39 protein-coding genes are annotated in these 47,649 nt (G+C 42.2%); 23 read left to right on the top strand and 16 right to left on the bottom strand.

Annotation, left to right across the window (positions count from 1 at the left end):
• Window positions 1-252: 252 nt before the first annotated feature.
• Together PSF16_RS06040 and gadC are read left to right on the top strand one after the other, a co-directional pair.
• Window positions 253-1,653, top strand: a complete 1,401-nt coding sequence (locus tag PSF16_RS06040; protein ID WP_272688966.1) for a glutamate decarboxylase — start codon at window positions 253-255, stop codon at window positions 1,651-1,653.
• 76 nt (window positions 1,654-1,729) lie between these two features.
• A complete protein-coding gene (gadC, locus tag PSF16_RS06035; RefSeq protein WP_006663179.1) occupies window positions 1,730-3,268 on the top strand; it encodes a glutamate:gamma-aminobutyrate antiporter in 1,539 nt (512 codons plus the stop codon).
• Between the two features lie 62 nt (window positions 3,269-3,330).
• Here the strand turns inward: gadC and ppc are convergent, their stop codons facing one another.
• The 3 genes from ppc to metB form a co-directional block, all read right to left on the bottom strand.
• Window positions 3,331-5,970: a phosphoenolpyruvate carboxylase gene (gene ppc / locus PSF16_RS06030; RefSeq protein ID WP_272688965.1), complete on the bottom strand. Its 2,640-nt coding sequence runs from the start codon at window positions 5,968-5,970 to the stop codon at window positions 3,331-3,333.
• A 380-nt stretch (window positions 5,971-6,350) separates the two neighbouring features.
• On the bottom strand, window positions 6,351-8,792 hold the full coding sequence (locus PSF16_RS06025; RefSeq protein ID WP_272688964.1) for a bifunctional aspartate kinase/homoserine dehydrogenase II: 2,442 nt from the start codon (window positions 8,790-8,792) through the stop codon (window positions 6,351-6,353).
• A gap of 17 nt (window positions 8,793-8,809) precedes the next feature.
• Window positions 8,810-9,964 (bottom strand): cystathionine gamma-synthase, encoded by a 1,155-nt coding sequence (gene metB / locus PSF16_RS06020; RefSeq protein ID WP_006660506.1) that lies wholly within the window; start codon window positions 9,962-9,964, stop codon window positions 8,810-8,812.
• A 326-nt stretch (window positions 9,965-10,290) separates the two neighbouring features.
• On the opposite strand from metB, the gene metJ reads away from it, so the two are divergent.
• The 4 genes from metJ to PSF16_RS06000 all read left to right on the top strand — a co-directional run bounded on the left by metJ (window position 10,291) and on the right by PSF16_RS06000 (window position 13,480).
• Window positions 10,291-10,608 (top strand): met regulon transcriptional regulator MetJ, encoded by a 318-nt coding sequence (metJ, locus tag PSF16_RS06015; protein ID WP_272688963.1) that lies wholly within the window; start codon window positions 10,291-10,293, stop codon window positions 10,606-10,608.
• Between the two features lie 363 nt (window positions 10,609-10,971).
• Window positions 10,972-11,697: an outer membrane protein gene (locus PSF16_RS06010; RefSeq protein WP_272688962.1), complete on the top strand. Its 726-nt coding sequence runs from the start codon at window positions 10,972-10,974 to the stop codon at window positions 11,695-11,697.
• 266 nt (window positions 11,698-11,963) lie between these two features.
• On the top strand, window positions 11,964-12,677 hold the full coding sequence (locus PSF16_RS06005; protein WP_272688961.1) for an outer membrane protein: 714 nt from the start codon (window positions 11,964-11,966) through the stop codon (window positions 12,675-12,677).
• A 68-nt stretch (window positions 12,678-12,745) separates the two neighbouring features.
• Window positions 12,746-13,480, top strand: coding sequence for an outer membrane protein (locus PSF16_RS06000; protein ID WP_006660510.1), 735 nt, complete (start codon window positions 12,746-12,748; stop codon window positions 13,478-13,480).
• 100 nt (window positions 13,481-13,580) lie between these two features.
• Here the strand turns inward: PSF16_RS06000 and rpmE are convergent, their stop codons facing one another.
• On the bottom strand, window positions 13,581-13,796 hold the full coding sequence (gene rpmE / locus PSF16_RS05995; protein WP_004265313.1) for a 50S ribosomal protein L31: 216 nt from the start codon (window positions 13,794-13,796) through the stop codon (window positions 13,581-13,583).
• A 225-nt stretch (window positions 13,797-14,021) separates the two neighbouring features.
• Between rpmE and priA the strand changes: the two genes are divergently transcribed.
• The 7 genes from priA (at window position 14,022) to rraA (ending at window position 22,220) form a co-directional block, all read left to right on the top strand.
• On the top strand, window positions 14,022-16,220 hold the full coding sequence (gene priA / locus PSF16_RS05990) for a primosomal protein N' (RefSeq protein WP_154601264.1): 2,199 nt from the start codon (window positions 14,022-14,024) through the stop codon (window positions 16,218-16,220).
• Between the two features lie 287 nt (window positions 16,221-16,507).
• On the top strand, window positions 16,508-17,536 hold the full coding sequence (cytR, locus tag PSF16_RS05985; protein ID WP_006663185.1) for a DNA-binding transcriptional regulator CytR: 1,029 nt from the start codon (window positions 16,508-16,510) through the stop codon (window positions 17,534-17,536).
• A gap of 72 nt (window positions 17,537-17,608) precedes the next feature.
• Window positions 17,609-18,448, top strand: coding sequence for a cell division protein FtsN (gene ftsN, locus PSF16_RS05980; RefSeq protein WP_006663186.1), 840 nt, complete (start codon window positions 17,609-17,611; stop codon window positions 18,446-18,448).
• A gap of 168 nt (window positions 18,449-18,616) precedes the next feature.
• Complete coding sequence (gene hslV, locus PSF16_RS05975; RefSeq protein ID WP_006660514.1) at window positions 18,617-19,147, top strand: ATP-dependent protease subunit HslV; 531 nt, start codon at window positions 18,617-18,619, stop codon at window positions 19,145-19,147.
• An 11-nt stretch (window positions 19,148-19,158) separates the two neighbouring features.
• Window positions 19,159-20,493 carry an HslU--HslV peptidase ATPase subunit gene (gene hslU, locus PSF16_RS05970; RefSeq protein ID WP_006660515.1) on the top strand — a complete coding sequence of 445 codons (1,335 nt, stop codon included), beginning with the start codon at window positions 19,159-19,161 and terminating at the stop codon, window positions 20,491-20,493.
• A gap of 171 nt (window positions 20,494-20,664) precedes the next feature.
• Window positions 20,665-21,582 carry a 1,4-dihydroxy-2-naphthoate polyprenyltransferase gene (locus PSF16_RS05965; protein WP_006660516.1) on the top strand — a complete coding sequence of 306 codons (918 nt, stop codon included), beginning with the start codon at window positions 20,665-20,667 and terminating at the stop codon, window positions 21,580-21,582.
• A 119-nt stretch (window positions 21,583-21,701) separates the two neighbouring features.
• Window positions 21,702-22,220 carry a ribonuclease E activity regulator RraA gene (rraA, locus tag PSF16_RS05960; protein ID WP_006660517.1) on the top strand — a complete coding sequence of 173 codons (519 nt, stop codon included), beginning with the start codon at window positions 21,702-21,704 and terminating at the stop codon, window positions 22,218-22,220.
• 237 nt (window positions 22,221-22,457) lie between these two features.
• Here the strand turns inward: rraA and zapB are convergent, their stop codons facing one another.
• Window positions 22,458-22,697, bottom strand: a complete 240-nt coding sequence (zapB, locus tag PSF16_RS05955; protein ID WP_006660518.1) for a cell division protein ZapB — start codon at window positions 22,695-22,697, stop codon at window positions 22,458-22,460.
• Between the two features lie 304 nt (window positions 22,698-23,001).
• On the opposite strand from zapB, the gene PSF16_RS05950 reads away from it, so the two are divergent.
• The 3 genes from PSF16_RS05950 to PSF16_RS05940 all read left to right on the top strand — a co-directional run bounded on the left by PSF16_RS05950 (window position 23,002) and on the right by PSF16_RS05940 (window position 29,624).
• Window positions 23,002-23,832 (top strand): MIP/aquaporin family protein, encoded by an 831-nt coding sequence (locus PSF16_RS05950; RefSeq protein ID WP_154631825.1) that lies wholly within the window; start codon window positions 23,002-23,004, stop codon window positions 23,830-23,832.
• A gap of 53 nt (window positions 23,833-23,885) precedes the next feature.
• Window positions 23,886-25,412 (top strand): glycerol kinase GlpK, encoded by a 1,527-nt coding sequence (glpK, locus tag PSF16_RS05945; protein WP_272688960.1) that lies wholly within the window; start codon window positions 23,886-23,888, stop codon window positions 25,410-25,412.
• A 219-nt stretch (window positions 25,413-25,631) separates the two neighbouring features.
• Window positions 25,632-29,624 carry a hypothetical protein gene (locus tag PSF16_RS05940; RefSeq protein WP_272688959.1) on the top strand — a complete coding sequence of 1,331 codons (3,993 nt, stop codon included), beginning with the start codon at window positions 25,632-25,634 and terminating at the stop codon, window positions 29,622-29,624.
• Window positions 29,625-29,685: 61 nt separating this feature from the next.
• Here the strand turns inward: PSF16_RS05940 and emrD are convergent, their stop codons facing one another.
• The gene (gene emrD / locus PSF16_RS05935) at window positions 29,686-30,870 is read right to left on the bottom strand and encodes a multidrug efflux MFS transporter EmrD (protein WP_039862336.1); all 1,185 of its coding nucleotides are present in this window, start codon (window positions 30,868-30,870) and stop codon (window positions 29,686-29,688) included.
• 440 nt (window positions 30,871-31,310) lie between these two features.
• On the opposite strand from emrD, the gene fpr reads away from it, so the two are divergent.
• Window positions 31,311-32,057, top strand: coding sequence for a ferredoxin--NADP(+) reductase (gene fpr / locus PSF16_RS05930; protein ID WP_006660523.1), 747 nt, complete (start codon window positions 31,311-31,313; stop codon window positions 32,055-32,057).
• An 11-nt stretch (window positions 32,058-32,068) separates the two neighbouring features.
• Here fpr and PSF16_RS05925 read toward each other — a convergent pair whose 3' ends face one another.
• Window positions 32,069-32,491: a DUF805 domain-containing protein gene (locus PSF16_RS05925; protein ID WP_154631822.1), complete on the bottom strand. Its 423-nt coding sequence runs from the start codon at window positions 32,489-32,491 to the stop codon at window positions 32,069-32,071.
• A gap of 52 nt (window positions 32,492-32,543) precedes the next feature.
• Here PSF16_RS05925 and PSF16_RS05920 point away from each other — a divergent pair, with 52 nt between their 5' ends.
• The 3 genes from PSF16_RS05920 (at window position 32,544) to PSF16_RS05910 (ending at window position 35,607) form a co-directional block, all read left to right on the top strand.
• A complete protein-coding gene (locus tag PSF16_RS05920) occupies window positions 32,544-33,149 on the top strand; it encodes a DUF1454 family protein (RefSeq protein ID WP_006663191.1) in 606 nt (201 codons plus the stop codon).
• A gap of 217 nt (window positions 33,150-33,366) precedes the next feature.
• Entirely contained in the window at window positions 33,367-34,137 is a 771-nt protein-coding gene (tpiA, locus tag PSF16_RS05915; protein WP_006663192.1) for a triose-phosphate isomerase, read from the top strand.
• A gap of 519 nt (window positions 34,138-34,656) precedes the next feature.
• Window positions 34,657-35,607 (top strand): OmpG family monomeric porin, encoded by a 951-nt coding sequence (locus PSF16_RS05910; RefSeq protein WP_006660527.1) that lies wholly within the window; start codon window positions 34,657-34,659, stop codon window positions 35,605-35,607.
• A gap of 68 nt (window positions 35,608-35,675) precedes the next feature.
• On the opposite strand, the gene PSF16_RS05905 is transcribed toward PSF16_RS05910, so the two are convergent.
• The 9 genes from PSF16_RS05905 to PSF16_RS05865 form a co-directional block, all read right to left on the bottom strand.
• The gene (locus tag PSF16_RS05905; protein WP_272688958.1) at window positions 35,676-36,692 is read right to left on the bottom strand and encodes a sulfate ABC transporter substrate-binding protein; all 1,017 of its coding nucleotides are present in this window, start codon (window positions 36,690-36,692) and stop codon (window positions 35,676-35,678) included.
• Window positions 36,693-36,872: 180 nt separating this feature from the next.
• Window positions 36,873-37,850, bottom strand: coding sequence for a 6-phosphofructokinase (gene pfkA, locus PSF16_RS05900; protein WP_006660529.1), 978 nt, complete (start codon window positions 37,848-37,850; stop codon window positions 36,873-36,875).
• Between the two features lie 407 nt (window positions 37,851-38,257).
• Complete coding sequence (locus PSF16_RS05895) at window positions 38,258-39,202, bottom strand: phosphatidate cytidylyltransferase (RefSeq protein ID WP_154631820.1); 945 nt, start codon at window positions 39,200-39,202, stop codon at window positions 38,258-38,260.
• Window positions 39,199-39,840 carry a lysophospholipid acyltransferase family protein gene (locus tag PSF16_RS05890; RefSeq protein WP_006663196.1) on the bottom strand — a complete coding sequence of 214 codons (642 nt, stop codon included), beginning with the start codon at window positions 39,838-39,840 and terminating at the stop codon, window positions 39,199-39,201. The genes PSF16_RS05895 and PSF16_RS05890 overlap by 4 nt, the downstream gene beginning before the upstream one ends.
• 237 nt (window positions 39,841-40,077) lie before the next feature.
• Window positions 40,078-40,833: a M48 family metallopeptidase gene (locus PSF16_RS05885; RefSeq protein WP_006660532.1), complete on the bottom strand. Its 756-nt coding sequence runs from the start codon at window positions 40,831-40,833 to the stop codon at window positions 40,078-40,080.
• A gap of 234 nt (window positions 40,834-41,067) precedes the next feature.
• Window positions 41,068-41,649 carry a HutD/Ves family protein gene (locus PSF16_RS05880; protein ID WP_006660533.1) on the bottom strand — a complete coding sequence of 194 codons (582 nt, stop codon included), beginning with the start codon at window positions 41,647-41,649 and terminating at the stop codon, window positions 41,068-41,070.
• A gap of 135 nt (window positions 41,650-41,784) precedes the next feature.
• Window positions 41,785-42,072, bottom strand: coding sequence for an addiction module antidote protein (locus PSF16_RS05875; protein ID WP_036967072.1), 288 nt, complete (start codon window positions 42,070-42,072; stop codon window positions 41,785-41,787).
• Window positions 42,069-42,371 (bottom strand): type II toxin-antitoxin system RelE/ParE family toxin, encoded by a 303-nt coding sequence (locus PSF16_RS05870; RefSeq protein WP_272688957.1) that lies wholly within the window; start codon window positions 42,369-42,371, stop codon window positions 42,069-42,071. The genes PSF16_RS05875 and PSF16_RS05870 overlap by 4 nt, the downstream gene beginning before the upstream one ends.
• 242 nt (window positions 42,372-42,613) lie before the next feature.
• On the bottom strand, window positions 42,614-43,174 hold the full coding sequence (locus PSF16_RS05865; protein ID WP_006660534.1) for a Spy/CpxP family protein refolding chaperone: 561 nt from the start codon (window positions 43,172-43,174) through the stop codon (window positions 42,614-42,616).
• A 151-nt stretch (window positions 43,175-43,325) separates the two neighbouring features.
• On the opposite strand from PSF16_RS05865, the gene cpxR reads away from it, so the two are divergent.
• From cpxR to PSF16_RS05850, 3 genes are all read left to right on the top strand, one after another.
• Complete coding sequence (gene cpxR / locus PSF16_RS05860) at window positions 43,326-44,024, top strand: envelope stress response regulator transcription factor CpxR (protein WP_006660535.1); 699 nt, start codon at window positions 43,326-43,328, stop codon at window positions 44,022-44,024.
• Window positions 44,021-45,391: an envelope stress sensor histidine kinase CpxA gene (gene cpxA / locus PSF16_RS05855; RefSeq protein WP_006660536.1), complete on the top strand. Its 1,371-nt coding sequence runs from the start codon at window positions 44,021-44,023 to the stop codon at window positions 45,389-45,391. Before cpxR ends, cpxA begins: the two co-directional genes overlap by 4 nt.
• Window positions 45,392-46,124: 733 nt before the next feature.
• The gene (locus tag PSF16_RS05850) at window positions 46,125-47,513 is read left to right on the top strand and encodes an oligosaccharide flippase family protein (RefSeq protein WP_272688956.1); all 1,389 of its coding nucleotides are present in this window, start codon (window positions 46,125-46,127) and stop codon (window positions 47,511-47,513) included.
• The last annotated feature ends 136 nt before the right edge of the window (window positions 47,514-47,649 follow it).

Here is a 47,649-nt window from a genome sequence, read left to right as displayed (position 1 = left end):
GATACAGCTCACTTTTTCACATTAAATGACTTAGTGAAATTTCAAATTAACAGCGTTGTAAAATTGTTACTTTGGATTAACTTCAAATTTAAATTATATTTACTATGAAAACAAACCATCAAAATAACCACGATTGAAATAAGACTTTTCCTTAAATGACTTTATTCTAATTTATTTTTATGCTTATATGAAAATATAAGTTCACTGATCCTTCCTAGTAATACTGTCTCAATTATTGAGGAGATTCGTTGTATGAATAATAAATCAGTATCTTCAAAATATAGTGAATTAGATGATATATATGCATCACTTGATTTATCCCAATCATTACCAAAATCGAAATTCCCAACCAAAGAAAGCGACCCACGAAATGTCTTTAGTGCGGTGCGTGATGAGTTAATGCTAGATGGTAATTCCCGACAAAACTTAGCGACATTTTGCCAAACATGGGTTGATGATGAAATTCGCAGTTTGATGGATCTCTCTATCGACAAAAACATGATTGATAAAGATGAATATCCACAAACTGCCGAAATTGAAAATCGTTGTGTGCATATGCTAGCCGATTTATGGCACTCCCCTGATGCACTCAATACATTAGGTTGTTCAACCATTGGTTCTTCTGAAGCGGCAATGTTGGGCGGTTTAGCGTTAAAATGGCAATGGCGTAAAAAACAAGCCGCCAAAGGAAAACCGACCGATAAACCCAATTTAATTTGTGGTCCAGTACAAATCTGCTGGCATAAATTTGCGCGTTATTTTGATGTCGAACTGCGTGAGATCCCACTGGAAGGCGACCGCCTGATTATGAGCCCTGAAGAGGTCATCAAACGTGTCGATGAAAACACTATCGGTGTTGTTCCAACATTAGGTGTGACCTTCACTTGCCAATATGAACCCGTCAAAGCCGTACATGATGCACTGGATAAACTGCAAAAAGAGACGGGCTTAGATATTCCTATTCACGTGGATGGGGCAAGTGGTGGTTTCCTCGCACCTTTCTGCGCGCCGACATTGGAATGGGATTTCCGTTTACCACGCGTCAAATCCATCAACTCCTCTGGGCACAAATTCGGTTTAGCGCCATTAGGTGCTGGATGGGTTGTTTGGCGTGAAGCGAAAGATCTCCCTGAAGAGCTTATTTTCAATGTGAACTATCTTGGCGGTAACATGCCAACTTTCGCCTTGAACTTCTCTCGTCCTGGTGGGCAAATTATTGCTCAATACTACAATTTCCTACGCCTTGGTCGCGAAGGCTACGCAAAAATTCATAATGCGTGTTATGCCACCGCTCAATATCTCGCCCGTGAAATTGAAAAACTGGGTCCATTTGAGATGATTTTTGATGGCGATAGTGCCAAAGGTATCCCTGCACTTGCATGGAAATTAAAAGATGGCGTAAAAAACAGTAACTACTCTTTATACGATATTGCTGACAAATTACGTAGTCGCGGTTGGCAAGTTCCTGCCTACTCAATGCCTGCAAACCGCGAAGATCTGGTTATCCAACGTATTCTCGTCCGTCATGGTGTTAGCCTAGACCTTGCCTCATTACTCATTGAAGACTTCAAGCGTACTCTCGAATATTTCGAGAAACACCCAGTCAGTACACCACTTTCTGAAGAAGAAAGCGGTGGATTCAATCACAGCTAATCCTTAGTCGTTTATCCAGTCGGCGTATCCATTCGTGCGCCGACTGATTTCAGAAACATATGACAGGAGAATGAGCATGGCGACGTCAACAGCAGCTCCGGCCGCAAAACAACTCACCTTGTTAGGTTTTTTTGCGATCACCGCTTCCATGGTGATGGCAGTCTATGAATATCCGACATTCGCCACATCGGGTTTCAGTTTAGTCTTCTTTTTACTCTTGGGGGGATTACTGTGGTTTATTCCTGTTGCCCTCTGCGCTGCCGAAATGGCAACTGTTGAAGGCTGGGAGGAAGGCGGTATTTTCGCGTGGGTTTCCAACACATTGGGAGAACGTTGGGGATTTGCAGCTATTTCATTTGGCTATCTACAAATTGCGATAGGGTTCATTCCGATGCTGTACTTTGTGCTCGGGGCACTATCCTATATTTTAAATTGGCCTGAATTAAACACCGACCCCATCACCAAAACTATCGGCGCACTGGTGATTTTATGGGTACTCGCTTTTACCCAATTTGGTGGTACAAAATATACAGCCAGCATCGCAAAAGTCGGTTTCTTTGCTGGGATTTTATTACCCGCTCTAATTCTCGTTGGATTAGCAATCAGCTATCTCGCGAGCGGTGCACCTTTAGCTATCGAGATGAGCACAAAAACGTTTATTCCTGATTTCACACAAATCGGCACCTTAGTCGTCTTTGTGGCGTTTATCCTGAGTTACATGGGAGTCGAAGCTTCTGCAACTCACGTTAATGAGATGAAGAATCCTGGGCGAGATTACCCAGCAGCAATGTTTTTACTGATGATTGCAGCAATTTGCCTCAGTTCAATTGGTGGGTTATCTGTTGCTGCGGTGATCCCAAACAGTGAAATCAACCTGTCTGCTGGTGTGGTACAAACCTTTGAAGTGCTCGTTAGCCACTTTAATTCAACCCTAGATTGGGCAGTACGAATTATTGCCGCTTTACTGTTACTGGGTGTATTAGCAGAAATTGCATCTTGGATTGTGGGACCTTCCCGTGGGATGTATGTGGCTGCCCAGAAAGGCATTCTGCCGAAAAGCTTTGCGAAAGTGAATAAAAATGGCGTGCCCGTCACATTAGTTATTTCACAATTGCTGATCACCACGGTTGCCATTATTGTGCTAACCAATACAGGTGGCGGCGGAAACATGTCCTTCCTTATCGCCTTAGCGTTAACTGTGGTTATTTATCTGTGTAGCTACTTTATGCTGTTCTTGGGTTATATGCATTTAGTCTGCAAACAATCTGATAAAAAACGGGCATTCAACATTCCGGGCGGTAATGGTCTTAAATTGTTAATCGCCGTTGTTGGATTGGTCATTTCAATTTTGGCTTTCGTTGTGTCGTTCTTCCCACCAAGCTCATTACCGGGTGGCGCAGATGACACTACTTACGTCACACTGCTAGCCGTGAGTTTTGTGATAATCTTCCTGCTACCTTTTGTGATTTATGCTTTCCATAATAAAGCCGGAAAATCCACTAACGTTTCCATGGTGCACATCAAAACCCACAATGCCCCCGCAAACCATTTCTTTATCCATCCACGGGCGCGTTCTCCTTATCATTTAATTCATAATGATAAGAACAAAAAATAACCCTCGACCATAAACTAAAAAGGCTGCCAATTGGCAGCCTTTTTACTGACAGTAATTAATTGCTAACCTGTATTACGCATACCCGCTGCAACACCAGCAATCGTCACCATCAACGCTTGTTCCACACGAGGGTCTGGATGCTCTTGCTGACGAGAACGCTGAAGTAATTCTGCTTGAAGTACGTTAAGTGGGTCGGTATAGACGTTACGCAGTGCGATGGATTCAGCGATCCACGGTAAATCTGCCATAAGGGCTTCGTCTTTAGACACCGCCAATACGCTCTTAATATCTTCCGATAACTGGTCACGTAGTTTTTGCCCTAACGGCCATAAGCGTTTTTCCACGAGGCAATGGTCATAGTATTCCGCCAGCCATAAATCCGCTTTCGCATACACCATTTCTAACATCGCAATACGCGTTTTGAAGAATGTCCACTCTTGCCACATTTCATCAAGAACGGCTTGCTTGCCTTCTTTTTCAATAACATGTTTCAGTGCTGCCCCAGCACCTAACCATGCAGGTAACATTAGACGGTTTTGCGTCCAAGCAAAAATCCAAGGGATCGCACGCAGCGTTTCTACCCCACCTGTAGGACGGCGTTTTGCAGGTCGAGAACCTAATGGTAATTTACCTAATTCCAATTCAGGCGTTGCGGCTCGGAAATAAGAAACAAAGTCGGGTTGTTCGCGGACATAATCACGATACATCGCGCAGGAGACATCCGACAGGGAATTCATCACCGATTTCCACGCTTCTTTAGGTTCCGGTGGTGGCAGTAGGTTAGCTTCGAGGATTGCACTTGCATACATCGCCAAGCTGCTAATGGTTACTTGCGGTAAACCAAACTTAAAGCGAATCATCTCGCCCTGTTCCGTCACACGCAATCCACCTTTTAGGCTTCCCGGAGGTTGAGAAAGCAACGCAGAATGTGCAGGTGCACCGCCTCGACCAATGGTGCCGCCGCGACCGTGGAACAGTGTCAGTTTCACACCTTCTTTGTCACACAGTTTAATCAACGCATCTTGCGCACGGTATTGCGCCCATGATGCCGCCATCACCCCGGCATCTTTCGCGGAGTCTGAATAACCAATCATCACCATTTGGCGATCGTCAATCAGATCTCGATACCACTCAATACTGAGCAGCTTGGTCATCACACTTTCCGCGTTATTTAAATCTTCCAGCGTTTCAAATAGGGGTGCAACTGGCAATTTGATTGAGGCGCCAGCTTCTTTTAGCAGCAATTTCACGGCTAAAACATCGGATGGTACTTTTGCCATTGAGATCACGTAAGCGGCAATGGAATCATTCTTCGCTTTGGCAATGACGCGACACGTTTCGAATACTTCTTGCGTTTCTGGCGTTGGTTGCCAGTTTTGTGGGATCAATGGACGACGCGATTGCAGCTCGGTCAGTAAGAAATCTTGTTTCTCTTGTTCAGACCAATCGCCATAATTACCCAGCCCTAAATATTCAGTCAGCTCAGACAACGCATCGGTATGACGAGTGCTCTCTTGGCGCACATCGATACGCACTAATTGCAGACCAAAACTGCGGATACGACGTAAAGTATCTAACAATGAGCCATTAGCAATAATGCTCATGTTGCAGGCCACCAAAGATTGGTAGCAAGCGTATAGCGGATCCCATAATTGGGCATTATCCGTCAGTAAATCTGCGGGAGGCAGGACTTGCTCGCCCTTCACGCGGCGTTCCAAATATTCCAATGTAGAGAATAACTGACTACGCAAATTTTTGGCTATTTGACGATAAGGTTCATCCACCTCATCACCGCCCGCCAGCGCACGCAACTCAGGCGTTGCTTCCGTCATGGAAAGCTCAGACACCAGCACTTGAATATCTTTTAAGAATAAATCAGCGGCTTTCCAACGACTTAATAATAAAACATGGCGGGTCACTTCAGCGGTGACGTTCGGGTTACCATCACGGTCACCGCCCATCCATGAGGTAAAGCGAATGGGGTTTGCTTCAACAGGTAATTGTGCGCCAATCGATTCTTCGAGCTGTTCGTTGAATTCCCGTAAAAATGCAGGAACACCTTCCCATAAGGAATTTTCAACCACGGCAAAACCCCATTTCGCTTCATCAATGGGTGTTGGACGAATTTTACGGATTTCATCAGTATGCCAAGATTGTGCCACCAGCTGACGTAAACGGCGCATGATATTGTTACGCTCGTAGTCGGCTAAATCATCATGATCGAGCTGGGATAAACAGGTGTTCACCTCAACCAATTTATGAATTAAAGTGCGGCGCGCAATTTCTGTTGGGTGAGCGGTGAGAACTAATTCGATAGAAAGCTCTTCAACCGCTTTTTGAATATCTTCGTGGCTAAAATCGTGCTCTTTCAAGCGCCCAAATAGCTTTTGCAGGGCAACAGGATTGCTGGCCGCTTCGCCATGAGGAGAAATACTGTGGTACTGCTCTGCCACGTTGGTTAAGTTTAAGAATTGGTTAAATGCCCTCGCAACAGGAAGTAGCTCATCGTTAGTGAGTGTTTGCAAGGTCATTAATAATTTTTGGCGCTGAACTTCATTACCTGCACGGGAGGATTTGGATAGCTTACGAATGGACTCAACCTTGTCGAGGATATCTTCACCAAGAGCGTCTTTGATGGTATCACCGAGTAGCTTACCCAACATACTGACATTACTGCGCATTGCGGAATATTGCTGATTCATGGGACTCCTGATCTTGTGCTGTTGGCAGGATGCCACCCCGCTTCTGGTGAACGGTTAACAAACTGCGCTGGATTTCCTGTAATAAAATTTCAGTCGGCTAGAATTATGTTTTGTGATGCAGACCGCGAATTTCACCCTGTACCCTATATTCATATCAGAAAAAAAGTGCTTTGGGTGATTTTTATGAAATTTAATTACAGCTCTATTTTTATTAATTTTTCTTATTTAAGTATTGTTTCAGCGCAATCTATCGTCGATTCAGCACTTTTAAGTCATGAATCTTACTTAAGAATAAAATAGGAATGAGAAAATTTGAGAAACAGCGTTAGCGCACGAGTCAATCTACCCCGTGCGCCTTGGATAATAACGGGTAATGCCGTTTATAAAAGCTGAGAAAGTCGATTCAGGTCTGACTGAATTGCACCGGCAGTCACATCTCGTCCAGCCCCCGGACCACGAATGACTAATGGGTTATCACGGTACCAACGGCTTTCTATCGCAAATACGTTGTCGCCCGGCAATAAAGACGCAAGAGGATGCTCAGGTTTAACCGCCTCAACCCCCACTTTCGCTTTGCCTTTTACCGCATCAAAACGCGCCACGTAACGCAGAACCAGTCCCAATTCACGTGCTGCTTCTAAGCGCTGCTGCATCTGCTCGTTAATCACCGCACTGTTTTCGAAGAATTCATCCAGTGAACCCGTTTCGGCTTGCGCTGGCACTAAAGATTCCACACGAACCTCATCAGGTTCAATGTCATAGCCCGCTTCTCGCGCTAAAATAATCAGCTTGCGCATAACATCTTGCCCAGACAAATCAATGCGAGGATCTGGCTCCGTTAATCCTTGTTGCCACGCTTGCTCCACTAATTCACTGAATGGCACCGAGCCATCAAATTGTAAGAATAACCATGATAATGTCCCAGAGAAGATCCCGCTGATCGCCAAAATGGCATCACCGCTTTCTTTGAGATCACGCACGGCGTAGTTGATCGGTAAGCCAGCACCAACAGTTGCATTGTACAGCCAGTGGCGCCCTGTTTTGGCGAATGCATCACGAATGTCACGATACTGCTGAGTGGGTGCCGCACCCGCTATCTTATTTGCACTGATCACATGGAAACCGTAACTGGCAAAATCCACATAACTATTAGCCAATTCACCACTGGCCGTCACATCCAACACAATCAAGTCATCGTATGGGTGTGCTCGCATCCATAAAAACAGATTATCGTCCTGATGCTCCACCGCTTCATCATCAAAGAAGGCTAACGCACGACTTGGATCAATACCTTGGTAATTCAGTAAGCTACGGCGGCTATCGACAACTCCCGCCAGCACAAAATCAAAATCACTGCGTGCTGAAATATTTTGCTGCTCGACTGAAAACAGCTCTAGCCAACGAGCTCCGATATTGCCTTTCCCAAACAACACTAAGCCAATACGCTTTTCGGCGCGGAATAAGCTTTGGTGCATTCCTTGAATAATATGTTCAGTTTGATTAGTACGCAGTACCGCAACTAAGCTAATGCCATCTTCTGAGTGCCAGATAAACTCAACCGGCTGTCCTTTGAGTTCTTCATAGAAACGGTGGCTGTGCAGTGGTTTTTTACACACGCCAGCACCGACCAGAGCGACCAGAGAAAAACCTTCACGTAATGAAAGCGACCCCGGTAGCGCAGCTTCTTCCAACACATTCAATGCGCTTTCCACCACTTCTGAGGTGTAGCAAAGCTGCAAAATTGCACGATCGTGGTGGATGCCCCGCGCCAGTGGGCGAAGCTGTACGCGCTTTAATAATAAATCCACATCTTTGCAAATCTGATTAAAGTCGCGGCCTGCTGCAATACGCAACTCAATTAAGCAAACATCATTGTGACTAGTGACAATTTTTGCGCCTGTACCCGATGCTAATACACGCTCAATTTTAGTCGAGCCTTGTTCTGGCTGGTAGCTACAGCGCAGCTGCAAATCAATATTACTGACCGAAACGGGCTGTAAAGTACGCGTGTGCAATACAAGTGCAGCAAGGCGAGCCAATTCACTCGCTTCATCTAAACGTAAAAGTGGGAGCAAACACGCATCCTTGACCTTACGAGGGTCGGCGCTGTATACCCCTGCGACATCACTCCAAATCGTCACTTTATCCACATCCGCTAATGCCCCAACTTGGGTTGCGGAATAGTCGCTACCATTACGACCTAAAAGGACAGTTTCACCTTTTTGGTTACGGGAAATAAAGCCTGTTACCACAAGACGGCGTTGCGGATATTGCACGAGTAGTTGCTGTAACAGCTGGCGAGACTGAATTTCATCCACTTGAGGCTGAGCCGCTCTTTCTGCACGTAGAAATGCGCGTGCATCCAACCAAGCGCTTGCCATATCAAACTGTTCTAGTACAGCGGACATGAGCCGTGCAGACCAAATTTCACCGTGTCCGACGACTTCAGCATAAGTGGCATCATTGATGGGTTTGTCCAATAAACTGCTGAGTCGCTCTAAATCTGCGATAAAAAGTGAATTTAATTCGTCTGCCTGCGCTTCCGGTAATAAACCGGTGATCAAATCTTGTTGATAACGGCGCAGTGTTTGCTGCACTTGATGAGCCGAAATGCGGTCACTCTGACTCAATTTTAGCCAACTAATCAGCTGGTTTGTGGTACTCCCTGCCGCAGAAACAACCATTAAATCGCCGGGTTGGCTATAGTTCGCCATAATGGTAGCAACACGCTGATAACATTTCACATCAGCTAAACTACTTCCCCCAAACTTATGTAACTGTCGGTGACAAGGGATCACCTCAAATGCTGTTATTGCACTCATCAAAAACTCCGCTAACGTTATGACGCAACCTTAAATGCGTGGCTCAAATCTGCGATAAGATCCTGACTATCTTCTAGACCAACCGAAATGCGCAGTAAACTATCCGTAATACCTGCTGCAGCTCGCGCTTCAGAAGACATGCCGGCATGGGTCATGGTCGCCGTATGGGAAATCAAGGTTTCTACACCACCGAGAGATTCCGCTAATGTAAATAGAGTCAGCGCATGTAAAAATTGACGAATTTGCGCTGCATCTCCTGCAAATTCAAAACTTAACATTGCCCCAAAACCTGCTTGTTGTGCGGCAGCAATGTGATGTCCAGGATGATCACTCAAAGCAGGATAATATATTTTCTTCACCAGTGGCTGAGTTTTAAGATATTTTACGATTTCACCCGCATTGGATTGCTGCTGTTTTATACGAGGTAGTAATGTTCTCATGCCTCGAAGTAATAAATAACTGTCGAATGCGCCCCCAGTGACACCAATATTATTCGCCCACCATGCTAATTCTAGAGCCCATTTCTCTTCCTTGGCAATCACAGCCCCCGCAATAATATCTGAATGACCATTAAGATATTTTGTACAAGAATGTACAACAAAATCAGCGCCTAACGCTAACGGTTGCTGTAATGCGGGACTTAAAAAGGTGTTGTCCACCACCACGAGTGCCCCGACTTGGTGCGCTAATGCTGCAATATGCTGGATATCGTAAATTCTCAGGAGGGGGTTACTGGGTGTTTCGATGAGGACAAGTTTCGGCTTTTTCGCCAGCGCAGCTTGCAATGCTGACTCATCGCTTTGATCTACAAATTCAACCTGATAAGCTCCCTTTTGGCTCAAGCTGTTGAACAATCGATAACTTCCGCCATAACAGTCATGAGGGGCAACGAGCAGATCGCCCGGCTGCAATAATACCGTGCATAATAGATGGAGAGCTGACATTCCACTGTTAGTCATTACGGCACCACTTCCCCCTTCCAGCTGCGCCAGTGTCCGCTGTACGATATCTCGCCCAGGATTACCACGACGAGAATAGTCATGCGCTCTCGGCTCATTAAAATCGGTAAAGTTATAGGTGCTGGATAAATAGATGGGAGGGACAACGCAACCAAATTGCGAGTCTTCATTCAGTCCATTATGTATCGCGATAGTGGATGGCTTGTATGTCATAAACGTCTCTCCAAGTATGGGATAGCTCAAATCATACTCAAAGCAAATTTAGACGTCAACATGTCCGGACGTCTAAACCTCTTTACGTTTATAACAACTAATGGAATAATCAGCCATAATAATTATGTGCCAATGGATAGTTGAATCCCGTTTCTGGCGCAATAATGGCTTTAATTTATTGATTATTAAATGTATTTAATAATGATTTATGCCATTTGCTCTTAACCTGTATGCCGAGAATGTCTTGAAAAAAATTCATCTTCAGAATTTTGAAATGGGCACTCGCATATGACTTTTATTATTAATGAACATATCCAAGGTATCTCATGGCTGAATGGAATGGTGAATATGTCAGTCCGTATGCTGAACATGGCAAAAAAAGCGAGCAAGTCAAAAAAATCACAGTATCTATTCCTTTAAAGGTACTAAAAATTTTGACGGATGAACGTACACGTCGTCAGGTCAATAACTTGCGCCACGCAACTAACAGTGAGTTACTGTGCGAAGCCTTTTTGCATGCGTTTACTGGTCAACCGCTGCCAGATGATGATGATTTGCGTAAAGAGCGTAATGATGAGATTCCTGAAGCAGCAAAAGGAATCATGCGCGAGCTCGGTATTGACCCAGATACTTGGGAATATTAAATCCCTCGGCAATTTTTTAACACTCGACACGCAAATGCGAGTCGAGTGTGGTCCACCCTACGCTTTATCTAGTCATATCCCTCATTAATTCTCATTATCTTCATACTGTTAAGCAAACTCATTTACTGCCGATAACCAATGTGCACTTATCATCACGGGTTAATCTCTCAAACCTTTAATTCGTCAAATAAAGTGTGATTATTTTTTCCTATAAAGGTTATTTTTACAGCCAAGTGCTTAATGATATTAAAAATAATAAAGCATGCTGTGTATAACAATTTTATAGGAATACAGCATAGATAAAAAAATCGTTATCTATACTCATATTGCGCGATCCGATTACACAGCTAAATGGAATTTATAATGAAAAAAATTATTGCGGTATCTTTACTCAATTTAGTGTCTAACACAGCCATTGCGGGCGTAGAAAGCCTGTATGTTTCAGGTAAAATGGGCGCTTCCATTGTTCAAGTATCAAACCAAAAATGGTTAACCAGTGATAACGAATTTGAAAAAACCAATCTCGGAAATACTCATGATTCGGTTTTCGGTGGCAATATCGCCGTCGGTTATGACTTTGCTAAAACCACTAAGTTACCTATCCGTACTGAACTTGAATTTGGCATGAGAGAAAAAGCATCAACAAATCATAATCTTGAATCGTTCAATGACCCAGGAGTTCTCAGCAGTTCCGATGACGTCAAAACGGACATCACATTAAATACTGTGATGGTCAATACCTACTATGATTTTAAGAATGCCACTAAATTTACCCCATATGTCAGCGTTGGGTTGGGCATGGCGAGTATCAACCATAAAATGCGCTATGACTATAATGAGCATATTGTGAGTTTGAATCAGTATACTCATGAGCAATATACCCAATCCAAAACCACCAATAACTTTGCATGGAGCGTTGGGTTAGGTTCGCAATATCGAGTGAATAACCATTTTTCGATAGATATGGGATATCGCTTCTTAGATGCAGGGAAGTCTGAAGCGAATTACTACGCAGATGACCAAAAAAACACGTCAAAAGTAAAAGTGAGAAGCCACGATATTATGTTTGGTGTAACTTACCGTTTCTAAGTATTTTTCGTACGCATCTTAATCTATTGTTCAATGATGATTTAGATGTATTTATTTTACTTTAATCACCATTATTATCCAACAATCAGTATATGATGGTGATTTAATTCAAAAAATAATAAAAATCAATACATAAAACTAACGAATATTCTCTTTCTCACCTATTTATAGGTATATACCTTGAATTTTCCAATTCAATCATAAAACAAACCATTTCACTTATAATATTATTATATTCAAGAAAAATGTTTAATTGGAGTAATTAAATGAAAAGTATATTTATAATTACCTGCGGTCTATTTACAAGCCTAGCTGTAGCGAATAATAATAACGGATTATATTTATCGGGAAAAATCGGAGATTCAATTGTTAATTTTCATAATTCTAAAGTAATAACATCATCTCCTAGCGGAAATGGTCCGGAATATCATGATAAAAATGAAAATGACTCAGTCTTTTCTGGAAGCATTTCTTTAGGTTATGACTTTCATGAAAAATTCAACATTTCAGCACGTTCAGAATTAGAACTTTCAATGAGAGAAAAAGCTGAAACACAATATCATGCTTATGGTCCAGATGAGTTTGGTATTTCAGCTAACATCAAAAACAATGCTCGAGTGAATACATTCATGTTCAATAACTATTATGATTTCAAAAATCAAACATCATTTACACCATATATTTCAATAGGTTTAGGGTTAGCTCGTGTAGATTACAACCGAGTTTTATCAACAACTATCTATACACCTACTGATGTTTTAAATTCATCCAAAACTAGCACTATTAATAACTTTGCATGGGCTTTAGGAGCTGGCACTCAATACACAATTAATAATAACCTAGCTTTGGATGTAAGCTATCGTTTTCTCGATGCTGGGAAATATCAAATTTCCGAAACAGATTTAGCCGGTAATAAAGACAAAACAGAAACTAATATCAGGACTCACGATATTATGCTCGGATTAGTATACCGTTTCTAATTTATCTATATTGTCTAGCATCTTAATTATCGTTAAGGTGTCATTCACTCATGGATAAGGGCATAATAATGAAAAATTTACTTTTAGCTTTGAGTTGCTTGTTGTTTGCTAATTTAGCAATAGCATCCAGTCATAATGGTGTTTATATATCAAGTAAAATTGGTGTATCGGTATTGAATATGTATGATTCTAAATTCGAATACAGTAATGAAAAAAAATCTGATTTCAGAGCCTTAAAATTTAATGATAAAAGTCACCCTGCTTTTGGTAATTTTATCGGTATTGGCTATGATTTTTATGACCAATTTTCAGTACCTATACGCACTGAGCTAGAAGTGGGTATGCGAGGGAAAGTTAGCGATACGCACAGCCTTAATGCACTTTCCACCGTTCCAAATAGTTCCGCGGATATGAAAAACGAAGCCACACTGACCACACTAATGCTAAATGGTTATTATGATATGAAAAACCAAACCGCATTTATGCCTTATATTTCCTTTGGACTTGGACTAGCCAGTACTCGCTATGAGAATACACAACACTCTGAGTTTGAAATTTTTGGCCTCAAACAAAATTCTAACCAATCAAGATCTGAGAGGATTAATAAATTAGCTTGGAGCTTAGGAATGGGCGGTCGATATGCTTTCAGTGACAACCTCTCATTTGACTTGGGCTATCGATTTACCGAAGCCGGTAAATATAAAATATCCATGCCAAATTCTTTCGACAAAGATGCCACGGACACCTCAACCATAAACCTAGCCAGCCACGATTTTATGTTTGGTGTTGTTTACCGATTCTAACATCAAGATATACGCTAGTTTTAAGCAATAAAAAAACCTGTTCAATGAACAGGTTTTTTTTACTGAATACGTTAAATCAACTTCAACGTGACAGGTTCGATTACTTTTTAGAACCTGGGATGCTGAAACGCTGGTTGAAGCGATCAACACGACCACCAGTAGCAACATCACGTTGTTTACCAGTATAGAACGGGTGGCAGTTACCACAAACGTCCAGGTTCAGAGAGTGACCAGCTGTTGAGTTAATTTTCATTACGTTGCCGCAAGAACAAGTTGCAGTAACTTCTTCGTATTTCGGGTGAATACCTTTTTTCATGGGAGAACCTCTAATAAGGCCGTGTCGCCATTCCAGCCCTAACGCCGGACACCACACGTCGTGTTGATTAAATTTAGTTTATTGGCAAAACAAAATTAATTGATACCAAAGGCGGCGGATCATACAGAAAATCTGTTTATCACGCAATGAAAATAGCGTGCTTTTTATGTTACTCTAACAGAATACCTTCATATTTTTGTACAAAAAACGGACGGAAATCCAGCTATGATCGTCGTTCAGGTGGCGTTACCTGTTCCTTTAAATCGCACATTTGATTATCTCTTGGGCTCAAATATGCCTATCCCCGTCATTGGTGGACGAGTCATGGTCCCTTTTGGTAAGCGCCAAGCCCTTGGTGTGGTGGTCAATCTGAGCGATAAAAGCGAGTTTCCCGAAGACCAATTAAAAACCGTGGAACTGGTTTTGGATTCACAAACTCTGTTTCCAGATGATCTCTGGCAGCTTTTATTGTGGTCGTCTCAATACTACCATTATCCTATTGGCGAAGTGCTATTCCATGCGATGCCAACCTTACTACGCCAAGGGAAACCAGCCGAATTTACGCCAATTTGGCAATGGCAAGTCACTGAAGAAGGCAACGCTGCGGATCTTAATGAACTAAAGCGATCCCCAAAACAGCAACAAGCTTTAGCATTATTACGTCGCCGCCCTATTTATCGTCATCAAGTTGGGGAATTAGAGATCAGTGAAAGTGCCTTACAGGCACTAAAGAAAAAACAGTACGCTGAATTACATCCCGTTCAACCTGTTGCTGAAAAGTGGCAGTCTCAATTTGCAGTGAGTGGCGAACGTTTACGACTCAATAGCGAACAAGCCACCGCCGTAGGTGCTATCCGTGCAGAAGATAATCATTTTTCACCTTGGCTATTAGCAGGGATCACGGGTTCAGGAAAAACCGAGGTGTACCTGAGCGTCTTGGAAAATATTCTAGCTCAAGGTAAGCAAGCACTGGTTCTAGTACCCGAAATTGGGCTAACGCCACAAACCATTAATCGATTTCGAGAACGTTTTAATGTACCTGTTGATGTGCTGCACTCCGCACTGAATGATAGTGAGCGCCTAGCTGTTTGGTTACGAGCTAAACAAGGGTCTAATGGCATTATTATTGGAACGCGCTCCGCACTGTTCACACCCTTTGCCCATCTGGGCATCATTATTATCGATGAAGAGCATGACAGTTCTTATAAGCAACAAGATGGCTGGCGTTATCATGCCCGTGATTTAGCCGTATTTCGCGCCAAAAAAGAAAATATTCCCATCATCATGGGAACCGCAACGCCGTCGTTAGAGACCTTGAGTAACGTCCAGCAAAATAAGTATCGGCAATTAAATTTGACGATTCGAGCCGGTAACGCGCGTCCGGCAGAGCAGCATTTAATTGACTTAAAAGGTCAACCCCTCAAGTTTGGGTTATCCCATTTACTGATTCAACACATTAAAAATCATCTCTCACAAAATAATCAGGTCATTTTATTTCTAAATCGACGAGGTTATTCACCCGCCCTTATCTGTCATGAGTGTGGCTGGATAGCAGAATGCCAGCGTTGCGATCACTACTACACCCTTCACCAAAATTTTCATCAGTTACGCTGCCATCACTGCGATAGCCAGCGACCTGTTCCACGTCAATGTCCGCAATGCGGTTCAACCCACTTAGTCCCTGTTGGTATGGGAACGGAACAGTTGGAAGAAGGTATTTCGGAATTATTCCCAGATGTACCCGTGACTCGTATCGACCGTGATACCACAAGCCGTAAAGGGGAATTAGAGCAACATTTAAACGCGGTGCATGAAGGCGGTGCACGCATTCTGATCGGCACACAAATGTTAGCAAAGGGACACCATTTTCCGGATGTCACCCTCGTGGCGCTGCTGGATGTTGACGGTGCACTATTTTCAAGTGATTTCAGAGCCGCAGAACGCTTCGCACAATTGTACGTGCAAGTGTCGGGGCGAGCAGGGCGAGCAGGCAAACAAGGGGAAGTCTTCTTACAGACCCATCATCCCGAACACCCTCTTCTACTGACTTTGCTAGAAAGTGGTTATGACGCCTTCTCCGCAGAAGCGCTCGAAGAGCGTCGAGTCGCCATGTTGCCCCCATTCACCAGCCATATTTTGATCCGTTCTGAAGATCATAATAATCAGGATGCGAGACAGTTTTTACAAAATGTCCGCCACTATATTAGTCAGCACCCGCAAAGCGACTCCCGATTATGGATTTTAGGTCCAGCGCCCTCCATTCAGGCAAAACGCGGCGGACGTTTTCGTTGGCAGCTGCTACTACAGCATCCATCACGCGCTTATCTTCAACAATTTATGGCGCAACTATTGCCTGAGTTACTAAAACAGCCGGAAAGTCGCAAAGTGAAATGGAATATTGATGTGGACCCTACTGACGGTTAATCATGCTATTTACCTGAGTTTTGAGTAATGTAACTCGCTGACAATCATCACTAAACATTCTTTTTCGCTATAATCTCATGCATTCAGAATTTGGATTAAGTGATTATCACTATAACTATTTTTTAAATTTGCGAGGCAGCTCTAAAAAATGATGCAAGTCACACTTTTTATGTAAACTAGGTAACAGATATTATTGTGAAACTCATTAGAATGTCTTTTAATTAGCTAAATGACGTGTTTGCGCCATTCAAAAAAAGCAATCGATTAACTAGACAAAGGAAGGCGTTGTGGAAAGTAAAAAGCACAATAATACGGCGACCATGAAAGATGTCGCTAGCGCAGCAGGAGTATCAACCGCGACAGTTTCTCGGACGTTGATGAATCCTGAAAAAGTCTCCCTACAAACACGTCAAAAAGTTGAGCAAGCTGTCTTAGACGTGGGTTATTATCCCCATAACCTCGCCCGCAGCTATAAACGCAATGAATCCAAAACCATTCTGGCGATCGTCCCAGACATTAGCGATCCTTTCTTCAGTGATGTGATCTGTGGTATTGAAGAAATCGCCGCCCACGAAGGTTACTTCGTGCTCATTGGTGATTGTAAACATCAACAAAAACAAGAAAATGCCTTTATCAACCTTATCATCACTAAGCAAATTGATGGCATGGTATTGCTTGGCTCTAACTTACCGTTTGATGTGTCAACAGAAGAGCAAAAAAACCTACCACCAATTGTTATGGCGAACGAATTTGCCCCAGAGTTAAAACTTCCCACCGTGCATATTGATAACCTCACGGCGTCTTTCAATGCTACCCACTACCTATTAAAGCAAGGGCATAAACGCATTGCGTGCATTGCGGGTCCTGAAGAGATGCCCCATAGCCAATATCGCTTAGAAGGGTACAAAAAAGCGATGCTACGTACTGGTGAAGGGCTTAGAGAAAACTATATTGTGCGCGGCGATTTTTCCCATGAAAGCGGCGCCGAAGCATTAAAAACATTGCTTTCACTGCCCGAACCACCAACCGCTGTTTTTTGCCATACTGATATCATGGCATTCGGAGCCATGTGGCAAGCGAAAAAAATGGGTCTAAAAATTCCAGAGGATATCTCGTTTATCGGTTTTGATAACCTTGAGCAAGCAAAATATACGTTACCCGCACTGACGACAATCAATCACCCTCGTAGGGAAATTGGTCGCCATGCGATGCTATTGCTGCTAGAACAGCTACAAGGAAATAGTGTCACCCCAGGTTCTCGTCTCCTAGATTCTGATTTAATCGTTAGAGAGAGTACAAAAGCGCCTAAATGCTAGGCAAAATCGTTAAGGTTAAGTAACATATGCCTAAAATAACGATTTACAACTGACAACTAGTGAATTAATAGCGTGGCACAAAAAGATTATGTAGCTCGAGGACGGTCGTCCGCTCGCAAAAAAAGCAAAGGCAAATCGAAGAAAGCCCAAGGGCTACCATTAACCACGTTACTTGTGGCGGTTGCTATTGTCGTCTTATTCGTAGGAGGGCTATTCTTTATTACTCACAATAAAAAAGACGCTCCTCAAGCGAATCTCCCAACTCAAGCTGCAAAACCGGGTAGCACGCTGCCACCTAAACCTGAAGAACCTTGGCGCTATAAAAGAGAGCTCGAGGAGCCTTGGCAAGATTATACTTCGCCGGCACAACCAAACACGAATAGTGGTAATATTCGTCAGTCTGATCTCACCACCGAACAGCGCCAATTATTAGAGCAAATGGACTCCGATCGTCGCCAGCCAGTGACGAATCTGCAAGAGGTTCCATTTAATGGTAAACCTGTTCCGCGCTCACAAGTGGTCATCAACGAACCGGTAAAATCAATTGAAACACCGACGCAGCGTAAACCTTCTGTGGTTGAACCAAAACCGGAGACACGCCCAGCCGCACCAGTTCAGCAGGCTCAAGCGGCAATAAAACCCGAACCTAAATCCGAGCCTAAGCCCGAAACGACCCCTGTGAATAAAATGCAGAATATGATCGTGCAATGTGGTTCATTCAAAACGGCTGAGCAAGCAGAATCTGTACGTGCAACCCTTGCCTTTGCTGGAATTGAAAGCCGCGTCACCACTGGTGGTGGCTGGCATCGCATCATGTTAGGACCTTATTCTAAGTCCACCGCCGAAAGCATGCGCGACCGCGCGGCAGGTGTTGGCGTGAGTGGTTGCATTCTTCGCGCTTCTGGGGGTTGAAAAATCCCCTCACCTCCCCCATCTACTGTTTTAACGTACTCGTAAGCAGTTATTTTTGAGCTAAATCTCTTTCAAGTGATAGTGAATAACTCACTATCACTTGAAATTTATCTATCAAAAAACGAAATCAACTGCATTCTTTTTGTAACAAAAACCAGGGGCTAACTCATGACAACAATCGTAAGTGTTCGCCGTAATGGCCAAGTTGTAATCGGTGGTGATGGACAGGCGACGATGGGTAACACCGTCATGAAAGGCAATGTCCGCAAAGTGCGCCGTTTATATAACGACAAAGTCATTGCAGGATTTGCCGGTGGCACCGCAGATGCATTCACTCTCTTTGAACTGTTCGAACGTAAGCTTGAACTCCATCAAGGACATCTCACTAAAGCGGCGGTGGAATTAGCCAAAGATTGGCGTACCGACCGTATGCTTCGCAAACTTGAAGCGCTGCTTGCCGTCGCAGATGAACACACTTCATTAATTATTACGGGTAATGGTGACGTTGTTCAGCCTGAAAATGACCTAATTGCTATTGGATCCGGTGGTCCATACGCACAATCAGCTGCACGCGCCTTACTCGAAAATACAGATTTAAGCGCCCGCGAAATCGCAGAAAAAGCCCTCGCGATTGCGGGAGATATCTGTATTTACACCAACCATAATGTCAACTTTGAAGAAATTTCTTCAAAATCATAAGGATTGCTAGCATGTCCGAAATGACTCCACGCGAAATTGTCAGCGAACTCGACAACCATATTATTGGCCAACATAAAGCTAAACGCTCTGTTGCTATCGCCCTGCGTAACCGCTGGCGCCGTATGCAATTAAATGAGCATCTACGCCATGAAGTGACCCCAAAAAATATTCTGATGATTGGTCCTACTGGGGTAGGTAAAACCGAAATCGCGCGCCGCTTAGCGAAACTAGCCAATGCGCCATTCATCAAAGTTGAAGCAACTAAATTCACCGAAGTGGGTTATGTTGGTAAAGAAGTTGACTCCATCATCCGCGATCTTACTGATTCCGCAGTAAAAATGGTGCGCTTACAATCTATCGAGAAAAACCGTTACCGCGCAGAAGAAATGGCGGAAGAACGTATTCTTGATGTCTTAATCCCACCAGCAAAAAATAACTGGGGGCAAGCAGAGCCGGTTGATGAACAATCACCAGCACGCCAAGCATTCCGTAAGAAATTACGTGAAGGTCAGCTAGACGATAAAGAAATTGAAATTGAAGTCTCTGCGGCACCTATGGGCGTTGAAATCATGGCTCCTCCGGGCATGGAAGAGATGACCAACCAACTGCAATCTATGTTCCAGAACCTAGCAGGTCAAAAACAGAAGCCTCGTAAGATGAAAATCAAAGAAGCTTTCAAACTGCTGGTGGAAGAAGAAGCTGCAAAACTGGTTAACCCAGAAGAACTAAAAGAACAAGCGATTGAAGCCGTTGAGCAAAATGGTATCGTGTTTATTGATGAATTCGACAAAATCTGTAAACGCGGCGGTCAAAGTTCTGGTCCAGATGTTTCCCGCGAAGGGGTTCAGCGTGACCTACTACCACTAATCGAAGGCTGCACCATCTCAACCAAACACGGTATGGTTAAAACTGACCACATCCTATTTATCGCGTCTGGTGCATTCCAAGTCTCTAGCCCATCAGACTTGATCCCTGAACTGCAAGGTCGTCTGCCGATTCGCGTTGAACTAGAAGCACTAACGACGGAAGATTTCGAGCGCATCCTAACTGAACCGAATGCATCATTGACTGAACAGTACAAAGCGCTGATGGCAACCGAAGGTGTTAGTATTGAATTTACCGCTGATGGGATTCGCAAAATTGCAGAATCTGCATGGCAAGTGAATGAATCAACTGAAAATATCGGTGCTCGTCGCTTACATACCGTACTAGAACGTCTGATGGAAGATATCTCTTTCGATGCAAGTGAGCGTGATGGACAAAGCATTACGATTGATGCTGAGTATGTCCGTCAACACTTAGACGAACTCGTTGCGGATGAAGATCTGAGTAGATTTATTTTATAATCTTATTAATTATCAGGTTTTCATGTATCCTTACAAAGTGCAGCTAAAATGCTGCACTTTTGACATATTGAACCCAACTTAATAAAAACATTTACTCTCAATAATTCAAATGGTCACTCAGCAACAAGCCACGTTACCCATTGAAATATCCGAGTACGGTGAATAAATTACATGAACTCATCTTCAATCAGCCGCAAACAAGCTTGGCTAGAAAGTTTACGACCAAAAACCCTGCCATTAGGGGTGATTGCCATCGTGACAGGCTCTGCATTGACCTATTTTACTGGCAACTTTAAGTGGCCAGTGGCTCTGCTTTCAATCATTACAGCAGGCTTATTGCAAATTTTATCAAACCTCGCAAATGATTATGGTGACGCCGTCAAAGGCTCAGATACCGCTGAACGTATTGGTCCCTTGCGAGGTATGCAAAAAGGGATTATCACCAAAGAAGATATGAAAAAAGCCCTGAAGCTCAATATCTTCGCGGCTTGCCTTTCTGGTCTATTACTGATTATTGTCGCGTGCGAAAAGCCGGAAGATGCTATCGGATTTCTTGGCTTAGGGTTAGTCGCAATTGTCGCCGCAATTACCTATACCGTCGGTAAAAAACCCTACGGCTATCTTGGTCTGGGTGATATTTCCGTTCTGATTTTCTTTGGTTGGTTAAGTGTGATTGGCACATTTTACCTGCAAGCCAACAGCTTTAATGTCATCACTATTCTGCCAGCTACTGCCTGTGGATTACTGTCGGTTGCAGTATTAAATATCAATAATATGCGTGATATCGAGAACGATGTTAAAGCGGGTAAAAACACGTTAGCCGTGCGTTTAGGTCCACAAGGTGCCCGCATATACCACGCGATCCTTATCATCGTCTCAATCTTATGTTTGGTCTTTTTTAATTTAATCTACTTAACGGGTTGGGCTGGTTGGCTATTTTTACTGGCAGTACCGATGCTAATGAACCATGTTCGTAAAGTCCTTGCTGATCCTACCCCTGAAGGAATGCGCCCAATGTTAGAAAACATGGTAAAAACCGCGTTAGTAACCAACGTTTTATTCTCCCTTGGCGTTATTCTGAGCAAATAGTCTTAATTATTTGCTGTTTTTTTGACTTTTCCCGCCTATTTTTTGGCGGGAATTTTGCCAATCAGTAACGAAAAGGGATATACTGACCATCCTCTTGCAGCAAAAAAGACCTAAATCCTATGAAATATGATACTTCCGAACTCTGCGACATCTACCAAGAAAGCGTTAATGTAGTAGAACCTTTATTCTCCAACTTTGGTGGACGTACTTCATTTGGCGGTCAAATCATTACAGTAAAATGCTTTGAAGATAATGGCATTCTGTATGATTTGCTGGAAGAAGACGGCCATGGTCGCATCTTGCTTGTTGATGGCGGAGGCTCAGTGCGTAAAGCGCTGATTGATGCTGAACTCGCTCGACTCGCGGTAGACAATGGCTGGGAAGGTATTGTTGTTTACGGTGCCGTCCGTCAAGTCGATGCATTAATGGAGTTAGACCTCGGCATTCAAGCCGTTGCAGCAATTCCTGCGGGCTGCCCTGATGAAGGGGTTGGCGAAAGCGATATCCGTGTCAATTTTGGCGGTGTAACGTTCTTCTCTGGCGATTATCTGTATGCCGATAACACGGGCATGATCTTATCCGAAGAACCACTGACCCAAGCAGCCAACGACGATTTCGACGAAGCCATCGACGAATAATCCCCACCAAATTCCAAAAAAAGGCAGATATCACTATCTGCCTTTTTCTTTTCTGTTTTCCGCTTTCTGTTTTTCTACTACTTTTTACATCTTTCAGAAAACACTCCTCTGCATTCCCAAAATAATTCGAGTCACAGGTAGGCGGCGAGTGGAGGATATCCCGATGAGCATACACAAGTATGTGATTCGGGTATCCAAACGAAGCCAACACCCCTGTGGCTTGAAGTATGAAGGGAATTAGACTTCTTCCATCTTGCCAAGAAGAGTACGTAAACGCTCCTGCCAAGTTGCCTGCTCTTGCTTCAGTTGTTCATTCTCACGAACCAAAGACTCAGTACCTGACTTAGTCGCTTGCAACTCTTGGTTTAATGCACCGTTTTGTTCTTTTAGTTCATCAATTTCCATTTGTAATAATGCGATGGTATCAATGGCTTGTTGAACTTTAGATTCTAGTTTCTCAAATACTTCAAATGACATGTTCTGATCTCCCTTATGAGCGCTTTCCCCCGATTGTAAGTAGCATGATCCTCTCTGTCCAGTGACTTACACTTGATTACAAACATTATTCTTTTAATTGTTGAGAGAGTGACTATTCAAATGTTTGAATTCGACCTTAAAAATGATTGTTTGTTTTCGTTTTTTGGTGATTTGACACACAGTTTTTACAAACAGCAATATTCGATTATCTTTTTTCCCGCTAAATTAACAGAATAAATTTTTGTAACGAAAATTATACTCGTGCAAAACGCCTATCTTAACAACTATTGCAGGATGAACATTTATGAGCAAAATAACGCCTTCAACACTGACGGGTCAGTGTATATCGGAATTTTTGGGTACTGCTCTGTTGGTTTTTTTTGGTCTAGGATGTGTCGCAGCAGTACGTATTGCAGGTGCTCAATTAGGTCTTTGGGAAATTAGTGTGATTTGGGGCTTCGGTGTTGCACTTGCCGTTTACCTGACTGCGGGAATTTCTGGTGCCCACTTAAACCCAGCCGTCACATTGGCATTATGGCTATTTGCTTGTTTTGATAAGCGAAAAGTTGTTCCTTACATTATCGCTCAAATGCTAGGGGGTTTCTGTGCCGCCGCCTTAGTGTATTCGATGTACTCCCCTGTTTTTTTCGATTACGAGCAAGTTCACCATATTGTCCGTGGTACACAAGAAAGTTTATTTACCGCAGGTGTCTTCTCCACATACCCTGCCCCACAAATCAGCGTGCTCCATGCTTTCTTTATTGAAGTCGTGATTGCAGCCATTTTAGTCTGCTTAATTTTAGGTTTAACCGATGATGGTAACGGTGTACCTAAAGGTCCACTCGCACCATTACTCATTGGTATCTTAATTGCTGTTATCGGTGGCTCTTTTGGTCCACTGACTGGATTCGCCTTAAACCCAGCCCGTGACTTTGGTCCAAAAGTCGTGGCTTATTTAGCGGGATGGGGTGATATTGCGCTAACAGGCGGACGTGATATTCCTTATTTCCTTGTCCCATTGACTGCACCGATTGTTGGTGGTCTGCTAGGGGCATTCGGTTACCGTAAATTAATTGGTCGCCATCTACCTTGCATGACATGTGAGTCTGATGAAGAAGAGAAAAAAACCTCTTAATACCGCTTCTTATTCCCAAACAATGTTTAACCATTGCTGAACAGGTTTAAATTATGACAACAGAAACCAATATCGTTAAAAAATATATTGTCGCCCTTGATCAAGGCACAACCAGTTCGCGAGCTGTCGTTCTCGACCACGATGCAAACATCGTTAGCATTTCTCAGCGCGAATTCACGCAAATTTACCCAAAACCAGGCTGGGTAGAACATGACCCAATGGAAATTTGGGCAACACAAAGTTCTACGTTGATTGAAGTCCTTGCCAAAGCAGATATTCGCACGGATGAAGTCGCCAGTATCGGGATTACTAACCAGCGTGAAACAACTATCGTTTGGGAGAAAGCAACTGGTAAGCCAGTCTATAATGCGATTGTTTGGCAGTGTCGCCGTACTGCGGATTTCTGTACCCACTTAAAAACCAACGATAAAGAACTCGAAGAGTATATTCGTCAAAACACAGGCTTAGTCGTTGACCCTTATTTCTCCGGTACAAAAGTGAAGTGGATCCTCGATAATGTCGAAGGTGCTCGTGAACGCGCAGAAAAAGGTGAATTATTGTTCGGTACTGTTGATACTTGGTTAGTATGGAAAATGACCCAAGGTCGAGTACATGTGACTGACTACACCAACGCTTCCCGTACTATGTTATTCAACATTCGTAATTTAGAGTGGGATGATAAAATCCTTAACGCACTGAATATTCCTCGTAATATGTTGCCAGAAGTTCGCCCATCTTCCGAAGTGTACGGTCAAACCAACATCGGCGGTAAAGGCGGGACTCGTATTCCAATTTCAGGCATTGCAGGTGACCAGCAAGCCGCGCTGTACGGTCAATTATGTGTGAAATCAGGGATGGCGAAAAATACCTACGGAACGGGCTGTTTCTTATTAATGAACACTGGCAATACGGCGGTTCGCTCCAATCATGGTCTATTAACGACTATTGCTTGCGGTCCTAAAGGGGAAGTTAGCTATGCCCTTGAAGGTGCGGTGTTTGTTGGCGGGGCATCCATTCAATGGCTACGTGATGAGCTGAAACTCATTGATGAAGCAACAGATTCAGAGTATTTCGCAACCAAAGTCAAAGACAGTAATGGTGTCTATGTTGTCCCTGCATTTACTGGATTAGGCGCCCCTTACTGGGACCCTTATGCTCGTGGTGCTATCTTTGGCTTAACACGTGGTGCAAACCGCAACCATATTATCCGTGCCACACTGGAGTCTATCGCATACCAAACTCGCGATGTCCTTGATGCAATGCAAGCCGACTCGGGTGAACGCCTAAAAGCGCTGCGTGTAGATGGTGGCGCGGTTGCCAATAACTTCCTGATGCAATTCCAATCTGACATTCTCGGTACATCCGTCGAGCGTCCCGCTGTACGTGAAAGTACTGCGTTGGGTGCGGCTTATTTAGCCGGTATTGCTGTTGGATTCTGGGAAAGTCTGGATGAGCTGCAAAGTAAAGCCACGATTGAGAAAGTCTTTAAACCTGGCATCGAAACCACAGAACGTAATTATAAATACGAAGGCTGGAAAAAAGCCGTTGCTCGCGCCCAAGAGTGGGAAGACCGCGCGTAGTATTATTTCTCTTTATCTATCAAAGCAGTGCTTCGGCACTGCTTTTTTATTTCCCACTACAGAAATAAATTACTAATTTATAATTAGCAAACAAATAGTTAACTAGTAAATACAATCATGGTTACCTAGACTAATAATAAATTAGAAAGAACCGACTCGCTTATTTAAAATCGTTTCCTGCAATAACAGTGTTTATCTTTTATTTCAGGAGATCAGGTTATGGATAACCAAAAAAAAGGCATTTTTAGTCGCTCAAACCAACATGCTGTACAACTCATATATCAAGATATACTGCAAGGAGAGATACAATTAGGTCTCTATAAAAACCGAGGTCGGGTCGCGAAAATTCATACAGACAGTTTTTATCTTGACGGCTTAAAAAACTCACCACAACAAGATCTCGCCGGACAGAACGCATTTGCACTCACAAATTGGCTACTCGATAAACCCCGTTTACCGGGAGAACAACGCACAAGTTACGTATTAAGTACGGTAGACTCTAGTGAATTCTCAGGCTTTGAATTTCACCCCCAACATAGTTTATGGATTGACAGCTTTAATTCCCCTCACCAATGGCGTGATGGTGAACCTCGCTCCCAAGCTCAATTGGTCGATTTACTCTTACCTAGCGGGCAATGGCATCGTAATTACAATACTGTCATACTCGCCACTGATGCAAACGACTTACAAGTTGAATTAATCAAACATTGGCTGGAGCTAACGGGAGGAAGTGTCATTCTCATTGAAAATAATGAAAACGAAATATCCTTACCCATTCAGCAATTACTTAATGAATTAACCCCCATTGATGTCCATGAAGAAGCACAGGCTATTCAGCCAACGCAAAAATCTGCAGGTCTTCTCGTGACCTCTTACCAACCAGAAAAACGAGTCGAAAGCAGCAACTGCACAATTACAAATTTGAGTTTCTATGATAGCGAATTAGCCGATAACACAGACACTACGGTATGGATTTATGAAGGTGTTATAACACCGACGCAATTTGACGATGTTCGTATTTATGTTGATACCCAGTACCATTCAGAAGAACTCATTCTCGAAGTTGGATCAAATACTCAGATAATTGCCGAGCATAATGAATTCGGTGAAGTTTACCTAAGTAGAGTGAATAAAAACCAACATATCCCCATTAAAATCACAACAAAAACGCAGGGGACAGCCCCCAAAATCCGTTTAGGATGGGGATTTTCTGACAGTGAATCCATCCATGCGATCCCAGATACGGCATTTCATTATGTACCCACAAACCATATTCCGAATAACCAACCTGAATCGCCGCCAATAACCCAAAAAACTCCCCAGCAAACCACTTTCAACCCGTATGGTTTTCAACAAACGTTGGTTTTACCTGCTACATCGATAAATTCGCTAGCATTAACAGATGACATTCTAAAAAATAGCCACTATTTCACTTTGGTTATCAATAGTTCACGCCAAAATATAGCCCTTAGGCTCGATGATATTACGCTATCCGAATCTGACTCTTGGCATGAGCTAGCCATCAAAATAGAAACTGAAGTTAACCAGCAACTGGTTGCCAACGAATTACCCCCTGTCACCCTTCAATACTCTCAAGGACAATTACGGCTAGAGTGTAAAGGTATGATAATTTCTCAGTTTCTGTTCAAAGACAGCCAAAAGCACCCAATTCTCATCGTTGAAAACCCAAATGGAAACGCTAATCAACTCATCATTGGCGCTATTTCAGGTAGGCTTCCAACACACGAAGATATTGCCTACTTTCAACTCATTGAATCTCCGCTGTTTGGCAAAGTAGAACTCAATAGCCAAACAGGCGAGTGGGTATATCGTCCTGATGAACAGCGCCACTTCCAAGGACATGACCAATTTGATGTTTCTGCGGTTATGGAGGACGGTTCGGTATCAGCCCCAATATCGATTCAATTACAGTCTGAAAGCGCGCCAGATGTCTCCATCCCCGGTCAAAGAACTTTTACCCTTCCTGACCCAATCTATCATCAACCTGAATTACGAGACGACAAAACTCCCGCCGACATGCAAGTATTAAACGTTCAAATGGCACAAACGCACTTACTTGCACCTAATTCTCCCCATTTCACATTGACAGCCAACCGCAGGGCATTATTAAAAGTTGACCTCATTAGCCCATCTGCCGAAAATGCACCTGATATTGTCGCTATTATTCGTAATAAATCAGGAATAGAACTCGAACGAGTTATTTTGACTGGTCCCCAAAAACTGCCGACAAACATTGATGAAAGACCCAAAAGTCCCAGCATAGAAGCTCAAGATCTACATCGTAATAGCTACACTGCACCGATTAGAGGGAAATGGATACAACCAGAGATCCAAATACAAATCATGGCGGGTGATACACCAATAATTCAACCTTATACTGATGCTGAAGGTTGGTTTTCTCCCCCCGTTAAACATGTCACACCCATCATTGCTCATGTAACTAATAAAAGCTTATATCAACCAGGTCATGGCAGTTATGCCTATTCACCTTTAAGCTGGGGGCTAGAAGCTGCGGCAAAGCTGCCTACTCATCAATTTTCACTGTTTAGTTACCCATCACTGGCGAAACAACCGAGCTTATTCCCTTACCTTATTAAAGAGGGAAACGCTTATACTGATGATAACAACTTGATTCATCTGCTATACGATGCCCCAAAAACCATTGAAGAACCCTCTAGATCTCAAATTGGGTGGGCCTATCAAGATAGCCAAAAAGCAGCTCGTCGAACCAAGCTATATTCAGAATTTTTTTATTCCTCTATCAATCGGTTACCAATGAGTGGAGGGTCCTCGGGGGTGATTGGACTAGCAACTCATCATTTTGGTGGCGGGATCACTAAATCCAGTATTCTCTGGCATGAAACATTCGGGCATGGACTAAGTTTGGGTCACACCACAGGCTCACATTATCCTTATGCAGCCGAAAGTCATGGAGAAACTATCGCCTTCGACCAATATCGCCAACAATACACGACCTATTTCGATAAAGATCAAAATAGTGAAATCATGCCTGCTATGTACCCTCGAGACTATGCACATTTCACTGAACAATATGATGCCTTCTTATCTCATGCCGACTATTTAGCATATCGAGCTCAACAGTTTTTAGCTCGAATAGATGAGCAAGAAATACCCCGTGAATATCTGCCCGTTTATCAACTGAATGGTTCTTTTTTATCTCTCGCTGATGGCTCACTCCATCCTTATAGCCAGCTCACCGTCACACAAACACTAGGGCATTTAATATCCAAAGAATATCTTGATGCCAATCATCATTTAAAAATCACCTATGCAACTCAAAATGGATTACTCACGGAAACAATGCCTATTTCCCTAGGTGGAAATGAACTCAATGTGAATATTGCAAATAAAGGCGAGTTAGTCAGTTTAGAAATTATAAAAGATCAAGATGATACAACGCTCTATCACTACAAAAATCCGGAATCATTAGCGAATCGCCTATTTATTCACGGTAATGGTAAAGCAGTACCAAATGAATTGCAGATGGATAATTACTGGCGAGGCAGTAAATTATTTTGGGCATACGATGGAGACAACCAAGCTTTGTGTGCGACGTGGGTTGAAAATGGGCGGCTTAATCAGCAATATTTTTCATTAAAAATGCCCTGCAATCAGCATCAAGTAAATACTGAGGCAAAGTTTACACCCCTCAACCATCTGAATTTATATTCCGATAGCCAATCTGCATCAGAAACCCATGTTGTATCCGACGTTCGACTGCTTTCTGATGTTCAACTCAATCAGCGGATCGATATTAAACAATTAGGTATACAGACTAACAGCGACACCAACTATTGGGTCACACTACTGGTTTATGATGAGCGAGATGAGCTTCAAGAATATGCGCCTCTGGAAACGTGGTACCTTTCAGTGCAAGACGATACGTTGATCGTCAAAGGCACCATAGATAGTACCCCTAACTTAAATATTGCGGGTATCAAAGTCCATATTGACTCACATTTACAAGATGACGCCGCCGCCAGCACTATACTTATCCAACAAAATGAATATGCGCTTGCTGAAAATCGCGAATGGTTACACTATGACCGCCCTGTGGAATTTAACTCACTCATTTCACACATGGCGGGAATGAAAGAGAACACAATCAGTGCACAACAACAAGCTTCTCAATGGGTTGAAGCCATGCATTTCGTACCATTAGCCGCATAAAGATAAAAATAAGGGGGCTTAATTGCCCCCTTATTTTAGATTCTTAAACGAAAGTCTTAGGTTAAACCATTCGCTCAGTGTGGTTCATACGGCGAGCTAACGGCAGCCAGCACAATACCACCAGCATTGACATCAAAAACATCAGTAGACCAAGGCTGAATTGTCCATTTTGTGGCATCAACGCTGACACCCATGTCGCCACACCAGAGCCCACATTTTGTAGTCCGCCCACCAATGCTCCTGCCGCACCGGCTAAATAGGGGAATGGCTCCATTGCGCCCGTTGTCGCCAATGGGAATAACATGCCTGCACCGAAAAAGAAAATAGAAGCGGGAACAAGTAGTGTCCATGTATTCATGATGCCGAACCAACCAGGAACCCACATCATAACCCCTGCAGCTAAGCAAATTAGCACAGACTGCCACATAAGTGCCGAGAAACTCTTACCTTCACGCCCTGCATACCAAGCGCCAAAGAATGCCGCGGGAATAGGCAGAATAAACAGAATACTGACCGTGATACTGCTAAGCCCTAACACTCCGCCCATCAATACACCGCTACATGCTTCAAAAACGGCGATCCCAGCTAATGCACCAATCAACATCGTTAAGTAAGAAAGGAACGAACCGTTAGACAATAATTCACGGTATGATGCCACTAAATTATGCTTTTCTGGCGAGATTGGACGGGTTTCTGGCATCCAGCGATACATGCTTAGCAATACCCCACCGCCCAGTAAGAATAAGAAAATATAGCAGGCATGCCAGCCAAAGAAATAGGCCAATACCCCACCAAACATCGGCGCTAACAGCGGGCTAACTAATACCCCCATATTTAGCAAACTGTTGGCATAACGTAACGCTGTGCCTTTATACAAGTCACGAGGCATGGTTCTTACCATCACACCAGCAACACCGGTTCCTAATCCCTGCAAACCGCTCGCGATCGTTAATACGGTTAACGTTGGCGCGAAAATGGCGACAACCGTTGATACTAAGAAGATGGATAAACCCGCTAAAATCACAGGACGGCGACCAATTTGGTCAGACAAAGGACCGTATAATAATTGCGAAAAACCGTAAGAAAACAGATACGCCGCCATAACGCGTTGCACAGAACCGGAAGGCTCACCGAAATAAACAGCAATTTCAGCAATAACCGGAACATAGACTGTTTGAGTCATTTGCCCAACCGCAGCGAGGGCAATCAACATCAATAATAAATTAAAATTTTCAAGCTTTCTCATTTTGCTCTCAGACATTCACAATTCCCGAGCACAATATAGCGCCACATTATTAAGGTTTAATAACGCGAACACCTGCATTCAGGATTAAATAATAGATTTTTGTTTGTTGTTTTGCCCGTTACATTGGAATTATATAACTAGCAAACAATTGAAATTGTTCTTATGTGATTAAGATAACAAAATTTATGAATTTTTCGAGCTGGAACACCATTTTAATTTTCAATGCATTGGCAGTAATATTCGCCACCCCTGTCAACTTAACTGTACATTAAAATTACCAAACCCTCCATTTGCAGAATAATCCACTAAAACACTTTATCGATAAGCATAAACAATGAACTGATCTAGTATGAAATCCTATTAAGTTCAGCAATGTATATCTTAAATAATTCACTGTGCTGAACACTTTCTCTGTGTTTTTTCGATAACAGGATACAGTTATGGCAAATTGGGTAACAGGTCGGGTAGTAGAAACCAAATATTGGACGGACACTTTATTTAGTTTAGTGGTTGATGCCCCAATTCAGCCGTTTATTGCCGGGCAATTTGCCAAGCTTGCCCTTGAAGTTAATGGAGAACGTGTTGCTCGCGCCTACTCCTATGTGAATGCCCCTAGTGATAACCGACTCGAATTCTATTTTGTTATCGTCCCGAATGGTAAATTGAGTCCAAAACTTGCTGAGCTACAGGTTGGCGATACACTGCAAATCACCGATGAAGCGTCGGGTTTCTTTGTGTTAGATGAAATTCCTGAATGTCGGCATCTTTGGATGCTTTCTACAGGAACAGCAATTGGTCCATTTCTCTCCATTTTACAAGAGAACAAAGGGTTAGAACGCTTCGATAAAATCGTCCTGTTACATGCCGTCCGCTACCAAAAAGACCTCAGTTACCTGCCACTAATGCAGAAATTAGAGCAACAATTCGCAGGAAAATTACGCATTGTAACCGTAGTCAGTCGTGAACAAGTCGCCGGCTCACTGTATGGACGCGTTCCCGCATTAATTGAAGATCATCAGTTAGAGACGTTTGTGGGACTACCAATTGACGCAGAAAATTGCCACATTATGCTGTGTGGCAACCCTGAAATGGTGAGAGATACCCGCGATAAACTCAAAGACACTCATGGGCTAATAAAACATTTACGCCGTAAACCGGGGCATATTACCAGCGAACAATATTGGTAATCGTTTTACTGCTAAGACAGGTAATCCACATTATCTGTCTTTTCTCCATAGGGATTTTCAGTTTCCATTCCCACAAAAACGCCGCAATCAATCAACATAATCATCGTAATCAACAGTGGAAGGAAGCGCCCAATTCCCCATTGCCAAATATCGGCTAATTGGCTCACATCGATGGAATAAAGTGCAAAAGCCAGTACGATCAAAGCAAACCAACCTCCCGGTTTGCCTCTATCGTGTAAGCGTTTGGTAAAAATCGCCGCAAGGGGATACAGTAGTAAAATAAAGAACACCACAATGACAGCATCAGGGATGGAAAACGCATTTTGCAGCAACGAAATTAGGGTTACGAGAATAAAGCAGCTGGCTATGCCTACCCAAAAAGGTCGACGCCCAATTCTGCCTTTAAAGGAAAAAGCCCATTGTAGTAATGTCATTGTGTGTAATCCTGATACAATATTAATCTCTGAAGAATAAGTGGCAGAAAAAATGGCTCAACCAATATTCCGTTCCATGTCCATCATCATAACCGCTTTTGTATGCTATTTTCCACAAATGGCGCTGTCTCAAAAGGTACCCACTTTACCCGATACTGACTTAAGCGTGGCTTATTTAGCGCCCGATGCGCCGACCTTTAATCTCACTATTCCAGAGCTACGCAATCAGTTCAATCAAACGTATAAAGACTTGTATCTTCATGAATACAAAGTTATTGCTAGCCAAGATATCTCCGCACCCTATATCCGTGCCGCATCACGCATTAATCAGCAAATATACTCTTCCGCTGTTCTTGAACGAGGCAGCGAGAAAATTAAAAGCCTGCAGATCACTTTGCTCCCTACTGACAATGAAGCGGATGCACAAGAGAATCGACAATTAATTGAACGTTATATTATCGCCATCATCCACCAATTTGATCCTAACGTTTCAATGGATAAAGCCCCTGAGCTAACAGCCGCACTCAACAAATTTATGGCAAATAAAAATCCAACGCGTGCTGAAGAGGCAAGATTGGGTGCGTTACGGTATATTTTGGTAAAAAGTGATAATAATGTGCTTACTTTTGCTGTTGAACCGATTAAGCTAGAGCAATAAGCACTCGAAGACGATAAGTTTTCAAAGTCAATAAATAGACTAAATGGATGATGATCACGCTCTGACAATAAGCATGATGAAAAGCAAAGCTATTATTATCCATTGTTCCTATAATGCAGGAACAGCGACAGAAACGTCTCGTTGCGCGTAATTCGTTGATCGCGTGATGAAAAACTAATTGATTAATCATTCAAACTTCTTGGTTGGAGGAAATAACATGCGACATCCATTGGTAATGGGTAACTGGAAACTGAACGGCAGCACCCAGATGGTCAATGAGCTGATTGCTGGTCTGCGTAATGAACTGAGCAGCGTTGATGGCTGTGACGTGGCGATTGCACCACCCGCTATCTACTTAACTCAAGCTAAACACGCTATTGCAGGCAGCCGCATCGCATTAGGCGCACAAAACGTTGACGTCAACCTGTCTGGCGCATTCACTGGTGAAACTTCAGCTGAAATGCTGAAAGACATCGGTGCAAAATACATCATCATCGGTCACTCAGAGCGTCGTACTTATCACAAAGAAAGCGATGAGTTCGTTGCGAAAAAATTCGCCGTGCTGAAAGAGCAAGGATTAATCCCAGTTCTGTGTATCGGTGAAAGCGAAGCTGAAAATGAAGCTGGCAAAACTGAAGAAGTGTGTGCTCGCCAAATCGATGCTGTTCTGAACACATTAGGTGCCGAAGCATTCCAAGGTGCGGTTATTGCTTATGAACCAATTTGGGCTATCGGAACAGGCAAATCAGCAACGCCAGCACAAGCACAAGCTATCCATAAATTCATTCGTAGCCACATTGCGAAGAAAGATGCTGCTATCGCTGAACAAGTCATTATTCAATACGGCGGTTCAGTTAACGCAAGCAACGCCGCTGAGTTATTCACTCAACCGGATATTGATGGTGCTTTAGTGGGTGGAGCGTCCTTAAAAGCAGATGCTTTCGCCGTCATTGTTAAAGCTGCAGCAGAAGCTAAAAAATCAAAATAATTACGTTTTATTTTTAATAAAACGCCTATTTTATTTAAATAGGCGTTTTTATTTTTAATACCCTAAGATTAAATAATAAAAACCAATATTTATAAATAATTTTAAAATTATGACATGAAAATTAAATCACAATGTTTAACTCCACATTAAAATAGTGACAATATAAATATCAGACTATCTTCACTCTCATTGGAAATAACGATAAAAAACAGAATAAACACAGACTGATAGATGCAACCACATTAGCTAACCCACTAATTTAAATAGCTATCACATCAAAAAATAACAATAGACAATATCACGGAAGTTCATTTAGATTGCTTGCATCGGCTTGCCGATTATTTAAGAAAATAATATTTTAGTCATCACACTAATAATATATCAAGATATCAATGAACCTTATTAATTGTAATTAACCTCTTGGACTTTCAATACAAAAGCCCATATTCAATCTTTTATAATTAATTTGTGCGCCCATTGAAAATAAAATCATTAGATAATTAAAGCATTCTATAAAGGATGAATATGAAGTCTATAACAGGTTTAATTCTTAGCACAGCAATCATTTTTCCAACCATCAGTTATTCTCAATCCACTGAAGACCATTGGCGAGTCAAAACCAATGTGTATCTTGAGCTTGAAGAGTATCAAGGTCAACGAGACTCACAGAATAACAAAGTGTATGACAAAGCCAGCATGATTGGTAAGTTATCACTAACTAATCCAACATCAACGTGGTCTTTTGATCTAGAACACCGAGAATCATTAAGAAATCACGGAAAGAACTTTTCCAACTCTCGCGATTCCTACATTCGTAACCGAACCCAAATCGGAGCAACCAAACAATTTATCAAGGATAAAATCTCTAATCTCGATATCAATTTTACCTATCGCAAAGAATCAAATGATGGAACTCCAGGTACACAATCCCGTTCATCTAATAGTTTGTATTGGCTAATGCCTTCAGGTTCAATCTACCTTGATAGCAGATGGACATTTGATTTTTGGGGGGCTTTTTACTATTACAGCAATTTCTATGAAGCCAACAGCTACGAATTTGAATCAGAAGTGGGCGTGAGCTACAAACTCACCGATGATATTAAGGCCAGACTCAGTTATTACAGCGATAAAGCGTGGGATAATGAATTCACTACGCAATCTTTACAACGTCAGATTCGCCTTGGCTTACCAGTCACCATTAACCAAAACTGGAGTATTTCCCCTTATTTCCGTTATCTCATTGCTGACATTGAATACAACAATAAAGGATATACAACCCAGCAATTACGCAGCGGCTACCGCATCGGAACTCAAGTGGAATACAAAGTGACGCCTAAGTTAGCCTTATGGGCGGGCGCGGCTTACGAACCGACTAACTGGAAATACCCGAAAGGCAATGAAAAAACATCAGGGAATAGCAATAAGCAGACAATGTATCTTGGTCAATTGGGTGTGAAATATAGCTGGTAAGCTATATACCTAGCCGCCCTCCAGCTATCAAGGGCTGCTAGATACTGAATTTTTTCTCTCTCTAATGGCTAACGGCGAATGATTTCATCGAAAATTCCGCCGTTAGCAAAATGTGTTTCCTGTGCTTTTTGCCAGCCACCAAAATTGTCATCAACGGTGAGTAATTTCAATTGAGGAAATTGCCCTTGATACGCTTTCGCGACTTGAGCATCACGAGGACGATAATAATTTTTCGCGGCAATTTCTTGTCCTTTTGGCGAGTACAAGAATTCTAAATAGGCTTGTGCCACTTCACGGTGATCTCGCTTGTCCACGGTCTTATCAACAACCGCAACTGTTGGCTCCGCCAAAATAGAAATACTTGGCGTGACGATTTCAAAATCCCCTTTAGCCCCTAATTCATTAATCGCTAATAGTGCTTCATTCTCCCACGCGATCAAGACATCACCAATACCGCGCTCGACAAAACTGTTCGTTGCCCCTCTCGCTCCGGAATCCAGCACTTCCACATTTTGATATAGCTGTTTTACAAACTGTTTGGCTTTTTCAGGATCATGATGATTTTTTTCTAATCCATATCCCCATGCCGCCAAATAATTCCACCGTGCTCCCCCTGATGTTTTAGGGTTTGGCGTCACGACTGAAACGTCTTTACGAATCAAATCATCCCAATCACGAATATTTTTTGGGTTATCTTTACGCACTAAAAAGACAATAGTCGATGTGTAAGGAGCTGAATTATCTGGTAGTTTTTTCAACCAACCTGAATTAATTTTGCCACTCTGGGCAATCGCATCGACATCATATGCTAATGCAAGCGTGACGACATCCGCCTCTAAACCGTTAATAACGGAGGTTGCTTGTTTACCAGAGCCACCATGTGATTGTCGTACTGTGACGGTATCCCCTGTTTTCGCTTTCCAATAATCACCAAATTCCTGATTATATTGACGATAAAACTCACGAGTTGGATCATAAGAGACATTTAATATTTGAATGTCTTTCGCCCATGTCCCCGCAGTTAATAACAATAAAGAGAATGCCGCTATGGGATAGCGAGAACTTTGCCAGAAACGTACCATCATCCTTTTCTCCATTAATTGAAAACAGGATCAGGCTGACAGATACCCGCAACAACGGGAAATACCGAAAAGGTAAATCTTATACATAAGAGGAATATCGGAGGGAATATGCGTAATCTTCGCCGATATGATCAGCCTATGGCCAACCATACCGGTGAGATTTGCAATGACAGAGGAGAAAAATTAGTACAGTTTTTTCGCTGTTTCCAGCCAATCTTTCTTAAAGACGCGTTTCATGTTCATTACCGCATCAATAATATCATGGTGAACTAATTTTTCATTTTGGATCCCAACACAGCGCCCGCCATAGCCTTCAAGCAATAGCTGAATAGAATATGCGCCCATACGAGAAGCCAGAATACGGTCATAAGCCACTGGCGAGCCACCACGCTGAATATGCCCTAATACCGTAGCGCGAGTTTCATGGTGAGTTTCTGCTTCAATATATTTCGCTAACTCGTCAACATCACAAACGTGCTCAGTGATCGCCACAATCGCATGACGCTTACCTTTTTCAATGCCACGCTTAATTTCAGCTAATAATTCTTCACGGTTAAATGGCATTTCTTGTTCTGGCAGCACTAAGAATTCACAGCCGCCCGCTATCGCTGCAGATAGCGTTAAATCACCACAATAGCGCCCCATCACTTCCACGATAGAGATACGTTTATGGGAAGTGGATGTATCACGTAAGCGGTCAATCGCTTCAACAACGGTTTCTAGCGCAGTGAAATAACCAATTGTGTAGTCTGTTCCAGCAACGTCATTATCAATCGTGCCAGGTAAACCAATACATGGGAAACCTAATTCAGTTAAGCATTTTGCACCTAAGTAAGAACCATCACCACCAATGACAACAAGTGCATCGATATGATTTTTCTTCAGGTTTTCAACTGCTATCGCACGGACTTTTTCATCACGGAATTGAGGGAAACGCGCAGAACCTAAGAATGTGCCGCCACGGTTGATCATATCTGAAACGCTATAACGGTCTAATTGCTTCATACGGTTTTCATACAGACCGAGGTATCCATCAAAAATACCCATAACTTCCAAGCCTTCCGCTAACGCCGCACGAACCACGCCGCGAATTGCTGCGTTCATACCCGGTGCGTCTCCACCGCTTGTTAAAACCCCAATTCTTTTAATCTGCTTGACCATGATGACCTCTGATTAATGAACATAAATTGCAAATCTATGAAAAAACTACCGCACTATTTCCGCTTCCACCTGGCAAACTGTTCCGCCTAACAGGCAGTTAATACTCACCACACCATAGTGCTGAATTGATTCAATCAGCGAAATAATACGACAGCGCAGGGATTATGCATGCGTTTTACCGCCAATTTTTATGTTTTCTTGTGATCTCGATTACATAATTTTAGCTCAAATGACGAAAATCAACCTATCGCGCACAATCATCTTACTTCGAAGTACAAATTAAGTCTCGATGATAGCATGTTAATCTATATGCGACGCCATCATTACAAGCTGAACACGACTTTCCTATAAAAAAAGCACCCGAAGGTGCTTTTTGCTATTTAGCGATTTGCCCATAATATAAAAAATTAAGTATAAAAATAACGGGTTAAATGGAAGAAAATAGGTGCGGCAAAACATAAAGAGTCAATTCTATCTAGCATTCCGCCATGCCCTTCAATAATCGCGCCAAAATCCTTAATCCCGCTATCACGCTTAATTGCAGACATACACAAACCCCCCACAAAGCCCATTAACGTAATCGCCAATGACATTAACCCCGCCGCCCACCAACTAAATGGGGTGACCCAGTACAAGCAAATACCAATGAGCACCGAGCTTAATATGCCGCCGATAAACCCTTCCACCGTTTTATTTGGGCTCAACTTAGGCACGATAGGGTGTTTACCGAGTAGCTTACCGAAGACATATTGCAACACATCAGAAATCTGCGTCACCACAATTAGGAACAGCAACAGCTTCACATTTTCCCCTTGATACCCTTCAATATTCAGCATCAATAACGCGGGTACATGACTTAAACAAAAAACCGTGACCAACATGCCCCACTGAATTTTGGCGGTACGTTCTAGGAAATGGTAGGTATCCCCAGCCAAAGCGATACGTGTCGGTAAAAATAAGAACACAAATACAGGGACAAAAATCGAAAACATCCCGTACCATTCAATACCAACCAATACATATTGCAGCGGCAGGAAGACAAAGAAACACCAGAAAAGCGCCTCGTGATCACTACGACGCGTTGGCGCTAACGTCACAAACTCCCTTAATGCAAAGAAAGAGATCAGCGCAAATAAAATCACCACGCCAATATGACCAATCACTACCGCCAAAACGCAGATAATACACATCACCCACCAAGCACGGATGCGCGCATTCAGGTTATCAATCGTCGGATTGCTTTTCTCGCCAGAATAACGGTATGCCAAGATGCCGCCAATGACGCTGGCGACCATCAAGACACCGAAAACACCGGATAATAATAGGACTAATTCGCCATCCCAAAGACTCATGGCATCATCTCCTCAAGTGCAGCTTTTGCTCTTTGCAAAAAATCTGCTTTATTTTCGTTTTCCGTTAACGGTGATAACGGCTTACCGACAGTTGCTGAGCAAATGATAGGAACCACGAGCTTTGTTCCTTTCGGTAGTACTCGATTTAAATTTTCCAAATACACTGGCACCACTTCAACATTGGGGTATTTTTTCGCTAAATGATAAATCCCGCTTTTGAAGCTACCGAGCTCTTCGCCATCTCCACGGGTTCCTTCAGGAAATAAAATCAGCGAATGGTTAGCGGTGAGTACCGCTTCTAGCGGTTCAAGGACAGACTCTTTAGCGGGCTTGTCCCCTTTTCTATCCACCAGCACAGCTCGAAATACGTTATTAACGAGATAACGACGAAATGACGAACCGTCCCAATAATCTTTGGCAGCAACAGGATGAACAAAATGGCGCATTAATGGCGGTAACCCCGACCAAATCACTAAACCGTCGAGGTGACTTGAATGATTGGCATAGTAAATACGGGGAGTAATTGCAGGCTGACATCCTACCCAACGTGTACGGACTCCTGTTAATAAACGACAAGTGCCGGACAACAGCATTCCCATTCCTTTCGCCAATAGAGAAACTCGCTGTGTTTTTTCCATCTTTTTTCCTTGCTCTTTCATCGAGCACAAATAAGGCAATGATAAAAAAAATTCTTAATCGTATTTTCTTAATAAGATAGGCAGCGCCGAGCAAGAGTACAACAGGATAAGTTCTGATTTGTGATTTTCTTTTTACCACCAGAATTGAGATAAAATGCAAAATATCTATAAAACCTAAACGCCAGATAAAAAATGGGGAAGCCTTAGCTTCCCCATTAATACCATTAGAGATAAAAATTATTTTTTATCTGCCTCAATGCGGTCACGAATATGTTGTGCTCGCGCATCTGATGGTGGGTGAGAATCAAACATGCTGGTTTCTTTGCTGCCCAATTTTGCTAATTTGTCAAAACCAGTCACTAAACCTTTGGTATCTACACCACGTTTTTTCAGCAGATCATAAGAGAAATCATCCGCTTGGCTTTCTTGGTGTTGAGAAAACTGAGAGTTAACCAGTTTTTGACCCAGCTCACCTAATTGTGAAGAACTTAATTGAGTCGCTACATCGTTACCTGATGCCGCTACCGCGGTACGAGCGGCTACCGCTGCATAAGCAACTTGCATCGCTTTACGGGTATGACCTAAAGCAACGTGACCCATTTCATGCCCCAGAACGCCTTCAACTTCGTTGTCGTTCATGATATCCATCAGACCGCTGTATACACGTACACAACCATTTGCCATCGCCCATGCATTGACATCTTTAGTCATGTAAACTTTATAGTTAACTGGCGTTCCTTCAACTTCACTACCCAACGCTTTAGCAATTTTGTTTAAGCGTTGTGTGTATTTGCTTGAAGCTGGTGCAATTTTGTTTTCTGCATCCATTTCTTTACAAGCATCATCGCTGAATTTTTTAACATCTGCATCAGATAATGTTGCAGCTTGGAATAATTGCATTCCAGAGTTGGTCATCAGCCCAGTGTCCATACTCTTACAACCCGTCATAATGACCGCAGAAACTGCGACTGCAACAAGCGCCTTCATTTTCATCTTATTTTTTTCCTTGCTAGAAAACTCTATTACTATTTTTAATAAACCATTCGAGGCTACAGCCTAAAGATTCTTTTTAAAATCACAATAAGAATAAAGCCATTAAATAAGTAATCTATGAATTCGATGACAATTTTATTCGAAGAGTGAAATTATCAGAATTATCCGCTAACTAAATAGTCGTGAATTGACGGAGTTGCATCACTCTAAAATAACTTGAATGGCTTTGTAGTGTTATCTTTCAAATAGTTCGATAACACAAAAATCGCCAAATAGTTCAGCCGAGGCAATGTATTGTGCAGGTACACTCTCTTTTTGCACCAATAAGGTTTCAAAATCATTTAGCACCCAGTGTTTCCCATCAACTTGCACATCTAACTTACCCTGTAAATTAAAAATCAGTACACAGTGACCATGGCTAATCCATGATGTTACCGACTCGCTGGATACCCACTGTAGGCGCGCTAGATACTTTTCAGGGTTATAAATCACATTAAAATCGCGGATGGCTTCATTGATTAATTCGGCATACACATCACTTTCACCATGAAAGGCATGAAACTGTTTTTGTAATAAAGAAACGGGCGGGTTGTTATCTATCTGCAATACCATCCCAGAGCCTTCAAGCACCCCAATTATCCGTTGCTTGTTCGGAAAATACGAGAATGGACCTGCTGATTTCACATCCGCAATCGACACCCGCCAATCAAAGTTTTCTAACCCTTCACCGTGGCTTCGCGCCAGCTCTAAAGTGAATCCCTGACCATTTTTCCATGGCATTTTTTTATAATCTTGAGATGTTAGTATTTGGATCATGGCGCAGTATGACCTCTGTTGATGAACGAAAATGTAATTTGCAAGTGCACAGATAGTACGCGGAAAGTGAATGTATAGACAATATATCAGTAATAAAAATATTACTGATAGTAATAGAAGAATAAAAAAGGAGGATTATCTTACGCTCTTAAATTGCAGCTTTAGTCCTAGTGAATGAACTATCTTCAAGATAGTGGTAAATGCAGGATTGCCTTCACCAGATAGTGCCTTATATAGCCCTTCTCGACTCATTCCCACTTCCTTTGCCAATTGGGTCATATTTCTCGCTCTAGCAATATCACCTAATGCAGCCAGAATAAGTGCCGTATCTCCTTCTTCTAGTATTTCATTAAGATACAACTGAATTTCTTCTTCGCTCGTTAAATGCTCAGCAATGTCATACTCTTTCATTTTAATATTCATAGATCACCTTCAATTTCACGAAAAATTTGTTTAGCTTTATCGATATCTTTTTGCTGTGTCGATTTATCTCCACCGCTAATTAACAATACGATTGTATTATCAATCTTTCTTAAATAAACGCGATATCCTTTACCTTCATGTATTTTCAATTCATAAAAGCCATTACCTATCGATTCAACATCACCAAAATTACCTTGTTTCAAACGCCGAATTCTTACCTGAATTTTTGTTTTTGCTCGAATATCTTTCAGGTCATGCATCCATCTATTAAAAATATCTGTCGTTAATACGGTCAACATAGAGCCTCCCTTCTCACTATCTGTTAACTATAGTTATCACCCTCACATTGTCAACTACAGTTAACGCAAATACATTTGGCATAAAAAAAAGCCCCTAAAAGGGGCTATAAAGACAGGGATGGTGTCTATGGCAAGGAAAAACTTCAGTTATTGCTACTTCACTACTTACTTCAAAAATCAACGATCAACTCAAAACTCAACTACAGGCTTTAAAAACTCAACTACAATCACTACTAGGATCTCTACTGCTTCACTTGATACTCAACGAACTTATGCTGATTAATCTGCTCAAGTTGCGCCTTCTGTTCTGGCGTCAGTAACTGGTAAAGTTCATGATGGATGCGAGCCATCTCAACGCGTTCATCCAGTTCTTTTTGCAATTGTTTCTCAAGTTGCGCTCGGACAGCTTTATCGTCAAAGCGATCCGCTATAATAAGTTTGTGTAATGACTCACGTTCTTGTATTGAGTCAACATTTTCAACATGGCGATGGCGTTGTGTTGCCATTAAGTCGCGAAGCTGTTGACGCTGTTTTTCACTCAACGTGATACCATTAAACATAAATTCACTGGCACGTTCGTCGCTATTTAATGATTCAGGAAGCTGAAATTGAATAGCGATATGTGTTGTTTGTAGTGGCTGGTCAGGCTGCATTTGTAGCACTAATGAGGGTTCATCATTACTACTACTTTCTGATGCTTCACCAAACGCAGCGACTGGACCGAAAACAAATGCAGAAGCTAAAACGTATGCGGCTGTTTTATGTACTGAACTGTGTTTTGTTCTGTGTACTATTCTTTGCATTTAGATACCTTGTCTCCGAACGATGCTCGTGATTCAATGGAGATAAATATACGCGGTCGGCTGCAAACTAGCGTCAGAGCATGTAAAAGAACGTAAAGTCATGGAATCGTGAAGATTGTTATCGTATTTTGGCAGTTGGAGGACTTAATTAATGCATAAAATCCTATTAGTTGATGACGACCGTGAACTCACGTCGCTCTTAAAAGAACTGCTGGAAATGGAAGGTTTCAATGTTGTCATCGCCTATGATGGTGAACAGGCATTACAGCAAATCGACTCATCCATTGACCTATTATTACTCGATGTCATGATGCCGAAGAAAAACGGTATTGAGACCTTAAAAGAGTTACGCCAAATTCACCAAACGCCTGTCATTATGTTAACGGCGCGCGGTAGTGAATTAGATAAAGTATTGGGCTTGGAGCTCGGTGCGGATGACTATTTACCTAAACCATTTAACGATAGAGAGTTAGTGGCGCGTATTCGTGCGTTACTACGCCGCTCGAATTGGAGTGAGCAAACTCAAGGGGATAATAGCAACACCCCAACGTTACAAGTGGACAAATTGCAGCTGAATCCAGGTCGTCAAGAAGCTAGCTTCGATAACGAAATCCTTGATTTAACAGGCACTGAATTTACGTTGCTTTATCTATTAGCGCAGCATTTAGGACAAGTGGTTTCGAGAGAACATTTAAGCCAAGAAGTGTTGGGCAAACGTCTCACACCATTTGACCGTGCTATTGATATGCATATTTCCAATTTGCGCCGCAAACTCCCAGAACGCACCGACGGTCAACCTTGGTTTAAAACCTTGCGTGGTCGCGGCTACTTGATGGTTTCTGCCACATGATCAACAGCTTAACCGCTCGAATATTTGCGATTTTCTGGTTTACCCTCGCACTCGTCTTAATGCTCGTGCTGATGGTGCCCAAGCTCGACTCTCGGCAGCTCACTGTCCTGATGGAAAGTGAGCAACGCCAAGGGGATATGCTTGAACAGCATATCGAAGCTGAACTCGCCCAAGCCCCCATGAACGACCTACTTTGGTGGCGACGAATCTCTAACGCCATCAAAAAATGGGCGCCCCCCGGTCAACGCTTGATCATTGTGACTAGCGAAGGTCGGGTAATTGGCGCAATGCCGAGTGAAATGCAAGTGATCCGTAATTTTATTGGTCAATCCGATAATGCGGACCACCCGAAGAAGAAAAAGTATGGGCGCGCAGAAATTTTGGGCCCATTTTCGATTCGAGACGGTGAAGATCACTACCAACTGTATTTAGTTCGACCGGCAAGCAGCCCACAGTCAGACTTTATTAACCTCTTGTTTGACCGACCATTTTTACTCTTAATTGCCACCATGTTAATCAGTGCACCACTATTATTATGGTTATCATGGAGCTTGGCTCGTCCTGCCCGTAAATTAAAAATGGCGGCAGATGATGTGGCAAAAGGTAATTTACGTCCGCATCCCGAGCTAGAATCTGGTCCGCAGGAATTTTTATCTACGGGCAACAGTTTCAACCAAATGATCAGTGCGTTAGATGGCATGGTCACTGCCCAGCAGCGACTTATTTCTGATATTTCGCACGAGCTGCGTACCCCGCTCACTCGGCTACAGTTGGCGACTGCATTATTACGTCGCCGCCATGGTGAGAGTAAAGAGCTGGAGCGCATCGAAACGGAAACTCACCGTTTAGACAGTATGATCAACGACCTACTCGTTTTATCTCGCAGTCAGCACAAAAATGAAATTCTCCGCGAACACATCAAAGCTGATGAGTTATGGGGAGATATTCTGGATGATGCGAGTTTCGAAGCAGAGCAGATGAATAAGACACTGGATGTCACGTCACACCCAGGTCCATGGCCATTATATTGTAATCCATCCGCCATTGGCAGTGCGTTTGAAAACATCGTGCGTAACGCACTTCGCTATTCAAACACTCATATTGCGGTTGATTTCAAAGAAGAAAATAACGGCATTCTGATTACTGTCGATGATGATGGACCTGGCGTCAGCCCAGCTGACCGTGAGCACATCTTCCGTCCGTTCTATCGTACAGATGAAGCGCGAGACAGAGAAACTGGCGGTACAGGGCTTGGCTTAGCGATTGTTGAAACGGCGATCTCCCAGCATAAAGGCTGGGTGAAAGCGGACGACAGCCCATTGGGCGGGTTACGCCTACAGATTTGGCTGCCAGAGCACGGCCGTTAATTTTCTCTTCTTATTGAGATTGAGGTCTTTGGTGCTGATGTGCCAAAGACCTTTTTTATATATCCGCCATATATTCCTACCTTATTCCGACAAATATTCCTTTCATCGTACAAAGCTGTAGATAATTAATCTTCCAACATAAACCAAATGATTATATTAATTCCTCAATCGTTTGATGATATTTGCATATTCGGGTTTGCTGCATAAACTAATAAGTAACAAAAATGCTCAGACAATTCTTATAAATATTATATTTCAACAACTTCATCATTGTTCGAGTATTTATCTTTATCTACACCATACGAGCGTGTTCTTCTGAAATATTAATAACATACATCAAGTTACCGCTGTGATTATCATTATTTTTTATACTATCTAGCCATATGTATGCTTTTTCTTGACTATCAGGTTGTCCGCTAAGTATAGATACCAACCAAACCAATATACCGCCAAATGTGAAATTAATGATTTTTGATAGTGATATATATTAAGAAGTCACTTAATGGTTTCAAAAAAGTGATCAGAAGATTACAGGTAAAGTCGTGATTTTTAGGCGTCTCACACCGATAGTCACCCCGAAACTTTAGTGCTATTATTAAGGGCTTTTGATTGATTGTGCTTACGGCACGAGTCAACCGATAAGGGAAGATTATCATAAGCAGTGTTTATCAATTGAGCATTTCTGCAAAAAATGCAGTATTTTCAATTAATAAACACTAAATTTTGAAATTCAATGGCGCTCTGGGACCCGATAACCCAGTGCGGTAGCTATGTCATTACTAAGGCCTTAGTCTATTCAGGCTATATATTATTTCTCATGCATAAATTTCTAGCATATCTTTCATCGTTATGGATAACCACCGCACTCTCTGCTTCTTTAGCCTTTTTATTTCAAACAAGTTTAGCAAGGCTATTGACTCCAAAAACTTTAGGAGAATTTAATTCAACTCTTGTATATTTATTATTTTTTGGTGCAATGGCCGGATTTGGTGCAGACAACGCTTTACTAAAGATTTTTGGAAAAGGCACTAGATATGGAAATAAACATGGTTTAAGTATTATTTACTACGCCACATTGACTACATTAATTAGCTTTGTCTTATTAATATTAGTTACATACCTATTATTTCCCAATATGAATCTAAGTAACTTAGTAATATTAAGCCCAACACTTTTAGCACTGACATCATTTAACATCCAGTCTGCCATTCTTCAAATAGAAGGAAAATATCACCAACTTGGTACTTTACAGATATTTAATAATGGGATGAAGTTAAGTTGTCTCTCATTTATCTATTTTGGCATTGCTAGCAATAACGATATATATTATGTATATTCATTATCATCAATGTTTATATTCCTATTATCAATAAAATCATTCATTCGGTTATATAAAGGAAACATATTAAAAGATAGAATTTATTCTTCGAAGGGTAATATCGAAAGAATGAAGAGAATATCTATAACCGCAATTCCTTTTGGTTTAGCTTCGATTGCCCATACTGTATATTTCCAATGTGTCATTTTTCTATTATCTTACTTAAGTGAACCAGAAATGGCGGGACTTTATAGTGTTGCATTTAATATAATTATCGCAACCTATCTGTTCCCTGCTATCATATATCAAAAAATTTTACTACCTAAAATACATAGATGGTCTAATATAGAACCAAAGAAAGTGCTTGCCATCTATCAGGTAGGTAATGGTATGATGTTAACTATTGGATTATTAATTTCAGTTACAATCGCTTATTTTAGCGACCAAATTATTTCTATTTTCTTTGGCGAGCAATATAAACAAGCGGCAACTTACTTATCCTTACTTGCTATATGCATTCCTATCAGATTTCTTATCTCTGGATTAGATACTATTCTATCGACAGGAAACCTAATAAAATATAAGCTTTACTGTATGTTAACTGTCGCAGTTATTAATGCCGCATTAAATGTTATATTTATTCCTATTTTCAGCATCTACTCTACTATATTCATAGCAATTCTTTCTGAGATATTATTGTTAACACTATTTCTTACGGTTATATATTTTAAATTATATGGAAAAAATACTTTTAAAAATTGGTTTTGCTTTTCAACAGTAGTTAAAAACATTAGCAATAACTAACCCTATCGTTTCCTATTTCAAAGATATTCCAAAAATCACTCCTAGGCATCAAATAATAAAGCACTCAAACTGGATATTGGCTGAAATCTCAACATATTTTTTAGCATTTTGATAGTGCTGGTATAAAAATAATTTT

The sequence above is a fragment of the Providencia sp. PROV033 genome (assembly GCF_028484855.1).
Classification (GTDB): Bacteria; Pseudomonadota; Gammaproteobacteria; order Enterobacterales; family Enterobacteriaceae; genus Providencia; species Providencia alcalifaciens.
Note: the sequence above shows the minus strand (reverse complement) of the source record. Positions and strands in the feature narration are given on the sequence as shown.

Excerpts from the sequence above, each read along its gene's own strand:
- PSF16_RS05875 (WP_036967072.1), bottom strand. The coding sequence starts at position 42,072 with ATGAATATTAAAATGAAAGAGTATGACATTGCTGAGCATTTAACGAGC.
- PSF16_RS06025 (WP_272688964.1), bottom strand. The coding sequence starts at position 8,792 with ATGAGTGCAATAACAGCATTTGAGGTGATCCCTTGTCACCGACAGTTA.
- PSF16_RS05925 (WP_154631822.1), bottom strand. The coding sequence starts at position 32,491 with ATGACATTACTACAATGGGCTTTTTCCTTTAAAGGCAGAATTGGGCGT.
- PSF16_RS05910 (WP_006660527.1), top strand. The coding sequence starts at position 34,657 with ATGAATATGAAGTCTATAACAGGTTTAATTCTTAGCACAGCAATCATT.
- PSF16_RS05880 (WP_006660533.1), bottom strand. The coding sequence starts at position 41,649 with ATGATCCAAATACTAACATCTCAAGATTATAAAAAAATGCCATGGAAA.
- PSF16_RS05895 (WP_154631820.1), bottom strand. The coding sequence starts at position 39,202 with ATGAGTCTTTGGGATGGCGAATTAGTCCTATTATTATCCGGTGTTTTC.
- PSF16_RS06040 (WP_272688966.1), top strand. The coding sequence starts at position 253 with ATGAATAATAAATCAGTATCTTCAAAATATAGTGAATTAGATGATATA.
- PSF16_RS06005 (WP_272688961.1), top strand. The coding sequence starts at position 11,964 with ATGAAAAGTATATTTATAATTACCTGCGGTCTATTTACAAGCCTAGCT.
- tpiA (WP_006663192.1), top strand. The coding sequence starts at position 33,367 with ATGCGACATCCATTGGTAATGGGTAACTGGAAACTGAACGGCAGCACC.
- PSF16_RS05950 (WP_154631825.1), top strand. The coding sequence starts at position 23,002 with ATGAGCAAAATAACGCCTTCAACACTGACGGGTCAGTGTATATCGGAA.
- PSF16_RS06000 (WP_006660510.1), top strand. The coding sequence starts at position 12,746 with ATGAAAAATTTACTTTTAGCTTTGAGTTGCTTGTTGTTTGCTAATTTA.
- pfkA (WP_006660529.1), bottom strand. The coding sequence starts at position 37,850 with ATGGTCAAGCAGATTAAAAGAATTGGGGTTTTAACAAGCGGTGGAGAC.
- priA (WP_154601264.1), top strand. The coding sequence starts at position 14,022 with ATGATCGTCGTTCAGGTGGCGTTACCTGTTCCTTTAAATCGCACATTT.
- gadC (WP_006663179.1), top strand. The coding sequence starts at position 1,730 with ATGGCGACGTCAACAGCAGCTCCGGCCGCAAAACAACTCACCTTGTTA.
- emrD (WP_039862336.1), bottom strand. The coding sequence starts at position 30,870 with ATGAGAAAGCTTGAAAATTTTAATTTATTATTGATGTTGATTGCCCTC.
- ppc (WP_272688965.1), bottom strand. The coding sequence starts at position 5,970 with ATGAATCAGCAATATTCCGCAATGCGCAGTAATGTCAGTATGTTGGGT.
- PSF16_RS05870 (WP_272688957.1), bottom strand. The coding sequence starts at position 42,371 with ATGTTGACCGTATTAACGACAGATATTTTTAATAGATGGATGCATGAC.
- fpr (WP_006660523.1), top strand. The coding sequence starts at position 31,311 with ATGGCAAATTGGGTAACAGGTCGGGTAGTAGAAACCAAATATTGGACG.
- cpxA (WP_006660536.1), top strand. The coding sequence starts at position 44,021 with ATGATCAACAGCTTAACCGCTCGAATATTTGCGATTTTCTGGTTTACC.
- PSF16_RS05850 (WP_272688956.1), top strand. The coding sequence starts at position 46,125 with ATGGCGCTCTGGGACCCGATAACCCAGTGCGGTAGCTATGTCATTACT.
- PSF16_RS05890 (WP_006663196.1), bottom strand. The coding sequence starts at position 39,840 with ATGGAAAAAACACAGCGAGTTTCTCTATTGGCGAAAGGAATGGGAATG.
- glpK (WP_272688960.1), top strand. The coding sequence starts at position 23,886 with ATGACAACAGAAACCAATATCGTTAAAAAATATATTGTCGCCCTTGAT.
- cpxR (WP_006660535.1), top strand. The coding sequence starts at position 43,326 with ATGCATAAAATCCTATTAGTTGATGACGACCGTGAACTCACGTCGCTC.
- PSF16_RS05965 (WP_006660516.1), top strand. The coding sequence starts at position 20,665 with ATGAACTCATCTTCAATCAGCCGCAAACAAGCTTGGCTAGAAAGTTTA.
- rraA (WP_006660517.1), top strand. The coding sequence starts at position 21,702 with ATGAAATATGATACTTCCGAACTCTGCGACATCTACCAAGAAAGCGTT.
- PSF16_RS05905 (WP_272688958.1), bottom strand. The coding sequence starts at position 36,692 with ATGATGGTACGTTTCTGGCAAAGTTCTCGCTATCCCATAGCGGCATTC.
- rpmE (WP_004265313.1), bottom strand. The coding sequence starts at position 13,796 with ATGAAAAAAGGTATTCACCCGAAATACGAAGAAGTTACTGCAACTTGT.
- hslU (WP_006660515.1), top strand. The coding sequence starts at position 19,159 with ATGTCCGAAATGACTCCACGCGAAATTGTCAGCGAACTCGACAACCAT.
- PSF16_RS05940 (WP_272688959.1), top strand. The coding sequence starts at position 25,632 with ATGGATAACCAAAAAAAAGGCATTTTTAGTCGCTCAAACCAACATGCT.
- PSF16_RS05920 (WP_006663191.1), top strand. The coding sequence starts at position 32,544 with ATGGCTCAACCAATATTCCGTTCCATGTCCATCATCATAACCGCTTTT.
- metB (WP_006660506.1), bottom strand. The coding sequence starts at position 9,964 with ATGACATACAAGCCATCCACTATCGCGATACATAATGGACTGAATGAA.
- PSF16_RS05865 (WP_006660534.1), bottom strand. The coding sequence starts at position 43,174 with ATGCAAAGAATAGTACACAGAACAAAACACAGTTCAGTACATAAAACA.
- PSF16_RS05885 (WP_006660532.1), bottom strand. The coding sequence starts at position 40,833 with ATGAAAATGAAGGCGCTTGTTGCAGTCGCAGTTTCTGCGGTCATTATG.
- metJ (WP_272688963.1), top strand. The coding sequence starts at position 10,291 with ATGGCTGAATGGAATGGTGAATATGTCAGTCCGTATGCTGAACATGGC.
- zapB (WP_006660518.1), bottom strand. The coding sequence starts at position 22,697 with ATGTCATTTGAAGTATTTGAGAAACTAGAATCTAAAGTTCAACAAGCC.
- PSF16_RS06010 (WP_272688962.1), top strand. The coding sequence starts at position 10,972 with ATGAAAAAAATTATTGCGGTATCTTTACTCAATTTAGTGTCTAACACA.
- hslV (WP_006660514.1), top strand. The coding sequence starts at position 18,617 with ATGACAACAATCGTAAGTGTTCGCCGTAATGGCCAAGTTGTAATCGGT.